Below are 57,671 nucleotides of genomic sequence, written 5' to 3'. Positions count from 1 at the left end.
GTTTGGGCATGAAATCGACGTTGATAGTTTATCAACTGAATTAGGTTCGCCGGTTTTTGCATTGTCCGCTAAGACCCTAATAGGCCTGTCAGAATTTCAACAAGCTCTTCCTGATCTAGTCGCACAACAAAATTGCACACCGCAAAAAGTCAGTGAAAATCATGATGAGGTAATTAAACAAAGCCGCCATCTTGCTTACAAGTTTGGCATGAATGCCAATGTGGTGCTGAAACAGCAAAATCGGATTGACCAATTCTTATTGCATAATTGGTTAGGCGGCATTGCTTTCATGGCTATTATGTTTTTGTTATTCCAAAGTATATTTACTTGGGCAACCCCGCTGATGGATGGGGTTGAAAGTGGAATAGGCTACCTTGCAACTTTGGTTAGCGGCATCTTACCTGAAGGTATTTTTAATGATTTCCTAAATGATGCGATATTTGGCGGTGTAGGCTCGTTTTTAGTCTTTGTACCGCAAATTATGGTGCTAACATTTATTATAGGTTTATTAGAAGATAGCGGATATTTAGCTCGTGCAGCGTTAATTTGTCATAAACCTTTGAGTTATTTCGGCTTGTCGGGTAGAAGCTTTATTCCTTACTTGTCGGGACATGCCTGTGCCATACCTGCAATTATGGCAGCACGTACAATTGAATCACCACGCAAACGTTTAATCACCATGATGACAATTCCGTTAATGTCTTGTTCCGCACGTTTACCCGTGTATGCGTTATTAATTGCGGTGTTTATCCCGCAAACGCAGTATCTTGGTGGACTTGTGAATACGCAAGGTATGGTGTTCTTTGGTTTGTACATGACAGGTATTGTGACTGCACTTATTGTTAGCTTTGTGATGGATAAAATGCACTTTGCAGATAGCGACAAAAGTGAAATGCCATTTATATTAGAGCTACCAAGTTACCGTTTACCTCATTGGAAACCACTGATGTATCGTGTTTTGAATAGTGCTAAGTACTTTATACGACGTGCTGCTCCGGTGATTTTCATGGTAGCCGTTGGAATTTGGTTTTTGGGCTATTTCCCTATTCATAGTGGCGGTTTGGAAAACTCTTACCTTGGTTACATTGGCCATTTTATCGAACCGTTATTTGAACCTCTTGGTATTGATTGGCGTTATGGTGTGGCTATTTTGATGTCTTTCTTAGCCAGAGAAGTGTTTGTAGGAACCTTAGGTACTTTGTTTGGTATCGAGGGTGCAGATGAAAATATAGCGGGCTTGGCTGCTAACATTCAAAATGATGGACTAACCTTTGGTGCTGGAATGGGCCTGCTGATTTTCTACGTCATTGCCTTACAATGCGTAGCAACGGTGGCAACTATTAAAGCTGAAACCGGAAGTCAAAAAATTGCTTGGGGTTTAGTCGTTGGTTATGGTGCATTGGCTTATTTAATGGCCTTTATAGTTAACAGCCTTCTCTAGCGCTTTAATGTTTACTAGTCCCACAAAAGGGTGCATTAATCGTGCTCTTTTGTGGAGGTTTTAAAATACTTATTTAGATTTTTTCACTGCTAAGATATTTGTTAGTAACCGGGTTTCATACCCTGTGCAGTTGCTAATTACCCGCTTTCATTCTTTTTTACTAATCTTTTTCCCCAATAAACAAAAAATTGTTGATCAATCATAGCCTGACCCTAGCTATAAAGGTCTGATTTCGTGTAGAATTACCGGTTCTTTTTTAAAGTACACTTATCAGGTTTGTGAAGATAGGCCTTTAATTTATTAAGTAAAATTCCAATCCGAGGAAGCTATGGATCTCGACGCCATAATTGAACAGGCACAAAATAAAATTAACGATGCACAAGATGCGGCTACTTTAGACGCAGTGCGAGTAGAGTTTATGGGTAAAAAAGGTCATATGACTGATTTACTCAAAGGACTCGGAAAGTTATCTGCTGAAGAGCGGCCCATTGCCGGACAAAAAATAAACTTAGCGAAGCAGAAGATCCAAGGACTTATTTCAGTTCGTGGTGAGTATCTTCGAGATGCCGAGCTGAACGCAAAATTAGCTGGTGAAACTATTGATGTTACTTTACCCGGTAGAACGGAAAACTTAGGCGGATTGCATCCGGTTAGCCGTACTATTCGTCGAATTGAAAGTTTCTTTGGAGAACTTGGTTTCACAGTTAAGTCTGGCCCAGAAGTAGAAGATGGTTTTCACAATTTCGATGCGCTAAATATACCCGCTAATCATCCGGCTCGTGCCGATCACGATACGTTTTATTTCAACCCAGATGTAATGCTACGTACGCAAACATCAGGGGTACAAATTCGTACTATGGAGGTTGAGAAACCGCCACTTCGTATTATCTCGCCTGGCCGTGTATACCGAAATGATTACGATCAAACGCATACACCGATGTTTCATCAGGTTGAAGGGTTGATGGTTGATAAAAATGTCAGTTTTGCCGAGTTAAAAGGCGTTTTACATGACTTTTTGAACAACTTTTTTGAAGCCGATCTGCAAGTGCGCTTTCGTCCTTCTTACTTCCCGTTTACTGAACCCTCAGCTGAAGTTGATGTTATGGGGCAAAACGGTAAATGGTTGGAAGTTTTGGGATGTGGCATGGTTCACCCAAATGTCCTTAGAGCAGTAAACATTGACCCAGAAGAATATACTGGTTTTGCCTTTGGTATGGGGGTAGAGCGTCTAACCATGTTACGTTATGGTGTGAACGATCTTCGAGCCTTTTTTGAAAACGACCTTCGTTTTCTTAAGCAGTTTAATTAAGAGTATTCGAATAAATGAAATTCAGTGAAAAGTGGTTGAGAGAATGGGTTAACCCAGCTGTATCAACACAACAATTATCAGAACAGCTTAGTATGGCTGGTCTAGAAGTTGATGGACTAGAGCCAGTTGCAGGCGAATTTTCTGGGGTTCTAGTTGGTGAGGTTGTTGAGTGTGGACAGCATCCTAATGCAGACAAATTACGCGTCACTAAAATTAACATCGGACAGGACGAGTTAATTGATATCGTATGTGGTGCACCAAACTGCCGTCAAGGTATCAAGGTCGCAGTGGCGACTGTAGGCGCAGTTTTGCCTGGTAACTTTAAAATTAAAAAAGCGAAACTGCGAGGTGAACCTTCGTTTGGCATGCTGTGCAGTTTTTCTGAATTAGGTATCAGTGAAGACCATGATGGCATCATTGAACTACCTACTGATGCACCTATTGGCCAAGATATTCGTGAGTACCTTGAATTAGATGACGTTACCATTGAAGTTGATTTAACTCCCAACCGTGCAGATTGCCTAGGAATTAGAGGTGTTGCGCGAGAAGTTGGAGTATTGAATCAGGTTGAAGTGACAGCACCTAAAATTGAAGGTGTTGATAAGCAAATTGAAGATAGCCGTGAGATCCAACTTGCTGCGCCAGAAGCTTGCCCAAGATATTTAGGACGGGTAATTAAAAACGTCAATGTAAATGCCGCATCTCCTCTATGGATGCAGGAAAAGCTCAGACGTAGCGGTATTCGTAGTATTGATCCTGTGGTGGATGTCACTAATTATGTGTTAGTTGAACTTGGTCATCCAATGCATGCTTTTGATTTGGATAAATTAGACGGCGATATTATTGTCCGTTTTGCTAGTGAGAATGAAAAGTTAACGCTTCTTGATGGCAATGAAACTACTCTAAAAACCAATACGTTAGTTATAGCTGATCAGCGTAAAGCTCTAGCTATGGCGGGAATTTTTGGTGGTTTAGAGTCAGGTGTTACTAACGAATCTAAGCATATATTTTTAGAAAGTGCCTTTTTTGCTCCTGATGCAATTATGGGTAAAGCCCGTCAATATGGTTTGCATACTGACGCTTCCCATCGTTATGAACGTGGTGTTGATCCGCAATTGCAAAGAGTTGCGATGGAGCGGGCTACCCAGTTGTTAATGGATATTGTTGGTGGTGAAGCTGGACCTATTACTGAGTCGGTAAGCCAAGAGCATCTTCCTACAGAAAAAACCATTCAATTACGTGCATCTCGCCTTACGCGTGTACTTGGTATTCATGTAGAAGATGCGAAAGTAACAGATATCCTAACGCGTTTAGGTTTAGAAGTTAATTTCTCGAATAGTCAATGGTCTGTTGTTGTGCCAGCGTACCGTTTCGATATTAGTATCGAAGAAGACTTAATAGAAGAAGTCGCTAGAGTTTACGGCTATAACAGCATTCCAACAATTGCCCCTACTGCAAAGTTGAAAATGTCTGTGCATAAGGAACAAAACCTTAGCTTAGATAGACTCAAACAAACACTAGTCGAGCGTGATTACCAAGAAGCGATTACCTATTCGTTCGTGGATCCTAAGGTGCAAAGCGCTTTATTCCCTGAGATGTTAGGTATGCAACTTCCGCATCCTATTTCTTCTGATATGTCAGCGATGCGAGTGAGTTTGTGGACAGGGTTATTGCAGTCAGTGTCATATAATCAAAAACGTCAACAAAGCCGAGTTAGATTATTTGAGACGGGTTTACGATTTGTACCTGATAGCACTGAAAAAACGGGTGTTAGACAAGAAGTTGTCGTTGGTGGTGTAATTTGTGGTAATCGCCATAATGAACATTGGAATGTTGAAGATCGAGGTGTTGACTTCTACGATATCAAAGCTGATGTAGAAGCCTTATTGCAAACGACCGCGAATATTTCCGAATTTAGTTTTAAAGCAGCTGAGCACTCAGCACTTCACCCGGGCCAGTGTGCGCAAATATATCGTGGTGAAGAGTTGGTTGGTTACGTAGGTGCGGTACACCCTAAATTAACTAAAATATTGGGCCTAAACGGTAAAACTTACGTATTTGAACTTGATTTTAATGCAATTGGCGGTAAAAAATTGCCTTTGGCAGAAGAAATTTCAAAATTTCCTGCTAATAGACGTGACATTGCCATCGTTGTAGAGGAAGATAAAGTTGTAGGGGAAATAATTTCTTACATCGAAAAATTTGGCGGAAATCAACTAGTTGGCCTAAACTTATTCGATGTGTACAGAGGTAAGGGAATAGAGGCCGGTTATAAAAGCTTGGCAATCTCTCTTACTCTACAGGACCAAACAAGAACGCTTGAAGAAAATGATATTCAAGCGGTAGTTGAAGATATTCTGTCCCAGTTAGCAGAAAAGTTCGGGGCATCATTGAGGGATTGACTTTATGGCGTTAACCAAAGCTGAAATGGCTGAGCATTTATTTGAAAAATTGGGAATTAATAAGCGGGATGCTAAAGATCTTGTTGAATCATTTTTTGAGGAAGTCCGAGAGGCACTTGAAGACGGAGAGCAAGTAAAATTATCCGGCTTCGGTAACTTCGATTTACGTCAAAAAAATGAACGTCCTGGTAGGAACCCCAAAACAGGGGAGGATATTCCTATTAAAGCACGCAGAGTTGTGACCTTTAGACCTGGTCAGAAACTTAAAAGTCGTGTGGAAAATTCGGAACCTTCCGATTCTTAGATGAAGTAAAACACACCCTTAATTACAATAGGGTGTGTTAACCTTTTCGACGAATAAAGCTAATAATAACTTGGTTAGAGTCGAGAATTCTGCTGAGTCTGATCATTAAATCTAGAAAATACTCCCTATGACCAAAAAACTGTCTTTTGCTATTGCATTCGTCGTAGTAGCTATCATTGTAGCTGTTCAGTTTAGCGACCCTGTTAAACCGACACTTTCAACTAGTGATTCCACTGATCATTCCGAAGCTGAACAAACCTCTAGTATCAAACAATTTAGTTATAATGACATTCTGCAGAATGACGAGTTCAGGCTGGGTATGCAGCAAGCTGTTGAGAATAATGATATTACGCTGGCTCAATCGTTACAACAAAGAGCCATAGAAATAGGCGAAGCGGCGAATTTACCCGATAACGAAATGTCGTTAATATCGGGTGAAAATGGTCTGAGGTTTATGCAGTTTTTAGCTAGCAGACAACTTTTTGCCGATAAATTCCAAGAGTATTACCTCAGTTTTAAAGATATCCAACCGTTAAAAAACGACTATCCTGAAGCACAAGATTTGTTTGAACGTTCAGAGCAACTAGTTGAAAAACGGGACAAGCAGATTAGAGCATTGGCAGAGCAGTTAGCCCAAGAGAGTGGTAAAGACGTGGAATTGTATTTGCAATTGGCTAAACAACAATGGCAAGAGCGACAGTCAAAAACTGCTGATTAAAAGACAAAAAATAGTTATTTTATAGGGGTAAATCAGAACACGAACATCAAGCAACAGGTTTATCTTTGTAAACATCAAACATCAAACATCAAACATCAAACTTCCAAGCCTTATCATTTTCCCACTTTTTCACCCAATCAGGTATTTTGCTTGCGACCATGGGTTTAGCGATTCCGTAACCTTGAGCCAGTTCGCAACCTAGCTGCAATAGTGCTTTACCATGGGCAATAGTTTCTACACCTTCAGCGATTACCTTACGTTGGAAAGTCGTTGCTAAGCTTATGACACCTTGCACAATTGCCAAGTCATCATTGTCTTCTAACATGTCTCGGACAAAACTCTGATCAATTTTAATTAAATATGCAGGAAGGCGTTTAAGGTAAGTTAGTGAAGAGTAACCTGTACCAAAATCATCAATAGCAAATCTAACTCCTAAATCTCGGCAATCATTCATTGTATTAGACACAATATCGGTATCATGCAGGGCACTGGTTTCCAAAATTTCAAGCTCTAGACGATTGGGGTTAACTGCAGGATGGGCGGCCAATAGTGTTGACAACCGAGCGGTAAAATTAGCTTGTTGTAATTGATAAGCGCTAATGTTGACACTAACGGGTATATCCAAACCTAACTTCTGCCAACTCTCTATCTGAAGTAGTGCAGTGCTGATCACCCATTCGCCTACTTTTAAACTCACTCCCAGCCCCTCTATTAAGGGTAAAAACTTTAGTGGCGGGATTAATCCATTGGTTTTGTGTTGCCATCTAATAAGCGCTTCAACGCCTACGGTTTCGCCGCTTAGCATGTTTATTTTTGGCTGGTAATGCAATACAAATTCATTGTTTTCTATGGCGGTATAAATATTTTCTATGTTCTCACGTTGCGAGTTGAGAGCTATATCGTGAGCGATATCAAACTGATGGTAGCGATTTTTGCCTGCCTGTTTGGCGATATACATGGCTTGGTCTGCATGTCGCATAAGTTGATCTGCATCGACATTGTCGTGAGGGTAGAGGGTTACACCAATGCTGGCGGAAACTTGCATAGATGCATTGCCAATGCTGACGGGATCTGATGCGGCTTTTAATAAACGATTTAATACATGCTTAGTATCTTCAAATTTCTCTAAATCTACCATTACTGCGATAAACTCATCGCCGCCGATGCGAGCGAGGGTATCGCCTTCGCGTAATGCTTCTTTCATCCGCTGTGAAAGGGCAATAAGCAAGTCATCTCCTACATTGTGGCCATAGGTGTCATTAACCGCTTTGAACCCATCTAAGTCCATAAATGCAACCGCTAAAGATTTCTTACGACGTTCGCATTGTATAGTCGCTTGGTTCAATCTGTCGGCTAATAAAACCCGATTAGGGAGGTTAGTTAGCGCATCATAGTGGGCAATGCGCTCAAGTTGCCCCTGATATTCTTTCATAGGTGTGATATCGGTAGATAAGGATACATAGTGTTGTACTTTACCTGCTGTGTTTTTCACGGCATTGATTGTGACCAGTTCGGGATAAATAACGCCATTTTTGCGTTTACTCCATACTTCCCCGCGCCAATAACCTTGTTTGGACATGGCATCCCATATTTCTAGGTAAAATTCGTCGGAGTGGCGTTCAGAACGAAATATATTTGGTGATTTCCCTCGTACTTCTTCAAGGGAGTATCCACTCATTTTACTAAAAGTATCGTTAATTTCGATGATTTTAAGGTTAGCGTCGGTAATCATGATGCCCTCTTGAGCATGAGTAAAGACGCTTGCTGCACGTTCGAGCTTTTCTTCAGCGTGTTTTTTTTCTATGGCAATACTAGCCAAACTGGCGGTTTGTTCTATTAGTTCAAGATCTGCAGGCGTGGGTTGATGGGCTTTATGGTGATAAATAGCAAAAGTACCTAACACCTTTCCAGAGGTGGAGCGTATTGGTTCTGACCAACATGCTCCTAATTCAGCTTCTGCGGCGAGTTCTTTGTACGGCTGCCAGTAAGGGTGATTAAGAACATCATTCACAATAACGCGCTTATTGGTATAAGCGGCAGTCCCACAAGAACCCACACCAATGCCTATTTCAATACCATTGATAGCTTCATTGTAAAACGCAGGCAGGCTTGATGCAGTGCCAATCACTAGGTGTTTTTGAGAATCATCTAATAATAAGACACTACAAAGCATGTCAGGATTCTCTTGTTCAACTACACGAACTATCGCTTGTAAGATTTCATTTAATGGTTTGCCACTGGAGATGAGTTCTAGTACATGTCCACTTGACTTTACTCTTGATTCAATTTGCTTGCGATAACTAATATCATGAATGATTCCGACTAAAAAATGTTTACCTTGGGAGTCAGTAAATCGTTTTTTATTGGTTAATATTGTTTTTTCTTTGCTACCCGTAATCGTTAAAGTTTCTTCGCATAGAATTTCTTCACCAGTTTGTAGTACTTTTTTGTCAGTGGACAAAAAACGCGCTTGCTGCTCTGGTGTGACTCTTTGTGCTAGTGTTCGTCCTAACGCTTCTTGTCGAGTTACACCTAATATTTTGCAAAATGCATCATTGACAAGTAATAAGCGGTAGTGCTCATCTTTTACAAAAATCGGATCCTTAGAAATATTGAAAGCAGCACTAAAATACTTTTCAATCTCAGTAGGCTTCTCGAAGAATTGACTGAGGGGAGGCGCGTTTATAGTGTCTTTTGATGTCATGTTACAAACTCCTAGTCAGATAATTTTAGCAATAGATATCGATTCGTGCTGCTGACCGTTATAACGATTTATCATTAAATTGGTGACTTGTTCTCAATTTTAGTTCATTTGAGTAGACTTGATAGTAGTAAATTCTTTGAGTTTAAGATGTATTTGTATAATTAAAAATAACTCGGCAGGGAATACTAATAACGGAATCAGAAGAGCATTATAAAGCTTCGCTGAAAGATGGTAATTAGACATTGGTTTTAGAAAAGAAGCTAAAGCTAAACACTTTCGCAATATGCACCGTCAAATTTTCTGTTTGAATGACAATATTGCAAATATAGGCTTCATAAGGTTTTGTTAAGAATCATCTTTTATGCAAAACCAAGCTATAGCTGAAATTAACAAACAAGCGCCACATATTACGAATAACATATCCTTGTCCGCCACTTGGTTTATGTACTTTCCTATCCCTAAGCTTGAAACTAATTGAGGTAAAACAACGGATAGGTTGAACAACCCCATAAATAGTCCCATTTTTGCAGCAGGAACCTTTTGAGACATAATTGCAAACGGCAAACTAATTGTTGCTGCCCAACCAATGCCCAGAAAAGCCATCATTATATAAATCCCTAATTTTGACTCACCAACTTGAGACAACACGAAATAGGCGATGGACATTGATAATATACAATAGGTATGTACTTTTACTCGCCCCAACTTTTTCGCCAAAGGCTCTAACAATAATGCAGGTAAAATAGCTGACACCACACTTAATATGAGAAAGCCTGCGCTGATAACCTGTCCCGTTTGATTATCTGAAAGCTCAGGGAGATTCTGTTTAATAAAACCAATAATATAAATAAACATAGATTGCACACCCAACCAAGTGAAGGCATGCGCGGCCAGTACTTTTTTAAATCCTTGTTCACTGGTGCCATCGGGCTTGTGGGTCTCTTTAGTGATTAGGGTTTTGAATATCAGTATCAGGGTTAAGATGAGGCAGGCTAGCTCTACCCAGTAATGTTGAATATCAATGTTAGCCATTTTAATTGTGAACGCATAAACCGAATAAAGAATAAATCCCCAAAGCGGTTCAATGACTTTGCAACCGTTCCAAAAGCCCAGCTTGGTATGCTGTTCTGACGATTCTGAGTGTTCAAAACTACGTGATTCAGTTACAAACAGCGGGGGAATGATGGACATGACCAGTACCAGACCCACACCAATATAAATCAACGCGTAATTATTCCAAAAAGTACCAATTACATAAGCTAAAACACCAAATGAACCGGATACTGTTTGCATCCAAGTATAGCCTTTAGTGCGCTCATGTCCTTTAGGTGTAACATCGGCAATGATGGAGCGTGTAGGATTGAAACTGATGTTAATGGACAAATCGAGTGTTAGGGCTACCAGCACTGCAATACCTAAAATAGCTTCAATATTTAGCGCTGCGGAAATAATACCTATGTTTGGCAGAGCCAATAAACTAAGGGAAGCAAGTACACCGCCTATGATAATAAATGGCCTTCTTCTGCCACCCCAAAACCAGATATTGTCGCTAATTGCGCCAACAATGACTTGTCCTAAAATACCTGCGATAGGCCCAGCCGCCCAGACAAAACCTACATCATGCAAATCCAAACCGTATTGGGTGGTCAATAACCAACTTAAAGCGGCAATCTGTACTGACAGGGCAAAGCCCATGGCACTTGCTGGCAAACTAAGGAGGCTATAAAAACCATTACTAAGACTTTTTTGGAACGCTAGCATACAGCTCTCTTATTTTTATTATCTGGATTGTTAACATTTTTTTAACTAAGCCATTGTATATAAAGTGGTTTGATTTGATAGAAACATACGTATGCATTAATTAAAAAACGCAGAAAGCTGAGAAAAGTGAATTTAACTTTAGTTATGTTATTCATTCTTATATAGTTTTATATATATAACTCAATGATTAACGAGGGCCCAATGGGACCAATAATGCTGGATGTCGAAGGGTATGAGATCAGCGCCGAAGAAAAAGACATCTTAGATCATCCCCTAGTTGGCGGAATCATCTTATTTTCACGAAATTACCACGACCAGAAACAGTTAAAAGAGTTGGTTGTTGAATTACGAAAGCATGCCCGCAATGACGTGCTCATTGCCGTTGATCACGAAGGGGGAAGGGTACAGCGTTTTCGCGATGGTTTTAGCTCAATCCCAGCAATGGGCAGCATTTGTGAACCTGACCAAAAGCTTTCTGAGAGCATGTTGATGCAAGCCAAAAGCTTTGGCTGGCTGATGGCCGCAGAGCTACTGGCGTTTGATATAGATATCAGTTTTGCACCGGTGTTGGATATGCACGGCATTTCTGACGTTATCGGTAATCGTAGCTTCCATCAAAAACCGCAACATATTGTGTCCCTTGCTAGTGCTTTTATAAACGGAATGCATAGCGCGGGAATGAAATGTACCGGCAAACATTTCCCAGGTCATGGCAATGTAAAAGAGGATAGCCATGTAGCAATGCCTGTTGATAAACGAGCCAGTGAAGATATTTTTCAACTGGATATGACGATATTTGACACCCTTAATCAACAAGGTTTATTGGATGCGGTGATGCCTGCACATGTTATTTATCCGGCTGTAGATAGTTTGCCTGCTGGATTTTCACCGGTCTGGGTTGACCAAATACTGCGCAAACGACTTGGCTTCAAAGGTGTGGTTTTCACCGATGATTTGTCTATGCAAGGGGCTGTGCAATTAGGCTCAATTGTAGAGCGAATTCAAGCTGCATTAGGTGCTGGCTGTGATATGACGCTGGTTTGTAACAGCCCAAAGGATGCGGCTAAAGCTCTCGATGGATTGCCAACTGACTACCAATCCACGGGAAGAGCAACAAGTATGCGCAAGGGATCGTTTTTTAATTTTGAACAATTACAAAAAACAGAAAAGTATCAAAAGGCGTTACGTACTTTAGGCGAATTTAGTGAAGCTTAATTATCCGGTTATTTGTATTGCTTTGGTAATTTCATCTGCGGTTTATGGTGGTTTGTTCCTATACATGCAGCAAACTCATCTTATTGCTGTTACGGCTTCTATTACGTTATTCATCGCTACGTTATGGGTATCCGAAGCCTTGCCTATTCCGGTTACCTCATTAATTCCATTTTTTGCTTTTCCCATGGCGGGGGTGATCACCCATAAAGAAGCAGCCTCAGCACTTGGCAGCCATGTCATTTTATTGTTGATGGGGGCTTTTATGTTATCCAAGTCCTTAGAGCGATCCAACGTTCACAGCCGCCTGGCACTTTATATGATAAGAATGACTGGTAGTCAGAGTCCACGGCGCTTAGTGTTAGGTTTTATGTTAACTGCCGCTATTTTGAGTATGTGGATTTCGAATACAGCGACAACCTTGATGTTACTGCCTATCGTTTTAGCAATTGTTCCCCACATAAAACAACAAAAAATTGTTGTTGCCTTACTGTTAGGGATTGCCTATTCAGCAAGCTTAGGTGGCGTTGGCACTCCCATTGGTACGCCACCAAATATTATTTTTATGAGTGTTTACTCAGAAGTCCAGGGACATGAAATTGATTTTTTACAGTGGATGAAGACGGGGGTTCCCGTTGTCATTATCGCGATTCCGTTGATGGCAATTTGGTTAACCCGCGGATTAAAAACCATGGATGATTGCCATTTACCTAAAGTGGGAAGCTGGCAAATAGCAGAAAAACGCGTGTTAATCGTGTTTTCGTTTGTGGCGTTGGCTTGGGTTTTAAGACCTTACTGGACAAGTTGGTTCAACATGCCATATGTCGGGGATAGCACCATTGCTCTGTTGGGCGTAGTATTAATGTTCCTCGTTCCCAATGGGAATCTTACTCAATATGGCAAAAAAGAAACGCTACTGGATTGGCCCACTGCAAATGATATTCCTTGGGGCATGTTATTGCTTTTTGCTGGAGGGATCTGCATTGCCAAAGCATTTACTGCTTCAGGTTTGAGTGAAGTCATGGGCGGTTGGCTAAATGGCTTATCTGCGCTTCCAGTACCGTTATTGGTTTTATCAATTTGCCTTTTTGTTACCTTTCTCACTGAGATAACATCCAACACAGCCACCGCTACTTTATTGATGCCAATTTTAGCTACTGCGGGCATTGCTGCTGGGGTCGATCCTGCTTTATTAATGATGCCGGCTGCTATGAGTGCAAGTTGTGCCTTTATGCTTCCGGTGGCTACAGCACCAAATGCCATAGTGTATGGAACCGGTAAATTTAGTATCAAAACCATGGCCAGAGAGGGATTCATGCTCAACATTATCGCCGCTGTGGTCATCACTGTTGTCAGTGTATTTACATTTTAAGAAAGTTAAAGGCCGAGCAAATAGCAATCTTCAAAAGAGCATGATTTATACAAGAGTCTGGGTTAGGAGACTTTTGTTTCTTCTACAATGTAGTGGTGATTAATCGCTCTGGCTAATACAAACAAGTAATCAGATAATCGATTTAAGTATTGCAAACAAGCTTCAGGAACAGGGTAGGTTGAAAGTAAACCGACCATGCGTCTTTCAGCTCTTCTTGCTACCGTGCGGCAAACGTGAGCTTGAGCTGCTATGGAATGTCCACCAGGCAAAATAAAGTGAGTTTGTGGCGCAAGCTTAGCTTGTAATTGGTCAATTGTAGTTTCAAGTTGGGTAACAGCGTTTTCCGTTAAGGCGGCATTTGCTGAAATAGCAAAACCGATTTGAAACAGATTTTTCTGAATATCCATTAATAACTCTGTTTGTTCGCTGATCACCGGGCAACGGCTATTACTGATTAATAACCCAATATTGGCATTAAGCTCATCTAAGGTTCCATAACACTCTAAAACCTCGTCATTTTTATCTAAGCGAACCACTTTATCAGCATAAATTTGGGTTTTACCCGTATCGCCAGACTTTGTATATATTTTCAATTTATTTGCTCTTTAGTTTTTTTGACCATCAAAGGTTGCGGGTAAATCATAACGTCTGATTTGGATAATCATGCCAAACAAGGGGTGATCAAAATAATGGACTTGATTACTGATCACTCGACGTAATTGCTTGAACGGGTAACTTTGCAATCGGTCTGGTTCTGGCAAAGATTGTTGTACTTGATTTGCCGCAACTTCTTCTCTTAAATAGGCTGGAGAGTCAAAAAGCGGTGCTCTAAAATCAAGATCACTGTCAATGTGCAAGTAGGGAGTACGTTGAATATAACGTAAAAATACTTTAACTGTGCCATCTAGCTCCCAAATATCGTCTTCTTGAAGGGAAGTATCACTGGTTAACATCTGATTTTCATCAACAACATCAATAGCCGGTAGAGAATATTCAAAATCATCATCATTCAGAGCTAACTTTATTTGTTCAATTAAATCCGTTTGCTGCTCTTGTAGTTCCGGCTGCTTGTCATTGAATTCAGAAGCAGAGATATTTCCGTTTTGGTTTTCCGAGAATGAATCTACTAGGCTGGTTAACTCAATACTGCTACTTTGCTCAGGTATTCGTTTTCCAGTTACTGCATCGAACTCTTTACCGTAATTTTTACCTGCAAATAAGTGAAGCGCTATGGCGTTATCTTGGCCGAAAACCGTTTGTTGTCGCCAGCCCATATGAAGTATGGTCGATAACCCTCTTTGACGATTAATGTCGCGGGCCAACTCATTTAACTCAAAGCTATCGGATGAAAGTAATTGGGTAGTATGTAACGACGGATCTTCAGTACGACTAATGACAGTGGGCACTTTTTCAATAAAGGGTTTGATGGGCTTTTCGTGCTCCATGCGACATAGAACGTTAGTCGGCACCTTGACCTCTTCTAATGGAAAATTAAGCTGCCAAATATCTAAATAAGCTATAGGTTCCGCGACATCGTCATTCTCAATGACTTCTGAATTGGCCAGGGTAAATTGCTTATCATCAAATGCCACATAATTCCCAAAGGTGTCCTTAAGAATAATGTCAGAGCCAATTTCTTTTGGTTCAGTGGATTCAGTGGATTCAGAAAAGCATAAAGGAAGCCCAACAAAAACCGATTCTAAATCGGGATATAAATAGTCATGTAGGTTTTCAAAACCAATAGGAGAGGGCTCCATTGCTATTTTGTTTGGAAACTTTTCGACAATAGAGGCAGGGTCTATATTACGTTTATAGACAATCACTTCGACGTCAAACCACCATTGTTTTTCTTGGCTGGTGGCAACAAAGCTAATAGACAAAAGCAGCCACGCTAAGATCGCCTTTGGAATAAAAGCCAGATTCAATCTAAAACATTTTTGAACACAGAACACAGTTAATTTACCTTTCATGCTGCTTTTACCTGACGGCTAAAATCATTCAGTAAGTTTTCGATAACGTCTATTCGGCTTTGCGCTGAATCATTGTTAATCACCACTTTTAATTTATCTGGACCTTCTAATTTAAACTTATTAGGTTTAGTTTGGATCATGCGAATAATATATCCCGGTTCAATTTTTGTGGAGTCTGAAAACTCAATGACTGCGCCTTTAATTGTCGCATCTATTTTGTTAATGCCAACGGATTTCGCTAAGAGTTTTAATTCTGCAACTCTCACTAAGTTCTTAGCTGCGTCTGGCAATAATCCGAAACGATCAATTAATTCTATTTGAAATTCTTTTATTGCAGTTAAATTTGAACATCCCGCCAGCTTTTTATACAAGGACAAACGCGTATTTACATCGCCAATATAATCCTCTGGCAATAGTGCTGGAATGCGCAATTCAATTTCTGTTTGAGCAGATAATGCATCATCTAATGAAGGTTCTTTGCCAGCTTTGAGAGCCTCTACTGCTTGCTCTAACATATCCATATATAACGAGAAACCGACGGTGGCGATTTGTCCAGATTGGTCATCACCTAATAGCTCGCCGGCACCGCGTATTTCCAAATCGTGAGTAGCTAGCGCAAATCCAGCGCCCAAATCTTCCAAGTTGGCAATGGCATCCAAGCGTTTCTGGGCATCCTTTGTCATCCGCTTTGGTGGCGGAGTCAGTAGATAGGCATAAGCTTGGTGATGGGAGCGTCCCACACGCCCTCGTAATTGGTGTAGTTGGGCAAGACCTAAATGATCTGCTCTATCCATTATTATGGTATTTGCCGATGGCACGTCTATACCGGTTTCAATAATTGTTGTGCACACCAATACATTAAATCGCTGGTGGTAGAAGTCACTCATCACGCGCTCAAGCTCGCGTTCTCGCATTTGTCCATGACCAACAGCGATACGTGCCTCGGGCACTATCTCAGCTATTTCGGCTGCGGTTTTTTCAATGCTATCTACTTCGTTGTGAAGGAAATATACCTGACCACCACGTAAAATTTCACGCATGATTGCTTCTCGCAGCAGTTCTTTGCTGCGTTGATGGACAAAGGTTTTAATCGCTAAGCGCTTGGCTGGTGCGGTGGCAATGATCGATAAATCTCGCATTCCACTGAGGGCCATATTCAATGTTCTGGGTATGGGCGTTGCCGTGAGGGTTAAAATATCCACATCGGAACGCAAGGCTTTAAACTTCTCTTTTTGACGTACCCCAAATCGATGTTCTTCATCAATAATGACTAAACCTAAATCATTGAACTTCAAGTCATCTTGTAACAACTTATGGGTACCAACAATGATATCTACCTTGCCGTTACCGATACCTTCAATGACTTGTTTTTGCTCTTTTCCGGTAACAAATCGTGAAAGTACCTCTATACGAAAAGGACAATTAGCAAATCGATCTTTGAAGTTCTCAAAATGTTGCTGGGCTAGCAAAGTGGTAGGTACGAGGATAGCAACTTGTTTGCCTTGATTGGCAGCTAAGAAGGCTGCACGCATAGCCACTTCCGTTTTACCAAAACCAACATCACCACAAACAAGTCTGTCCATCGCATTCGGACTGCCCATATCTTGGATCACAGCATTAATGGCTTGCAATTGATCATCGGTTTCTTCAAAAGGAAAGCTATCTGCAAAAGCTTGATATTCTGGCCAGTCAATTTTATATGCAAACCCGGGTTTAGCGGCCCTTTTGGCATATACATCCAATAATTGCGCCGCTACATCACGGACCTTTTCAGCTGCTTTTTGGCGTGCTTTGCTCCAAGCATCAGAGCCTAGGTTATGCAAAGGAGCATGATCCAAATCGCCGCCACTGTATCGACTGATTAAATGCAATGATGCGACAGGGACGTAGAGTTTCGCTTCTTTAGCGTATTCGATGGTGAGGTACTCAGTGGTTAACCCGCCTGCATCTAGGGTTTGCAATCCTAAAAATCGTCCTACACCATGTTCTAAATGCACTACTGGCTGACCTTGTGTAAGTTCAGCAAGGTTACGAATAATGGCACTTTCATCGGTAGCTTGACGCTTTTCACGTAAGCGACGTTGACTTACTTTATGCCCCAATAATTGGGTTTCAGTGATAAATGCAAGTTCACCGTCTTTTTCCAACAACTGGAAACTGTTTTCTGCCAATCCAATGGCAATACCAATAGGTTCGTGACTGGCTAAGAATGCATGAATATCTTCAAAAGCTTTAACTTGAATTTGCGCTTTATGGAGAATCTCTAACAGGCTTTCTCGTCGTCCTTGTGATTCTGCACAAAATAGGATTTTTTGACCTTTTTTCTGCCAGTTTTTTACAGATTCTTTGAGACTAGTCCAAGGTACTTTATTTTGATGCTTAATGGCTATTTCACCAATATCATCAGTGGCTAAATTAATTCTTCCTGCTTTTTCCTCTACCTTTTGGTTCGTTAGGTTGATTCTTGGCCATTGTTTGAAACCCGCAAAAAGCTCTTCGTAGCGTTGAAAAATTTGTTGCGGCGCTAACAAAGGACGATCGGGGTTATAACGATGTTGCTCATAACGTTCGTTTAAGTCTGCCCAATAAAAATCACATGCCGACGATAAATCACCATAGGTCATGAGTAACGTGTTCGGGTGCAGATAATCGAATAAGGTAGCAGTGTCATCGAAAAATAAGGGTAAATAGTATTCTATCCCCCCAGGCATAATGCCTTTGCCCACTTGATAATAAACTGAGTTTTTGCTGTTTTCGGTGTCGAAGGTGTCTAAATAGTTTTCACGAAAACGCTTTATGGCCTCTTTATCTGTTGGAAACTCTCTGGCTGGTAATAGGTTAATGCCATCGACTTTATCGCCGGAACGCTGATTGTCAGGATCAAAGTGACGAATTGAATCAACTTCATCGTCAAACATATCTATTCGAAATGGTTGATTGCTACCCATGGGAAACAGGTCAATAATGCTGCCGCGAATACTAAATTCACCATGGCCCATCACTTGATTCACATGTTGATAGCCTGACTTGTTTAAATTGAGTCTGAACTCATCGATATCCAAGGTTTGACCGGTTTTTAAAATCAACAAGTAACGACCTAAGAAATCCACAGGTGGCATTCGCAGTAACAAGGTGTTTACTGGCACTATAAATATGCAGCGTTTATTCTGGGTCAGTTCAAATAAGGTTTCTAAGCGTTGAGAAATAATATCTTGATGGGGGGAGAAGTTGTCGTAAGGTAAGGTTTCCCAATCCGGCATTAATTTAACTTCTAACTCATCATCTCCGGCACCGGCAAGGAAAAAATGCAATTCTTTTTCGAGTTTTAACGCAGTCGGGGTGTCTGCCGTAACCAACAGAGTAGAGCCAGGATTGCGTTTAGCTCCATTGGCAATGGCCAACGATAAACTACTGCCATGCATATTGCCCCATTGAACAACATTGCCAGATTTTTTGGGTAACTCAGGGGTAAAAATACTTGTTATCATTAATTTGAATCATTGTTTTGTTGTTTCGAACGAGCGCGAAGTTGAAGTGTCTGCAAATGCAAGCTTGCTCTAACTAGAAGCTCTTGGTCTTCTTCGCGGATACGACTGAAAAGTAGATAAATATGGTAATCGTCATCAACAGGTTCCGATTTAATCACCTCGGAGTAACAATAAACTGCCGCTGACTCTTCGGTTAAAAAGACTTTAAGCTCAACAATAGTGCCTTCTTCTAAAGGCGCATCCCGTTTTAAAATAATACCTCCACCGCCAAATTCTACTGACATATAACGATGTTGTGGATCATCCTGTTGCTGCAATATGTAAGACATCATCAAATCTATTTTCTTGTTTTGATGATTGAGGAAATCGGTGAGATCTTTAGCGTGTTCGCTAAGATTACGTAACGGTCTTATGGCTTGTGAGTCAACATTCGACACCTCAGCTGCTATTTTAAATGCATAAGGCATTTGACCCACTAAGTCTTCTAAATTGGGAAGTTGAAAATCATCACTAACAGGGGTCATATTCACACTGAGCTGATGTTTTATGGTAAAAAACTCATGAAACTGAGCCATTTTTTGTTCCAAACTAAGTGGATCCATGTATTCCCCATTTGATTCGATTTTAACGTCTTTGTTTTTTCTAACTTTAGTTATCTGTAAGTTAATTTCAATTTAACCCACATAGTCTTTGTAAGCCTTTGATTATAGTTTACCAAAGCGACGTTATTTTGTTTCTTGTTTAGCTGATCTCAAACACGTATTATGCCAGTTTATCGTCCACAATGAACAGCCTAAGGCTAATTATTGTGTTCAATATTTTGGTTTAATTGAATCCCCAAAAGGCTAGATACCCAAATATGTCTTATCCCGTTTCCACTTTTATCGGCTTTAGATACGCAAGAGCCAGTAAAAGTAGTCATTTTATTGCCTTCATTAATTTATTTTCAGTGGTAGGTATCGCTTTAGGGCTTATTGCACTGATCACGGTTTCATCGGTAATGAACGGTTTTGAACTGCAATTGAAAAATCGCATGTTAGGTATTACTCCGCACATAGTTGCAGATACCCGTGACTCTGCCCCGGATAAAATTGCGCAGTTGGCGGAAATCGAAGGCGTTGATGGCGTTTCGCCGATTATTGAAAGTGAAGGTATAGTGCAATCTCGCCGTGGTATCCAAGGGGTGCAATTACATGGTGTAGATCCAGAATATATGCAACAACATTCCATAGTTGCTCAAAATATGATTTTTGGGCAGTTTAGCCAATTAAAATCTGGCCAATACAATATCGTTATGGGACGAGCCTTAGCGAGTAAACTGAGTATTCGACCTGGTGATCAAGTACGCATTATATCTGCAGGTGCAAGCTCTTATTCTCCCATGGGCAGAATGCCTAGTCAGCGTCTATTTACTGTAGTTGGGTTATTCGATTTAGCCTCTCAACTAGACGACAAAGTGGTGTACATCGATATTCAAGATAATGCCAAACTATTGCGTAAATCAGCGGATAAGTTGCAGCAAACTCGTTTATTTTTAGAAGATGCGTTTCAGTATCGACGTGTTGAGCAGCAAATCGATTTACCCACAGTCGATTGGCGAGTGCGTCAAGGCCCCTTATTTGACGCCGTTAAAATGGAAAAAAACATGATGTCATTGATGTTGTTGCTGATCATTGCCGTTGCTGCATTTAACATCGTATCGGCCTTAGTGATGGTGGTAACTGAGAAGCAAGGTGACATCGCTATTTTGCGCACTCAAGGAATGCGTGGTAGCAGTATCATTGTTATCTTTTTAATCAATGGTTTATACAATGGAATTAAAGGGACCGTGATTGGGCTGATATTGGGGATATTGCTGGTAACACAGTTAAATACAATTTTAGAAGTCTTCGGCATGCCTATCGCTGTTGGAGATGGACAAGGGTTACCCGTTGATATTCGTTGGCAGCAAATTCTCTCTTTAGTCACGCTTTCCATTGGATTATGCTTTATTGCCACCCTTTACCCTGCGTATAAAGCGTTAAAAGTACAACCTGCTGAAGCACTAAAATACGAATAGGGATAAATTGACTGGGATTTCTCAACACTTTATCAAATGCTTTCGCTATAATTGTCAACATATAGAAAAATCATACTCAAAAAAGAACAGGTTTTTGTAAAAAACACTTTTGGGTCTTTGTAAATTAAGGTTAATTAATGCAAAAAACGTATATTACTGCACAAAAATTGTTGGAAGATTCTTTTCGTTTAGCGGCAAAGGTTTATCAAGACGGATTTCGTCCGCAATTTATTGTAGGTATTTGGCGTGGGGGAGCACCCATTGGTATCGCAGTACAAGAATATTTTGATTACAAAAAAGTAGAAACAGATCATATTGCTGTTCGTACTTCGTCGTATTATGGGATAGATAAACAGTCTAAAGAAATTAAAGTGCATGGCCTTCATTATTTAATTGAAAATGCCAACGCTAAAGATGGATTACTGATTGTTGATGATGTATTTGATTCAGGGCGTAGCGTAAATGCATTGATTGAACAAATCAAAAAGCTTTCTAGATTGAACATGCCTGAAGATATACGGGTAGCTTGCCCATATTACAAACCACAGAATAACAAAACTCAAATGGTACCTGATTACTTCATCCACGAAAGTGATGAGTGGTTGGTTTTCCCCCATGAAATTTCTGGTTTAACACCTGATGAAATCATTGAAGGAAAAACCGATTTGAAAAATGTTCATGATATTTTGTTCGACAAATAAGTCGAAAATGTGATGACAAAAGGGCGGAAATATCCGCCCTTTTTTATGCACGAAAGTTACTTTCCGTGTAAGTAATATTTATCGTAAAAAGTGTACACCCAGGTTGGTTTGTAGATGACCAATATGGTCATCGTCCAACCGTTAAGCATACCTTCAGACATAAGTAACAACGGAATTAATAACAAATACGAATCATAAATGGTGTCTGCATCATAAATACCATCCACATAATAATAACCTGACATCAGCAGCATTTTTACTGCGATCATTGCTGCACCGGCAAAAAATGAACAGACAAACACATACACAAAAAAGTGTCTGGGTAGCTTGTGAAAGGAAAAGTTATAAATTAAATAACTGATCACTATGGGAATGCTGATCCCCAAAACACCATTTACGCCAAACATTTGCCAACTATCGTAGCCGGCAACTGTGGACACAATTAGGGTGCAAAATCCTGCTAAAAGCGCCCAACGTAAGCCTAATAGCAGAGTCATTGCGGTTAGCCACAAAAAGTGCACATCCAATCCAGGTTCAACACCCACACGGAAAAGCCATAATCCAAATACTGACACTGACGAGCCAAGTACTAAATGTTGCAGCTTTTTATTTTGCTTAAATTGAGCAAATGAAACTCGTGTTAATACAAACACCACGCCGATTAAATAGATCAGCCAAGCCGCACTTTGAAGATAGGTTAAGTCAAACATTTAAAACTCGTAAGTTGCCCAAATTGGGGCGTGATCTGAAGGTTTCTCAATTCCTCTAAGCTCATAATCAATACCAGCTTCTTTGAGGTTCTCATGAAGTTTAGCGGTGGCTAAAATTAGATCTATGCGCAATCCTCGATTATCAACAAACCCTTTAGAGCGATAATCAAACCAGCTATATTGTTCGCCACCCGCCGGGTTTAATGTTCTAAACCCATCTTCAAATCCCCAATCAAAGAGGGTGTTTAGCCATTCGCGTTCCTCTGGTAAGAAGCTACATTTTTTTGTTCTTAACCAGCGTTTACGGTTTTCTTCCCCTATGCCAATATCTAAATCTGTATGGGAAATATTGACGTCGCCCATGACAATGACATTTTCATCAGGGCTGTGATTGCCATTCAAATACCCCATTAAATCTTTATAAAACTTACGTTTGGCTGGATATTTAGTTTCGTGGGTTTGGTTTTCTCCTTGGGGGAAATAACCATTTAATACTCTAACATTTTCGCCGTTCGGCAGCGGATAAGTCACCATAATCATGCGTCGCTGAGCATCTTCGTCATCAGTAGGAAAACCATATTGTACGTCTATGGGTTTTTCTTTACACAGCATTGCTACGCCGTAATGGCCTTTTTGCCCATGGAAATAAACATGGTAGCCCATGGCTGCCACATCAGCTACAGGAAATTGATCATTATGCACTTTGATTTCTTGCAGTCCGATAACATCGGGTTGATGTTTTTCAATGAGTGCTTGCAATTGATGCAATCTGGCTCGAATACCGTTTATATTAAAGGAAATAAATTTCATGTTTTTACCATCGACTAAATTTTGCCGGTGATTCTAGCAAACAAAGCTACTCAGTTGAAAATAAAGATAATCGTTCGTTTCATTAAAGGGGTTATTAGTGTTTGCTGGAATTGGTTTAAACGCGCTAACATAACTTCTGATAAACATAAAAAAGATGTGAGCGAAAATGGAAAAGGGTGTTGAGTGTTACATTTAATTCAGTCAAATAAAATGGAAGTATTACAGGCTGATTTGTTAGACAAATTATCACTACAGCCATCGCAAACATCATCTCAACAGAACTCTGATTATAAAAATCTGAACGCGCTGCTGATCCCTGAAACCATCATTGTGCAAAGCCCAGGTATGGCGCAATGGATTAAAATTGCCATTGCCGAAAATTTAGGTGTGGCTGCCAACATCGATTTTCCACTGCCATCAAGCTATATCTGGCAGCAATACAAATACTTTTTTGATGATTTACCGGAAACCTCCGCGTTCACGAAACCCAATATGGTTTGGAAGTTGATGAGTATTCTTGAGGACTATTTAGATTCTCCAGAATTTATTGAAATTAACCTTTATCTCAAAGGAGACAGAGGCTTAAAGTTCTATCAACTGTGTCAAAAAATCGCAGACGTTTATGACCAATATCAGGTGTACCGTCCAGAGTGGATCAATCTGTGGGAAACCGGTGAAAACAGCGTTGATGGAAAGATGCTCACGTCACACCTTTGGCAACCCATTCTTTGGCGCGCACTGGTGGCGCAAACCAGTAAGTTAGGCGAATCAGTCTATCATCGTGCGAATCTGCATGCGCAGTTGCTTCAGCGCATAGAGCAAAGAGAGCCAGCAGGCGAGCAGAAGCCCCTTTATGTGTTTGGCATTTCTACCTTGCCTCAACAACAGTTAGACGTATTTCAAGCCTTGGCCAAACATCGTGATGTGTATTTATTTTGGTGCAATCCTAGTCAGCATTTCTGGGCCGATATTGTAGATGAAAATACCTTGAGTCGTCACAAATTAAAAGAAGGTGACACTCACTCCCAGCGCAGTGCTTTGTTTGATGTGGGGAACCCTCTATTGGCGAGTTGGGGAAAACCAGGGCGTGATTATTTAGAAATGTTATTGGCTAGTAGCGCAGAGTCCAGTGATATATTTGTGGAAGTACAGCCAAATACATTGTTGGATTGGTTACAGCATGAAATCTATGAATTAACCATGCGTGATACCCAGCCGCCATTGCGTGCTGATGAACTGTTAAGTAATGGTGTTGAATACCCCAAAATTGAGATATCTAAAAGTGACAACTCGGTTCAAATTCATAGTTGTCATTCTAAGGTCAGAGAACTGGAAGTCTTGCATGACCATTTGCTTAATCATTTTTCGCAAGATGCTGAGTTAAAACCATCAGATATAGTGGTGATGATGCCGGATGTAGCGGCTTACGCACCATACATCGATGGTGTTTTTGGAAGTGCCGAGTCCGAGCTTTTTATTCCCTATGGTATTTCAGATCGCAATGCCGCCCAAGAATCGCATATTATCGAAAGTTTTATCAACTTACTGAGCTTGCACCAGAGTCGCATAAGCTTATCTGAAATATTGGTGTTTTTAGAGATCCCAGCCATTCAAACGTGCTTTGATATTTCAGCAAATGAATATGAAGATATTCGTGACTGGTTAATTGAAGTTGGTTTTCGCTGGGGATTAAGTGGCGAAGATAAAACTCGTTGGTCAGTGCCTCAAGAACCACAAAATACCTTGATTTTTGCCCTTGAGCGGTTGTTATCTGGGTACGCACTCAGTGGCGACTTTTTATTTGCTGGAAGCGATCCTGATAGCGCTTCAATTGCGCCATATAAAGATATCGAAGGCCAACGGGCAATTGCCTTAGGCAAGTTATACCGATTTGCTTTGTTACTGCAAGATGTACTCAGGTTTTGTTTAAGCACAGATACCCTAGATAATAAAGTGCAACAAAGCTTGGGTTTTATCGACCTGTTTTATGCCATTGATGAAAATGAGCAAGTGTATGTAAATCAATTGCGTCAGGCATTGGAAAGTATTCAAATTCACGTTACACAATTTAACCAACCCGTGTGTCAGGATGTGTTTGTGGCGGAATTAAGCCAGCGCCTGCAAGATAAAGGAGTAGGGCAGCGCTTCTTAGCGGGGAAAGTTAATTTCTGTACGTTAATGCCGATGCGCAGTATTCCGTTTAAGTTGGTTTGTCTGCTGGGAATGAACGATCAGGATTATCCTCGACAATCTGTTCCAATCGGCTTTGATTTAATGCGAGAAACCCAGACTCGCAAGGGCGATCGTTCGAGACGAATGGATGATCGGTATTTGTTTTTGGAAGCCATTTTATCTGCACGTAATGAGTTATACGTAAGCTTTTTAGGCAATAGTAGCCGCGATAACTCAGAGCGTAATCCCTCGATTTTGGTTACCGAGCTAGTAGATTATTGCCAACAGGTATTTTGTGTCGAAGGCACCTTAACCTTGCCGGTTGAACAAACCCAACAACAACTCAACAGTCACCTATTGGAAAACCACGGTTTACAGCCATTTTCCCAACAATACTTCGATAAAAGCAATACTTTGCAAAGTTATCAATCGATTTGGTTGAATGTATTAAATGCAAAAATGTCCGAAACCCAAAGTGGCGAATTTTTTAATCACAGCTTACCGAGTCAATTGGAAGATAATGGTTTAGTGGTTGAGCTAAATGACTTAATTGGCTTTTTCCAAAACCCACCTAAATACTTTTTCCGTCAACGCTGGCGCACCACGTTATCGCTGTATTTTAATGAGTTGGTGGATGAAGAACCCTTTGAGATTGACTCTTTAACGCGGTTTCAATTAAATGCATCCTTGTTAGAGGCGATGTTAAAACTGGAAATGGATGAAGAAGCCTTTCAAAAACAGTTTTATGAAGATTATTTGGCACAAGGTAAGTTGCCCACAGGTGCAGCTGGTCCGTTGAGTTTCCAGCAAATATGGCAGGCTTCTGAAAATCTCCGTAATCAATTAATTGATAATGTGAAAGCTAAAAAAGCCAGCTTAGTGGAGGTTGATTTACTACTCTCAAATGGCGCTATTCAAGGCTGGCTAAAACAGGTTTATGGCACCGATTTAGTATTATATCGAGCTGGCAAAATACGCGGTAAAGATGTTATTGAACTTTGGTTGAAATGGTTATGTTATTGCGCATCTTCTGAACGTAATAGTGGCGTAGCTCGCTACTTAAATATGGAAAAACCATTTGAATTATCAGTCGTGCCGCAAGTTCAAGCATTAGAGTTGTTATCTACCTTGTTAAGTGTTTATACCGAGGGGTTGAATAAACCTCCGATGTTTTTCGCCAATAGCGCAAAAAAATGGGTAGAAACCCAGGATATAGATAAAACCTTAACAGAGTTTAATGGTTCTAATTTTAATACCGGTGAAGGTCAAGAGACCAATATTCATCGTGTATGTCCCGACTTATCGCTTAACTTTAGTGAGTTTAAACATCTGAGCGAAATGATTTTTGCGCCGATTCTTGATTACAAGGTATCTAAATGAATCCTCTTGATACTTATTCCTATCCACTTTTGGGCGCGTCGCTGATTGAGGCGAGTGCTGGCACTGGTAAAACTTATACCATTGTGAATTTGTATTTACGCTTGTTACTCGGGCATCAAAGTGAGGGATTAAACCTATCACATTCCGACCAGCGATTAGGCTTGGGGGTTGAGCAAATTTTAGTGGTGACCTTTACCAATGCTGCCACAGCCGAATTAAAACAACGTATTGGTCGACGATTACAAACTGCCTATTTGGATTTTTATCGAGGTAGTAGTAGTGATGGTTTTATTCAAAAATTAATCGACGATACCGATGATATTGAATTGGCCTGTGAGACCTTGTTACTCGCTTCTCGGCAAATGGATGAAGCGGCAATTTTTACCATTCATGGCTTTAGTCAACGGATGTTGTCTGAACACGCCTTCGCCAGCGGCAGTGTGTTTGATGAGCAATTAGAATTAGATCAATCAACTTGGATACAACAAGCCGTAGAAGATTATTGGCGCAGTACTATTGTTCCGCTGCCCACAGCTATGGTTCAGTATATTCGCAGTATTTGGTCTGGCCCAGAGAGTCTAATCAAGTCATTAAAAGGCATTTTGGAGCGGGAGTTTTCCCCTACAAAAAAAGTGACGATTGCAGAGGCTAAAGAACTACTTGAGCAACTCATCAACAGCACTAATAGTTTAAAAAGTTGGTGGTTGACGGAAAATGTGTCAGCCCAATTACAGCAAGCTAAACTTAAGGGAAATACAAAGCTTGGCAAAAAAGCTATCTATCAGAGCATGGATAGTTTTTGTCAAAGTGATTCAGTTGTTTGCCCCTTTGATAACGGTTGGGTCGACTTTTTCCCTGAAAAGGTCGCAAAAGCCCGTTCTAAAACCAGCCCGGAGTTAACCGGCTTAGACTTCGAACGTTTTGAACTAATCGAAAGGCTACGGCAAAATTTTGTAACCACACTGACTAATGGCGTTTTAAACAGTGCGTTAATTCAAGTTCGAAAAAACTTAGAAGCCTTTAAAGCCCGCACCAGTAAATTATCCCCCAATGACTTGTTAACCCGTTTAAATGATGGTTTGTTGGGAGAAAACGGTGAAACCCTAGCCGATCTTATTCGCACGCAGTTTCCCGCAGCCATGATTGATGAGTTTCAAGATACCGACCATTGTCAGTTGAGTGTTTTTAGCCAAGTTTATCCTCTGCATAACAATCACCAATTGTCATATTCGTTAATTATGATTGGCGATCCAAAACAGGCAATTTACGGGTTTCGCGGTGCCGATATTTATACCTATATTCAAGCTAAGCAGCAAATTGATAACGAAAAACAGTTTACCTTGGGGACCAATTGGCGTTCTCAGCAAGCCTTAGTTGATGCAGTAAACCAATTATTTGCTAACAGTGAACAGGGCTTCTTATTTGATCAAGCCATTCCATTTTTACCAGTAGAAGCTGCTTCTGGTGCTACTCAATTAACGAGCCCAGAAAAGCGCTACGCTAGTTTAACCTTTTGTCATCTGCAAGGTGGCAAAGAGGTAATGAGTAACAAAGATGCTAAAACTGATTTGGCAGGGCATACCGCTAATATCATTGTTGATTTGCTGCAACATGGCCATTTGATAAAACATGAGCAGCAAAAAAACAAGGTAAGCGCTGGCGAGTGTTGTGTTTTGGTAAAAGATCGCAATGAAGCGAACTTAGTTAAACAAGCATTGACAATGCGGGGTGTCGATAGCGTATTTTTGGTTCGTCACAGTGTTTATGCCACCGAAACCGCCATGGATTTATATCGTCTTCTAGATGCTCTAGTCAATCCAGCAGATGAACGACGCATCAAAGCCGCGTTAACCAGTGAGCTCATGTGTTTTAGTAGCGTGGAGTTAGATCAGTTATTTACTGACGAATCGGCGTGGCAACTCATCGTAGAGCTATTTGTTGGATGGCAGCTTAAGTGGCAACGTTTTGGCATTATGATGGCGTTGAATCAGGTTATGCAGCATTTTAATGTATTCACTGGCTTAATGACCCATTTCAGCGACGGCATGCGGCGCTTAACCGACCTTCGTCATTTGGTGGAAATGTTGCAGCAGCAAAGCGCGATCACCCCAGGTGACAACCAATTGTTATATTGGTTAGGGCAACAAATACAGCAACCGGATCATAATAATGAGTCCCATCAATTGCGCTTAGAAACGGATGGTAATTTGGTACAGATCATTACTATCCATGCTTCCAAAGGGCTAGAGTTTCCGTTTGTTTTTGTGCCTTTTGGTTGTTCATTTAGACTGGCATCCGAGGCGCTATTTCATGATCAAAATTTGCATTTGACCATGGACTTTGAAAATACCACTGAAAATTTAGAAAAAGCTGATTTTGAGCGCTTAGCAGAAGATACTCGGTTGTTATATGTGGCGCTCACCCGCGCTGTGTACAATTGTTTTGTTGGTTTGTGGAATCCAACTTTAGGCAAAAGCCAGTCTCGTTCCGGTTTATTTCATTCTGCTTTAGGTAAGTTATTACATATAGACGGCAGTGAACCTACCAACAGCTTTATGGCGCAGCAAATTCAAAGTCTGCAACATTGTGCAGATATCGACTACCAAGAAGTGTTTGGTGATCCTGAAGTGCTGGAATACCGACCTGAAACGTTAAACAACGAGGCAACCTTATCAGTTAATCAACTTGAAACATCCATTGATGGCAACTGGCGGATCACCAGTTATTCGGCCATTGCCCGCAACCAGTTCCATGTTGAACATGAGCAACCGGGCACCGATGAGAGTGAGGGCGTAAGTGCTGTTGATTCTAGTATGCTAACTGAAGAGATAGACGATGAAGTCGATGCCTTGCAAGCTGATTTAAATCGGTTTGAGTTTACTCGCGGCGCACAAGCCGGTTCTTTTCTCCACGGCGTGTTGGAAAATATCGACTTTCAACAACCCAGCCAACTTTCCCAAGTGATAGAACAGCAGGGCAGTTGGTTCGGAATTGATACTAAGTGGAATGAAACAGTGGAAACTTGGCTGACAGAGGTATTAAACACTCGCATTGATCTTCCTAACACGGGAGACGCAAATTCAGCGTTTAGTTTAGCATCATTGTCTAAGGAGCAAGTTTGTCCTGAAATGGAGTTTCATTTACCCCTTAAATCAGTGCAAGCTGAGCCATTCAATCAATTGATCAATAACGTATTTAAAACCAGTAAGCGGCAATATCAATTTTCCCAATTGCACGGCATGTTAAAGGGCTATATCGATTTAACTTTTTGCGTTGATGGGCGTTTTTATGTTGCCGACTATAAATCCAATTATTTAGGCGCAGACTATAGCGACTATGCGGAAGAAAAAATGCAAAAAGCCATGGTTGAACATGATTACCATTTGCAGTCTTTATTATATGTTTTAGCCCTGCATCGGTTTCTTAAGAGTAAGTTATCGGGTTATGACTATGACCAGCACGTTGGCGGCGCGTATTATTGGTTTTTGCGGGGCATGTCTGAGCATCATAGTGGTAGTGGAATTTACTTTTATAAACCAGATAAAAGCATCATCGAATCCCTTGATGCACTATTTCAAGGGAAGCCGGCAGCCGTGATAGCTCCCCAGCAAAGCAGTCATCAGGAGCAGATGGATTTATGGTAAATAGTTTACTTAATAGCCACTTTTTTGAGCGCTGTGAAGCACCGATCAGTGCTCTTGGCCTGTCAAATTTAGACAGTGCCTTTGCACACTTTATTTATCAGCAGGAACCCCACGAAAATGACAAGGTAGCTTTGCTGGCAGGTTTGGTGAGTCAACGTTTGAGTCAGCAGCACAGTTGTTTAAACTTAGATGAGCTTTCTTATAAACAACTTAAATTACTCGGTTTTTCGAGTATTAATGATCTTATCGATGTCCTTCATGGCAGTTATTGTATTTCGTCAACGGTGGCTGAAGATCCACAAAAACCTTTAATATTTACGCAAAATGCGATTTATTTGCAGCGATATTACCAGTATGAATTAGCCTTAACCCAAATTATTCAACAAAAGTTAGCTGTCGAAACCGACGTGTCTGTTGAAACTGCTAGGCCGATTATTGATGAGTTATTTCCTGGCTCTGCTGAACAAGGGGAAATAGATTGGCAAAAAGTGGCAGTAGGTATTGCCGCCACCCGCAATTTTAGTCTGATCACCGGCGGACCAGGTACCGGTAAAACCACCACAGTGGCGAAACTATTAGCCTTGTTATTTGCACTACAACAGGCACAAGGCAAAGAGTTGAAAGTTCAATTAGTAGCGCCAACGGGGAAAGCGGCCGCGCGCTTGACTGAATCCATTGTTTCAGCCCGAGAAACATTACCCGAAAAGTATAAAGCTGGATTAAATCTGCAAACCAGTACCATTCATCGGCTGTTGGGAACCCAGACGGGCAAAATTGAATTTAAGCACAATGGCGAAAATCCATTGCACATGGATGCACTGATTGTTGATGAAGCGTCAATGGTGGATTTACCGTTGATGTATAGACTACTGAGCGCGGTACCAATAAAAACAAAAGTGGTATTATTAGGAGATCACAATCAACTTTCCTCGGTTGAGACCGGCAGTGTGTTATCGGATATTTGTCACGCAGCATTATTAGGCAAGCCAAACCCTGAATACTCAGCTCAAACTGGACTTCAGATTAGTCAGATGTGCGCGCAACATATTCCCCAACGAGAGGAAAGTATAGTCACCAGTCCAATTGCGGACTGCTTAGTGAAGTTACAAAAAAGTCATCGATTCTCATCCGATAGTGGGATTGGTTTGTTGGCAAAGAAAACCATTCAAGGTGATACAAATTCAGTATTAGAGATCCTTACCGATAAGCAACAAACCAGTTTAACCTGGCACCAAGAGGGCAAAATACAGGTATTTGCCCGTCAGTATGCAAGCCAATTAAGCGCTTATTTTTCGTCGGTCAAACAAGGAGATTTAGAACAGGGTTTTAAACATCTATTAAATCAGCAAATATTATGCGCCCATAAAACAGGAGAGTGGGGCGTGGATAATATTAATTATCAAATCACCCTAGAGTTAGACCGCCAAGGTTTTATATCAAAAGATGAAAAAGATTATGTAGGCCGACCTATCATGTTAACCCGTAATGATCATAACTTAGGGTTGTTTAATGGTGATGTGGGAATTGTGATGCCAGATCCTGAAAACCTAAGTTTAAAAAAAGCCTGGTTTAAAACGGCAGAAGGGGGCTACAAAGGGGTTTTACTCAGCCGCTTACCAGAACATCAACCTGTGTATGCGATGACTATTCATAAGAGCCAAGGTTCGGAATTCAAAGAGGTTTACCTTTGTTTGCCAGATGTGAGATTAAATCCTGGTGCCAAAGGCTTAAGTCGAGAGTTATTTTATACGGGACTCACCCGAGCTCGGCAAACCTTTGTGTTATACAGTCAAAAAGAAAGCCTGCAAGGGTGCATTGATAATCTGTGTTTGCGCAGCAGTGGCTTAGCACAAAGGTTATCTAACTAGCCAGCGCCTCCTATATCTTGGCAGGAGGCACTACCCACAAAGGGTTAGGATTGGCTAATTGTGTGTTAATTTGTGCTTGATAAGTATCCCTTAACGCCTGCATGGCATCTAGCTGGTTTTGAAACTCCGAAACATTTCTAACGTCATCAAAAATAGGATCGATAAAGGTCATAACGTAACCTAAAGATATCATTCGCTCTAGCATTGCATAGCTTTGTTGGCGGTTGCCCATTAAGGTGTTAAATAAGACACGTTGCTTAAGTTCATTGACGTTGTTTACCTGTTTAAGGGGCTTGTCTCTCAAGTACTTTTTTAACATGCTTAGCAGTTGTTCATTGTTTACGCCTAAGGCTTGTCGAGTGTGCGCCAGAGCAATTATATAGTCTGCACTGGCTGCACTTTCAATAGGCCTGTCGAGGAATTTGTACGCTTCAATATAGGCGTTAACAATCTGATTGGTTTTCTCATAGTCCCGTAAATAATATAAAAACCATGCAACATCTGTCATATCTTTTACGTTAGGGAGTTGCTTGCTTACTACTGCTAAATTATTTGTGTAAATGCCATGCCAAACTTGGCTAGTAGGGCTGTCATTATACCAAAGTGCATGCTGGTATAAACCAACCAAATTATACAATCTTGCTAGGTTTCGTTTGATACTGGTACTTTGTTGATTCAGAGCATAGGCATTTTGTAACATCCTATGTGATTCGGAATAATCTCCATTTTTAAATGCAATATCGGCTAAAACACTGTAGCCAAAGGGTTGGGTAGGGTGCAGTCGCACTAAATCGTCACCTATGATTTTGGCATTTACTTTATCGTCTAGGGACAAATAAATACGAGCAAGGTTACTTAAAATACTGCTAGAAAGGGGATCTAGTAATCTGGCCTTTTTATACTGTTCAATGGCCTCTTGTAACTTCAATTGTTCCCATAAAATCCCCCCTAACAGAAAATAGGCATTGGCATAATTATGATTGGCTTCAATGGCCAAGTTAGCATAATGCTGGGCTTGTTTAATGGACGCTGCTGTATTCTTATCTTTGGCAAGGTATGCGGCGCTTGAGAGCACTTCTGCTGAGTTGGGGGCTAATTCAAGTGCTCTGACTACCAAAGGAGTCGCTTTTTCTTGGGAGGTTTGTTTATCTAAACCTGCATAACCTTCCATCAGCAAATAAGTTTCAGATAAACCCGAATAGGCAGGGGCGAAATTTGGATCTAAATCAATCACCTTAGTAAATTTTTCCACTGCTACGGCTAAACTTTCAGGGGAGCGTAATTTCTGACTTTCACGGCCTTGTAAATAGAGTTCATATGCTTCTAAAGACAGGGTTTTATCTGAGTCCTTTAATGGTACAACCGTCAACTTTCCCTTGAGTTGTTGAGTTATTTTACTGGCTATTTCATCTTGCACGGCAAATAAGTTCTGTGCAGAGAGTGGGCGATCGTAGGTTTCAGACCAAACATGCTCATCCGTTTGTGCATTAATCAATTGCGCAGTAATGCGGATAGTATTACCGGACTTTCTAATACTCCCTTCTAATACATGTGCCACTTTAAGTGCCTTCGCAATCTCACTTACGGTGGAGTCTTTACCCACAAATGCAAAAGAGGATGTGCGAGAGACAACCCTCAACCCTTTGATTCGACTTAAAAGATTGAGTAGTTCTTCAGAAATTCCATGACCAAAATAACTTTGATCATTACTTTGTGAAAAATCATTAAAAGGTAAAACGGCTATGGATTGAGTCGCTAAGCTTTGCAGGGGGGCGTTGCTTGATTGGGAGGTTTGTTGACTCGTTTCTGTATTTGCATCAGCTAATGTATTTTTACCTAAATGCATCCACATTAGGGTAATCAATCCCGCGCTTATTAACCCCGTCAAAGTAAAAACTGTAATGGTATTTTTAGAATTGACTGCTTTACTTAACGTGGGGTTTTTGGAAGTACGTACTAGACCTTTAGGGGTAAATTGAAAAACCCAAGCGAGCAGAACGGCAATAGGAAAGCCAATGATTACCAATATTGTGGCAATCGTATCGAACCATGTTGGCAAGTGCAGTGCGCTTTCTAGTACGACGGCTAACTGCATGACTAACCACCCAATGACAGCATAACCGGCAATGACATTGAATACGTTGCGTCGTCTTAGCTCAGCAATAAAGACACTCATTAAGCTTCCTCTCTCAGGTAATGTCTTTTGGGTGACAAAAACAAGTGATAAAAGTATAAACCAAGTTGCTCAAAAAATGTGCAACTGTCAAGATTAAGTGTAAAGTAATGATGTTTAGAGTGATTTTTGAAGTATGGAATTCATATTCGACTCAATATTTCCGCTTATTTAAAGAAGGAATAGAAGGAAAATAATCATGACACTCAATACCGTTTTAGAAAATTTACATCCTATTATGCGCAAAAGAGTTCAGGGATTAATTACCCATCTCGAACAAAAAAATAATCCCGTTCAGTTAATTGAAGGCTACCGTACACCTGTTCAACAAAAAGAGCTTCACAGTCAAGGCGCATCAGAAAAACCTTGGTTATCTGCATTTCAATATGGTCTTGCCTGTAAATTTGGTGCGCCAATTCCATTGGATGGGGTGCAGGAGGATAGCTCGGAGATGGACAATTACTGGGCGCAATTTCATAAATTTGCCAAAGCAGCAGGATTGGAAATAATGCCATCAGATCCTTCACAACTGCAATATCCAGGAATTCAACCTGAGGTATTGTTGCAGGGTCAATATCCTGCTGGTGGAGACGAAAGTTGGCGCAGTAACCTTGAGCTACACATCACCTATTGGAATGATTATCCCAAGCCACCTGTACCGACTATTGGGGATGCGCCAATTTCCCAATTAAGTGAGCGGGACGAAAAATCCACTCAATAGACTATGGTTGTTTTGAGACACCACTGGATTACTCGCGCATTTGTCCACGCAATAAATTGGCACTATTGGTTACGCTGGCAATAGTGCCTAATACACCGGCCATTGATGCTGCGATGATATAAATGGACTCCCCTGAGGTTAGGGCAATACCACCTATAATTAAAATAATAATAACGCCTAAGGGGAGTCGATAGCTTTTCCACAAGCCCTCTTCGCCGTGTTTTACTAATTGATTTAACGTTGCCTTAGTCTCAGCATGCAAAATGAAATGGGTAAAACTGCGGTTTACTACCTCGATGTTACCTTTACGCACAGTAATCAACCCGTTTAACGCTAAGTGTTCAATCATTTGCGTGTTGGCAGGATTAAGTTTTTGGCGTTTAGCCAAATTGAGCAGTGCGAGTTTCTCTGCACTTGAGCACGATTCCCATTTAAATCGGTATAGGGCTTCCGCATTTAGCAAGATATAATTAATGGTACTCCAACGACTTTCAATGTTTTGTTGCTCGTCCCGTTTCCAAACATGTGCCCAGGTTTCTTGCTGCTCTGCTTGTTCGACTTCTTGTTGGAGGAATTGTAATTCAGGGAAGCCGCTTACTTCTTCGCGCAACATTTGCCAGTCTATGCCTTGTTTGAAGCTATCGGGGATCACGACGATAAAATCCATTAAACATTCTGCCCAAGATAGATATTCGGCATGATCCAGTACGCTGCTCTGATCTAACATTAGCGGATCTTTCATCTTCACACGTTGTAAACTGTGAAACCCAGTGTAAATGGTAAAACTTGCGAGTTGACCTGATAATGTGAGGGATTTAATTTCCATTATTAAGTCGAGTAATAGTTGTCTAAATTCACTTTTTTCTAAACAGGTTTCTATATCCCAAATTTCAACAGCAATTCTGTTTTCTGCCTGATGGACTATATTCAGTTTTAAATTCGGTAAAAAGCTGTTTTCTTCACTAAATTTCTGCAAGCAAGGACTCATTGAAAACAGCGTTTCGAATCCAGCCAGAAGGCTAGGTGTTTGCGGCGCTTTTTCAGTATCAGCTCCTTTTAACCCCATAGACCGCAATAACAAAGATAACCCAATCCCATTGAGTTTTATGGTGTCACATTCAATTTTAAGGTTGTCGCTACGTTGTTCAAAATGCAAAGTTTGGACTGAACGAGTCATTCTATTGATGTGCTGCAAGAAGCGCTCAGGGCAGTACAATCGATTCCACAATAACTGCGTATTGAACCTAAACCAAGCCCATATAATGACGGCAAAAAGCCCAATATAAAATAAGATAGAGCTGACTAAACCATCAGGATCCCTATGTTTATATGTCCTAAAATCAGAGTTAGGCTGATAATTGGCCGCAAGATCCCGATCGAGGATATAAATATTTATCCATTGCCATAAATAGGTCGCGCTAAATACTGAGCTTAAACTAGGATAATCGTCTGGATGTATTTGAGTTGAAAGGTTCTGACAATCTCCACCTTTACTGGTTAAGCGCTTGCGCCAATTGCTATCTATTGGAAGCAAGTTAATCGGCGCTATTCTATTTGAAGTGATAGAGTTCGGGTAGCGGCTTAACCCGATGGAGTTGACTTCCTGCCTTTCGTAATTGAGCCAATTACAAGCGAGTTGCTGATAGTGAAAGTCTAAGGATTTTTCTGGTGTATCTGCGGTTTTTTGTAGATATAAAAAATGGATCCCAATGGCAATAAGCACCGCAATTATTAGTCTTCTTGAGCCGCGTTTTGCAGACACCAAAGTGGAGTTGTTTAATTGATTAAAAGGGAAGCAAAAGTGATTGTAACAGCCACGATAAACGAACACAGTAGCAATTGATAACCCCAATATAGGTAACCAAAGTGACCAGTTAAATCCAGCGCCGTGATTAAACAAGGTATCAATATTATGCCCGATAAAATATAAGCAGTAGCTGGCACTAAAGAGTACTGAGCTAACCAACATCACTAAACGTACATTCAGTTTGGCGGGTAATCTGAGTTTTTCTTTTAAGGTACTGGTCCAAATGAAATGGCGAACTGCATATATTCCTATGACCATTAAAGCAATAATGACTGCAAATGTAGTCATCACATAAAGAAATTGATTGCTCATAAAGGTTTGCAAGCTATCGTTAGGGTAGAAAACAACAATTGCCCATCTATCTACTACTGTGCTGGAAATGGCGAAACGTCCACTTTGTCCATGATAGGAGCCTTGAATAAGTTCTTTGCCTAGTTCAGGATAATGATCTAATCCTGCTTTGAGCCACTTGCTGAGAGCTGAATGGCTATCCCCGGTGAAATACAAGTTTTCTACCAAGGAGCGGCCTGAATCATTGTGAAATAAAACATCCCCAGTGCTGCGCTCTACCACCATGTAATTAAAATCGTATGGAGGAGATTGGCCTAAAGTCATTGAAGGTAATAATACGTCTGCAGCCAAAATATAATCATAGGTCTTGGTGCTATTTGTTGGTGAGATTGGCATTGAGATAGTGGTACCCCGTGTGCCATTTGTCACATTTAACAAGCGCTGAATATAAACGTTTTTAAACAGACTAGCAGCGGGACTGAAAGAGGCTACAGGTGTTTTATCAGAATGTGCCGAAGCGGCATTTGGCTGATTGGCAGTGGGTAGCCGTTGGATATCCCAGCCTTTTTGATCTCGTACATTTTTGTAGTAATTTCGATGTGACAAATTAAAGGTTGCAGGTAAGGCATTGCTCTCTTGAAAGTTCAGGGATGGAAGCACCGAATTACCTTCTTTATTAATGGCGAATGAGGATAAAATTGTGCGCGATTTATCCTGTAAAAATGGCGCCACGACCGAGGTATTCAAGGACTCTTCTGGTACTAAATCAAGGTTTTGAATATTGGAATAGAAATCCAAAGTGACTTCGTTAGCTTTGTTTGAATTAAACGCTTTCAACATAACATTGATGGCATGCTCATCGAGCTCTAATTGCATAAATTGCGGATCATCAGATGGCAACAAGCAATTGTATTTGATTGCATAGGTTTTATTTGGAGTACTGGCACTACCAGGTAACCAATAAGCCGGTTTGTTGTTAATACAGTGCTGTGCATTAAGACTTAAAATCGCTTTTTTCATTGATTGATTAAAGGTGGATAAATGTTCGGCTGTAAAACCTGAGTAAACTTGCGAGATCTCTGAAAAAGTCTCCAAGGTCTTCAATATTTCCTTATAAAAAATTTGATACTGTTCTAATCGGCTAAAGACGTCATTAATATCTTTTTCTAGCTTCTGATCTAAATAACTCGCGTATTCAGTGGCTTTTTGATCTTTTTCTAATTGCAATAAAGACTTCTGCATGTAACCCAATGCTAACGCTATGATGACAATAAAAAATGCATAACTTGAAGCCACTGTTAACAATCTGAATGAGCGGGTAATCGATTGATTTTGGGGAAGTAAAAATAACCGTAGTAAGCACCAAATAAACAGCAGACTGACCAGAGTGACAACCAATAAAGACAGGTTCCAATCATTGTTTTCTCTATTGCTAAGTTTGCTTTGTGGTAACAAGCCAACAAGATATAGCTTATCAAGTTCCACTATGACTTCTTGGTCTCCCTCTTTTTCGACTGCAGATGTTTTTCTTAAGGGGATTTCTAAGGCAAACGGAAATACAAACACACGAAAGTCACCATAGGATATTTTCATATCTACATGATTGCTGTATGTGGGAAGGGGAGGTGGACCCGAACTCGCATCTGTACTTTGCGATTCACTGAAATTAAATTGAAACTGTTTGTTCTTGCGCTGTATTTGTTGGTTAATGCTGCGTAATTCAACGATGGAAATGGTACTTTCATCACCTACAGTCGCAATCACTTTACCGTCTTTATCAGCAAACAAATATTGGCTAAATCCTTTTTTGGGATTGGGGAGAATATCTTCAAAAGATAACTCAGCCTCGAAGGCTTTATCATTGTCTGGCAAATCCGCATTAACCTGCAAGGATTGGCCTATAATAGAGTATTTAAAGCCATCAGCATGTAAAAGGTTTTGTTCCGAATCGGCTTTTCGGGTATAACTCGGGAGTAATGAGCGTATAGACGAAACACCCTCTTTATATCGGTGCATACTGTCTAGTTTATTTAAATTTTCTTTGAACTCATTGGAAGCTTCATAAAGCACCCTATAATAATCATGGTTAGCGGTGCGATCTTTTTGATTTAAAAGAGTGTAGTAACCCAATGCTGCAAAGATCAGCAGAATCAAAACGCCATACACCCAAGTTTTACGATTGGGGTTGGCAAAAGTCGATTTCACAGTTTCCAATGGCATAATTAAATTCCCTATTAAAGTAATTAAGCTATCAAATTGTGTATTTTGCAAGCTAAATGGTTAAATTTTAATCACTTTGGTTTGGTTTGAATGAAGTTTGGCAATGTAAAAGGAAAACGTGATGCCTGAACTATCTACGGAAGAATTTATTACTATCAGTAAGTTACAACCTGAAGCACGCTTTGAATATGCAATATCTAGAATGATTGAAAGCAAAGAGTTATGGGGATTGTTTGGCGAAAACGGTTGGCTATTGCTGCAAGCAGAAGAAGACGCATGTTTACCCATTTGGCCCAGCGAATCTTTTGCTAAAGCGTGGGAGAAAAATGATTTTCCAGACTGTAACCCAAAACAAATTACGCTGGATGATTGGTTACAACAATGGTTACCTGGAATGGAAAAAAACGGCACCTTAATTTTAGTCTTCCCTTTGAGTGAAGACGAAGAAGGAATTATGCTTGATGCAAAAGAGCTAACAGAGTGTTTTGCGGAACAAATGGGATAATCACCTACTTTTAAGTAGGCATATATTGACTTTATTCCGCTTGTTTAGCTTTGCCTGTGAATATTACCCAGAAGATATATCTGGGTAATGTTTTATGAATTTTACTGATATTATTATCAAAATAATGGCCCTATGAAAGATACCTCCCTACGTCATCTGTTTCCGTTTTTCAAACAAACAGCAAATGCAGATCTAATCTATTTTGATAATGCTGCGACGACTCAAAAGCCACAAAATGTGCTGGCAAATATTCACGACTATTATTTAGTGAAAAATGCCAATGTGCATCGTTCGTCGTTTAATCTTGCTAATCAAACCACTGCTGAGTTTGAGGACGCAAGAGCATATGTGCAAAAATTCATTGGTGCTAAACACAAAGATCAAATCGTATTTACCAAAGGCGCGACTGAAAGTATTAACTTAGTCGCTAAATCTTTGGCTGAAATGGATTTTCCTGCAGGGGGCAGGATTTTGTTATCCGCCACTGAACATCACGCCAACATTGTTCCTTGGCAAGTTTTGGCAAGTAAGAAAAACTTACAAATTGACGTGATTCCAGTCAACGAATTTGGGGTGTGGGATCAGCAAAAAGGTTTGGCTCTGTTAACGGATAAAACCTGTATTGTTTCTTTAGCGTTGGTGTCGAATGCTCTGGGAAGTATTCAGCCTGTTCAACCCTTTTTAAACAAAGCCAGAGCGCTGAATATTATTTCGTTAATCGATGCAGCACAAGCCGTCGCCCATTTGCCCATTGATGTAAACCAGTTAGATTGTGACTTTCTGGTATTTAGCGGTCATAAGGCGTTTGCAACAACAGGTACAGGAGTACTTTATGGCAAACTAACGGCTTTGCAGAAGTTACCGGTATTTTTAACCGGTGGTGAAATGGTCAAAAGTGTCGATTTTGATTCTGCGACCTACCAATCTAGCCCATTGAAATTCGAGGCGGGGACGCCACATATTGAAGGTATTTTAGCCCTCAAAGAAGCGCTGCAATTTATAGATAGTTACCGAAGTCAAATTATTCAACATGAGATGGCTTTAATCACGTATTTATCGGCAAAAATGCGAAGCATACCCGCAGTTATCTTGTATGGTGATCAAGATAACAGAATTGCCACAATGTCTTTTACCGTAAAGGGGCAGGATAGTCAGGACATTGGCATTTTGCTTGGTGAACAAGGAATTGCCCTGAGGGTCGGACATCATTGTGCGATGCCGCTAATGAAAAGGTTAAACCTTAGCGGCACAATTCGAGTGTCATTGAGTTGTTACAATACCTTTGAGGAAATCGACTTTTTTATTGCGCGCCTTAATGAGGCCATTGACCAGTTGCAACATTCAGAGTCAACCAAAGCTGTCATCAACGCTGGCATTCAAGATAAAGACATTTCAGGGAATACAACTGCGCCCGTTAATCCTGTACAAGATGAGTCAAAACAAAACCGCATGTTGGCCGACTCTATCAAGTCTGCACGTGGTTGGGATCAAGTATTCCGACAAATTATGTTAGCTGGAAAAAGCCTAAAGCGCTTAGCCGAAAGTGATAAAACAGCGGATTCAGAAGTGTTTGGTTGTGAGTCACAGGTTTGGTTAACATGCCAAGTTACAGCGTCTAAACAGTTAACTTTTGAGGTGGATGCAAGCAGCAAAATAGTGCGTGGGCTGTTAGCAATCATTTTAGAACCCATTCAAAATCAAAGGGCTGAATTTGTTTCAGCATTTGATTACAAATTATATATGTCTGATATACAGTTAGACCGTCACCTAAGTGAAAGCCGTGGTAACGGTCTCGCTGCGGTTATTGAGAAAATTCAACACTATGCAATACAAAATAGCTAACGGTTGGATTTAGTTGTGTTTAGCAATTCTAAAGCCTAATGATAGGAAATATATGTCTCAAGAAAATGAAGTAAAGTTACTGGCTCGAAATCTAACCGAATCCGATTTTGATGTGCTTAAAGTTATAATGAACAAGGTGTACCCAAATCTGGGCGGTTCTATTACTAAAAAGCGCTATTTGGCGATGTTAAAGATTTTTAGGGATGGACAAATTTGTATTGAAGACGATGGTAAAGTGGTTGCTGCCGCTTTTTCAGTTATCGTTGATTATGATAAATTTGGTGACGAACACACCTATGATGAAATTACCGGAAATTCCTATTTAACTACTCATGATCCCAATGGTGACGTGCTTTACGGTATTGAAGTTTTTGTTGATCCTGAGTACCGCAACCTGCGACTCGGTCGTCGGCTTTATGAGGCTCGCAAAGAGCTGTGCCAAAGCTTAAATCTGCGCGCCATCATTCTAGGTGGACGCATCCCCAACTATAAAAATCACAGCCATGAACTTTCACCGCAAAAATATATAGAGGCGGTGAAACGCCGTGATCTATATGATCCCATTCTTACCTTTCAATTATCTAACGACTTTGAAGTGAAACGGGTACTACGAGGGTACATGCCCGAAGACAAAGAGTCTGAGGGGTATGCAACTTTATTGGAGTGGTTCAACATTTATTATGAACCCAAAGAGCGCAAACTTTTTGGTCATCAAAAAGATTCTGTGCGAATAGGTTGTGTGCAGTGGCAAATGCGTGAAATGGAAAGTGTGGAAGAACTTCTGCAACAATTCGAGTATTTTGTAGATGCCTTGTCAGATTACCGTTGTGACGTGGCGCTCTTCCCTGAGTTTTTTAATGCACCTTTAATGGGCTTAGGGGACCAGAGCTCTTCCATTGAGGCCATTAAACATCTATCAACTTATACTGAAGAGATACTGAATGCTGTGTCCCACATGGCCGTAAGTTACAACATCAACATTATTGCCGGTTCAATGCCGCTTATTGAAGATGACTTGTTATACAACGTGGCTTACATTTGCAAACGGGATGGCACCATTGAATCCCAATATAAGTTGCATCCTACGCCGTCTGAGAAAAAAGATTGGGCCATGGAAGGGGGAGACCGGCTCACACTATTTGATACGGATTTTGGTCGTATTGGCGTACTTATTTGTTATGACGTGGAGTTTCCAGAGCTTGCCCGTTTGCTTAGTGAAGAAGAAATGCAAATTTTGTTTGTTCCCTTTTGGACTGACACAAAAAATGGCTATCTGCGAGTGAAGCGTTGTGCACAAGCTCGTGCCATTGAAAATGAATGTTATGTGGCAATTGCCGGCAGTATTGGTAATTTACCCAAGGTGGATAACGTCGATATTCAATACGGACAAACTGCGGTTTTCTCGCCGTCTGACTTTGCATTTCCCCATGATGCGGTAATGGCTGAAACTACACCAAATACCGAAATGACGTTAATTGTCGATGTCGATTTAAATAAGTTACAAATGCTACAAAATACAGGTTCAGTACGTAACTTTTTAGACAAACGTCGGGATCTCTATCGCATAGAGTGGTTAGGCGAAAAAAGTATTGTAAAACAGGTTAAATAAGCCAATTTATTGCTAGCAATAGGTCACTTTGGATGGGCGTTTTTCGCTTCTATCCACTGTGACATATATTGGGTACTTTTGTGGGAATGATGTTGTAGCATCATCCCAGTAAAATTCATTAATCTATGTTGTGATAAATGCGCTAAACAATCTTCCACTCTTGCTAATAGTTGCGGTTCGATAATGTTTGCATCGAAACGGGCTGCCAATACTTCGTAGCCATATTCTGACGCACTTTGCCATAGTTCAGCATCTTGGTATAAGGCAACCGCATTATCTGCTATTTGCTGCGGCGTGTCGGCAATGGCACCAGGCCACTTACCGCTATCATTCATACCTTGGCTACCTACACTAGTAGTCACGGAAGGGGTGCCTGTCCACATGGCATCAGCTAATTTACCTTTTAGACCAGCGCCAAATCTCAGGGGCGCAATACAGACTTTGCTTTGCTCTAACACCGTAAACGCGTCTTCAGCCCAGCCATCTACATAAAAACCGGTTTTCGGATTATGCAAGTCGGTGGCTTTTGGGGGAGGGTATGCACCGTAAATATGTAATTCTGCTGAAGGAATTTGTTTACGGATCAATGGCCAGATGCTCTGTTTTAGATATAAGACCGCATCCCAATTGGGGGCGTGGCGAAAGTTGCCAATACTTACAAAGTGCTGGCGTTGATTAAAACTTTTTGCCGAAGGGGTTAACTTTTTGATATCCAGTATGAAAGGGCAGTAATGTAATATCTCAGAAGGGACTTTGAATTGTTCCTGCAAAATTGACATTTCATACTCAGATATAACTAAGGTCAGATCACAGCGATAGATAGCGGCAATTTCGCGCATTGCCATATCACTTTTTAAATCTTGCTCAGTTAGCTCTCGCGACTGTTTATGCGCTTTATGCCGAGCATCTCGCAAACAATGTAGATCTTCAGTATCTAAAATTCGCAATGCATTGGGACAGTTTTTAGCGACTCGCCAAGAAAATTGCTCTTCCATCATGAAACGGTCAAATAACACCACTTGTGGATTTAGAGCACGAATAAACTCATCGAAAGAGCTGTTATTTAATTCAATACTGACTTCGTCCATTCCCAACTGGGTTAAATCAATCTTATGCTCAGTTTGCATAGCAGGGCTAGCAAAACATATTTGATAGCCAGCCGTTTTAAATAGCTTCAATAAGCTCAGCATATGCTTTCCTGCTGCCGATGAATTCGGTTCAGGCCAAACGTATCCTATGGCTAAAAGCTGTTTGGGTTTGCTGTTAAGTGGTTGAGTCATCTAACTATCTATTCGTGGCAAATCAATGGAGGTCGAGGATGATAACGTTATGTAGTAAAGTGGGAAAGAGCAAAGATCGCTTAATCTCAAAAAGATAGGACAGGTTATGCCACAACATTTAGTTTTTGGTGCAGGTTTGATTGGGTGTTACTTGGGAGCGAGTTTAGCCCACAAAAATCAGAATGTGACATTATTAGCGCGCCAACAAATAGCCAAAAAGTTAGCTCAAGGCATACTGTTAACGGATTATCTTGGGCATAAAGTAACAACGCCAAAACCAACTTTATTGTTACCCGATACTGAGTCGAAACAGGTTTTTGATGTAATTTGGCTAACCGTAAAGTGCACCGGTGTAGAAGCAGCGATAGCGCAATTACACACGTTGGTTCATCAACAAACTACCATTATTTGTTGTCAAAATGGTTTAGGCTCAGAAGCCGTTTTAAAACACGCTTTCCCAGATAATCGCGTATTACGAGCCATGGTGCCTTTTAATGTCGTTGAGTTAGCCGATGGCCACTATCATCGAGGTTCTGAGGGCATGTTTACTATTGAATCCAGTGATAACGATGGGGACTTTACTGAGCAACTCATTAACCGTATACAATCTCCAGTCTTACCGTCAACCTCTTGCAAGAAAATGACCCAACTATTGTGGGCTAAGTTACAACTCAACTTAGGTAATAGTGTTAATGCTTTGGCCGATATTCCAGTAAAACACATGTTACAGCAGCGAAAATATAGATTAGTGATGGCGAAAATGATGCGTGAGTTATTATTGGTGACCGAAGCAAAAGGTGTCGTATTACCAAAGTTGACTTCAGTTCCAGCTAAAATTCTACCCATTGTTTTAAGTTTACCTGACGTAATATTTAAAATTGTCGCCAATCGAATGTTGGCTATTGACGAAAATGTAAGAACCTCAATGTGGTGGGATATCAGCAATGGTAAACAAACAGAAATCGACTATCTAAATGGCGTCATAGTAGAGGAGGGGGAAAGGTTAGGGATAAACACCCCTGTGAATAAGAAAATTATAGGATTAATCCGAGGGTTATCTAATTCTCACTCAAGCTCTAGGAAGTCATTTTCCCCTGAAGAGTTGTATAATTTAGTCATAATGTCTCAATAATCGAAGTTTGGGATTATTTTTACTCTAAATTGAGAATAAATGTTCCACCTTTACGGCAAATTTTGTTAAATTAACTACACTGGAATACATAAGGTTTAACGGAGATAAAGTGATGCATGCATTAGACTATGCTTCTGAAGCAAAAGACATTTTCGTGTTACCTGATTCAGTACTTCAGATAAAAAGGTTAATAGATGACGACGCTAGCGGTATGGATGATATTGCTAATGTTATTAATTTCGATCCTGCTTTAACCGTGCAAATACTAAAAATCGCCAATAGTGCCCTTTATAAATTTCCTAGCAAAATAGAAACTGTTTCAAAAGCCATTCAAATCATTGGTACTAACTCTGTTTACGACCTAGTTGTCGCTTTCAGTATATGTCGAACATTCGAAGAGTTAGATTCAACTGTGATTGATTTAGAGCGTTATTGGGAAAATGCAGTTTGTTGTGCGTTACTGTGTAAGTATTTTGCTGAGCGTAAAAAGTTAAAAGAATCTGAACGTATATTCGTATCTGGTCTTCTGCATAATGTAGGTGAACTGGTTATGATCAGATTTAACCCTGATATTGCTAAAAAATGTGCACAAATTAATGAAAATGAAACGCCTTTGGATTTGCAGTTAAAATTATTAGGCGGGGCATCTTATGCTGATATTGGTTCTACCTTGGTTCAAATGTGGGGGATACCTGAAGCGATAATTACACCGATCCGCAACCAACATTTCAGTCAATATGAAGCAACAGATGTAGAACAACAAATAATGCAGTTAAGTTATATTCTGGCTCTAGATAATTGCAACCCTGAAATTTATTCGGGACATGCTAATTTAGAAGTAGAGTTATACGAAAAGTTAGGATTAGAAGATAGCGATTTAGATGCCGCGTTAAGCCATGTAGGCATGCAGAGTCTAAGCGTCCTTGCTATGTTTAACCCTGCTGCTGCATCTGTAATGTAAATTTCAGTTAGTGTTTTAATCAAAAATACCAACTGTCTGGCGACTGATCGCAATTAACTCTCCACTTTGATCCCAAACATTTCCTTCTGTATGAGCGTAACCGTCAGCGGCTTGTCTGGTTAAGACTTTAAAGGCAAACCAGTCAGCAGGTGAAAAATCTTGATGAGGATGAATAAATTCAACATTCCAACTCATAGTACTTGCTGGTGCTGGTAACCGCAGCATTTGCAGAACACTAGGTGGCCATGCATCGATTAAACTAATTAAATGTGCGTCGGTTATTTCTGCTGGTGGTTTTTTAAATCGCATCCAACCGTTAATTTCACTCTTTTTGCTGCCTGTGAACGGCATTCTACCCGCCATAAATGATAGATCGTAATAACGCAAAAATTTGGGGGTGATTTTTGGAATTTGCGGTAAAAACGAGCCTTTTTTCGGCATTTCCAACATATGGTTATCGTTATTTTTCACCACAACTTTTGATTTTCTAGCTACTCCAAAACAGACCTGACATGAAACACATGTTTTGCCATCTTGTACGATTCGTCCTAAAGCTTGGCTGGCATTTTTCCCTTGCCGTAAAATTTCGACCACTATTTCGAATTCTTTATCAACAAGTAAAGGACCGACGAAGTTACAGTTAAATGAGCGCATCACTCTATCATCATCAACCTGTATTTTTATGGCGGCATAAACCATGGCGGCAGATAACCCACCAAATACTGTTCGTCCTTGTCCCCACTCCTTTGGAATTATCAATGTGGGTTGTTCATCGGCGTTAAGACTATGGGTTTTAGCCTGTGCTAATAATTCATCTATTGTCATATGTTTTTCCTTAAAAGAGATGCTTTTATAACGGTAAGCTGGTCGGATGTCCAGTTAGGTTTTTGAGTTTTGATACTCAATAAAAGACAGCCAGAGTTGATTTTAAGTTCTTCTACTTTGTACCCCGCACTTCAATTGAACTATCAATCTGTATGATGATAATTATTTTATTTACAAATAGTTAACAGGATTGCTTGTTATTTTTAACGATAGGTCATTAGTATGAATATAGTTTTGAACATTACGTGGGAGTTAACATGTCAAACAAAGCTATAAATGATGCTGGTGGAGACGCTAAGCAAGGAGAAGTTAGCAGTAAGTACCGGATGTATGTGTTAGTCATATTGACGTTAGTTTATGCATTTAACTTTATTGATAGACAAATTATTGGCATTTTATCGCCAATGATAAAAGCAGATCTTGGTTTAGATGATGCACAACTAGGTTGGCTCAAAGGTATTTACTTTGCTCTTTTATATACCTTCGTTGGTATTCCTATAGCGTGGCTAGCAGACAAATATAGCCGAGTGAATATAGTCGCAATTTCGTTGACTCTGTGGAGTGGGTTCACAGCTCTGTCAGGCCTTGCAACAAGTTATTTTCAACTTGCCATAGCTCGAATCGGCGTTGGCATTGGTGAAGCTGGCGGTAGTCCACCTTCCCATTCAATGATTTCAGACCTTTTTCCAAAAGATAAACGAGCAGGGGCCTTGGCTTTTTATTCTTTGGGTATTCCATTTGGGGTTATGTTGGCATTTTTTGCTACTGCGTTTCTAATTAAAGGTGGTAGTGCAGATTGGCGTGTAGTGATGATTAGTGTGGGCTTACCTGGGATTGTCTTAGCCCTGCTATTAAAGTTCACCGTAAAAGAGCCTGTACGCGGCGGAGACAATGATAAGGCCAACTTAGAGACAGTGCCTTTCAAACAAGCAATTAAAACCTTACTAACTATCCCTTCATGGTGGGGAATGTGTATCGGTATTTCCTTTGGATCTTTTGGTAACTACGCTATTTCCACTTGGATTATTGACTTTTTTGTACGAGCACACCCAGATTTTAGCTTTTTCAATTTGCTTATTTTTATGGGGATCAGCAATGGTACTGCCTATGCGGCGGGTGTTTGGATTGGTGGTGCTTTAGTTGATAAATGGGGTAAGAAAAACAAAAAGGCTTACGGTTTAGTGCCAGCTGCTATGTTAATGGTGGGAGCTCCAGCGTTGTATATGGCTTTGCAAGTTGGTAGTCCAATATTATCATTAGTTTTATTGACCGTACTGCTATTCACCAGTGGTGCATATTTAGGTCCATCTTTTGCGTTGGCTCAAACATTAGCTCCTGTGAGAGTGAGAGCGATGTCTACAGCGTTATTTTTCTTTGTACTCAATATTATCGCTTTGGGCGGTGGTCCTACCTTCATTGGTATTTTGAGTAATATGCTAAGTGATACTTATGGTGAGGTGGAGTCTTTGAGACTGGCATTAAGTTGGTTAGTTGTGCCTTATATCTTGTCAATATTAGCGTTTTATTGGACATCTAGACGAGTTAATCGAGATTGGGAGATTGCTGAGCAACGTAACGGATAAAAAAATGCCGCTCCGGGGAGGAGCGGCGATTACCATCAGGAGATGGGAAAGTACCACTAAGTATCAAAGGAAATGGTTTGGGTCTAAATTGGATTATCCAATTCGGTTAATCGGTTGAACTTACAAGTTGTTTGTCGTTTGATTCTTTCGACAACAAACTTGCATTTTCTAAACTGGTAGTTGATAACAATTGCTTTCCGCTGCAGGTCGTGACTGCAAAGTGTTGTGACATTAGCGTTGAATCGTTACCTGCTTTATCAGTTAACGTTTCGGTTGCCTTAACACTAGAAGCATTTATATTATCGCAAACCATTTCCATTGATGCGTTAATAGATGCATTGGCAAAGCTCGAAACACCTAAAGTAGCGATACTGGCTACCATAAGAAGCTTTATTTGTGCTTTCATATTGACCTCAATTGGATGGTTTGTTGTTTAACTTGGGTTGATTCTGGTCCATGGGAGTGAATAAATAAATCTGCTTGCTGATACTTAGGTATTCGTAGTTATACCCAAAAATTTAAATCAAAATTGATTACAAAAATGAGGGGGAGTCGGTCGATTAGCCCTTAAAATATTTACAGAGAAAATTAAGATAATAATGACAAGTCATTCGAAGATACATTTTGCTCATGCTAACGGATTTCCCGCAGGAAGTTATCGCCTTTTATTAGACTCATTAGGTCAAAATTTTGAGGTGATTGCTATCGATAAACTGGCACATAATGCTAACTTTCCTGTTGTATTGGGCTGGCAAAATCAAGTTTCTGAATTGGTCGCATTTTTACAAGAAAAACAGGCAGAGCCATGTTATTTGGTTGGGCATTCCTTTGGCGCCGTTGTTTCTTATTTAACGGCTTGTCAGTATCCGCAAATGGTCAAAGGTTTAGTACTGCTTGATCCACCGTTAATTACAGGCCTAACCAGCTTACTATTTAAAAGTGTACGTAAATTGGGGTTTGGCGATAGGTTGTCGCCAGCTAAACAAGCAATGAATCGATGTACTTCTTGGCCAAAAGGGACCAATGTAGAAGACTACTTTAAAGGCAAAGCGTTATTCAAAGATATGCATCCAGAATGTATCGCCGATTATGTGGGCTCTGCTGTAAAAGAGTTGCCTGATGAGTTTAAATTAGATTTTGACCATCGAGTAGAAGCCAATATTTTTAGAACAATTCCGTTGAATTTAGAGCGCTATAAATTACCTGATAATTTACCTGCTGTGATTATTACAGGAGAAAAAACCAAAGTCTGTAAGAATACGTTAATTGCGCCTTTTATTAAAAAGAACAAGCTAGAGCATCTTGTGGTTAAAGGCGGAGGGCATATGTTTCCATTAGAACAGCCACAGCTAGTTGCAACTATGATCAACGATAAAATTAGCCAATGGGATTCGCAGAAGAAAACAGAAGGAGTAGTTTGAGTCGTAAATAACGATATTTTCAACTCAAACTACTTAAAGGTTATAAATTTAATATCCTACGGGTAAACCGAGCATTTCTCTGGTTACAAGCGTCACGCCTTTTTCGGTCACTCTGAAGCCTCTTGCCTCATCATCTTGGCGACTATGACCAATAACGGTTCCTTCAGGAATAATACAACCCCTGTCAATAATTGCGCGGCGTATACGACAATGACGTTTGATTTCAACATCAGGTAAAATTACCGATTCATCAACTACAGTGTAGGAGTGAACTCGTACGTTGGAGAAACAAACACTTTTGCGTACGGTAGCGCCAGAGATGATACATCCACCTGAAACTACAGAATTGATGGCTGCACCGCGTCTATTATCTTCTTCCCAAACGAACTTAGCGGGAGGAAGTTGCTCTTGATAAGTCCATATTGGCCAACGTTTATCGTATAAGTTTAACGCTGGTACAGGCTGAACCAGTTCCATATTAGCGGTCCAAAATGAATCTAAGGTACCCACATCACGCCAGTACACTTCACGTTGGTCAACCTCATCAAAGGCATAAGCGTAAACAGGTTGATCCTTGATAATATCTGGGATGATATCTTTACCAAAATCACGATCTGAGTTGGATTTTTCTGAATCTCGTTTTAGTTGTTCGAATAAAAACTCAGTATCGAATACATAGTTGCCCATGGAGGCTAAACACATGTCTGGTTTGCCTGGAAGCGGGGAGGGGTTTTCTGGCTTTTCTTCGAAACCGTTAATACGCATGGTTTCATCAACTGACATAACACCAAATTGGCCTGCAGCTTCTTCTATTGGGACCGGCATACAACACACCGTCATTTTTGCGCCAGATTCCGCGTGGCGTGCCAGCAAAGTACCATAATCCATTCGATAGATATGATCACCGGATAACACCATTACATATTTGGGTAACTCGTGACGAATAATATCGATATTTTGAAATACCGCATCTGCCGTTCCCTGATACCAGTTGTCTGAAGAACGTTGAGATGCAGGGAGAATCTCCACTGATTCACCCAATTCTTTTTTGAAGTGTCCCCAACCTCTAACTAGGTGACGAATCAATGAGTGAGATTTATATTGGGTAACAACACCAACTCGACGAATTCCGGAGTTAATACAGTTGGAAAGGGGAAAGTCGATTATTCGAAATTTACCGCCAAAATATAAAGCCGGTTTTGCCCGCCAAGTTGTTAATTCATGCAACCTAGAACCGCGGCCGCCAGCTAAAATTAGAGCATATGTATCACGTGTTAAATTACTGATATAACGGGGGTTCTGTCCTTCCATATAATTACTTCCTCAAACAATTAGTAAGAATGTTGGCTCAAAGTGATTAAAACTAAATTTTCCCTTTGATGTAACGAGTTTGGCACGTACTTTAGTCAAAAACAATTTGAATTGTTAAAAAATTATTAAAGATACTTTTGCTAGCTTATTGTTAGACTGGCAAATTAATTATAATTCGCTAATATTAGGCCAGTTTCAATCGTTGCAGTATCGAAAAGGAATCGAAAATGCATCATATGGCGATTTTAGTTACGGATAATTTTCCAGTCTTTGAGCTAGGTTGTGCATTGGAAGTTTTTCACTTACCGAGGCAAGAAGTATCTCCGTGGTATAAGAGTGATGTTATAAGTTTTGACGGCAAACTGTTAGCTTCTTCTACCGGATTATTGATGCAGGTCAATGAGGTAACTGAATTACTTCACTACGATATTTTATTAATCCCAGGCTGGGACATTCATTCACGTAAAATAAAGTTAGCGCTTGCGGAGCAAATCGTTGCATTTCATAGTTTGAATAAACGAATTATTACGTTTTGTTCAGGCGCTTTTTTGCCCGCTCAATTGGGGCTATTAAATAATTGTAAAGCGACGACTCATTGGCGATATGCTGAATTGTTTAAACAGCGATTTCCTTTAGTGGAGTATATGGATAACGTTCTTTATACTCAGCAAGATAATATGTATTGTGCCGCGGGCAGCGCATCTGGTCTTGACCTATCGTTAGAGATCGTGCGACAAGACTTCGGCCATGAGGTCGCGAATTTAGTTGCTAGACGATTAGTTATTTCTCCCCATAGAACGGGTGGCCAGGCACAATTTGTAGAAACTCCAATGCCGCAAAAGCATCATAAGTTTGCCAGAACTTTGCAATGGGCAATTAAAAAGTTGGATAAAATCTCTAAAGTGGATGATTTAGCTGAGCATGCCAATATGTCTAGACGCAGTTTTGATCGTCACTTTAAAGCCTCTGTAGGTATGCCACCAAAAGAATGGTTAAATCAACAGCGAATTAGATTAGCCAAAGAAATATTAGAGCACGATCGTTTATCTATGGACGAACTTGCTTCACGCGTCGGGTTTGATAATACCGTCACCCTAAGATTTAACTTCCATAAATTTGTTGGTATTTCTCCAAGTGAATATCAACAACAGTTTTACCAAGGTTAATAAGAGAAATTAATGCCAATAAAAAATCAACACAACTCAAGTACAGAAAAACAAAAAGTCATATTTGATCACGATGGTGGGGTAGACGATTTATTATCCCTCATCTTGTTATTAACAATGGATCATATCGACTTATTAGCAGTCACAATTACACCAGCAGATTGCTATTTGTCAGATGCAACTACATCAACGTTAAAAATCTTGTCTATGTTCAACCGTACTGATGTACCTGTGGGCAAGGGGATATTACATGGTGAAAATGCGTTTCCTGCCGACTGGCGCGCACAACCTAAAATATGTAACGTGTTGCCAGATATGCTGGCGCAAAGTTTTGATCAAAACCAAGTCTCTGAATTAAGTGCAGATGAGTTGATCAACGCCTGTTTATCTAACGCTGAGAACGTCAGTGTACTTATGACTGGCCCAAGCACTAACTTAGTTGCTGCTCTTGAAAAACAGCCGCAATTAAAGGCTAAAATTAAAGATGTTATCTGGATGGGCGGAGCCGTTGATGTGGCTGGTAATGTGGCCATGTACAACCATGATAAAAGTGCAGAGTGGAATGCCTATTGGGATCCCGTTGCCAGCCAAAAGCTTTTTGCTTCCGGTTTAGTTGTTAAGTTAATTGGCTTAGACGCGACTAACTGTCTGCCGGTAAATATAGATTTTTTGAGCCAATTGGCGGAACAAAAACAATATCCCATTTCAAATATAGCTTGTCAGTTTTGGGCAACCACAATCAATACCATTCCTAGCTATGAATTTACCTATTTTATGTGGGATGTTTTAGCCACTTGCGTGTTAGCGCTGCAAGGTGATGAAATTGAATTTCAACCTGTAAAGTTAAATGTGGCGACAAGCGAACCCAATGCAGGTCAGACATATCGGGATCCAGAGCAGGGCTTTGATATCGACGTGGCGTTTAATGTCGATAAAGATGCTGTTCTAAACTATATATTAAAACAATTTAGATGTTGATCTAGGAGAACCTCACATGGCAGCCCTCAAAAAAATTGTATTCGCAATTTTAATACTACTTACTTTGTTTATTGTATTTGGGTACTTTTTGCCATCTGAATATCGAGTACAACGGAGTATTACAATTAACGCCTCGGCGGATAACATTTATCCGCAAGTGGCGGATCTTAAACAATGGCGCAATTGGGGTGTTTGGTATCAACGGGATCCCGATATGCAAGTAGAGTTTTCAGGCGAAAGTGCATCCATAGGCATGCAATCTTCTTGGCAAAGTGTGTCAGAAGGCGATGGTATTATGACAATTTCTGCATTAGAGCCAGACCAAAGTGTCACCTATGAACTCTACTTTTCTGCCTTTGATATGACATCCCAAGGGCAATTAACCTTTCAAGAAAACAATGACCAAACATTAGTCACTTGGATTGGTACTGGTGATGTTGGACGAAACCCTATTAACCGCTACTTTGCACTCGCCATGGACTCGTTAATTGGCCCAGATCTCCAACAAGGCTTGGAGAACTTAAAAGGTGTTATGGAAGATTAGAGTTCAACATTTAAATTGAGTGAAGTAGTGGTGACGACAAGTTGAATGTTTTTTGTCTAAAGTCAGATTACCAACAAATAGACTGTATTGCTCGCTTTTGGGCTGTAGGCTTCCGTTGGCTAAGTGCCCGATGCCGCCATTCAAACTTTTTGGTAGATCAATGTCACCGCCACACCGATTATTGTGATTACATACAGGTTTAACTTCGAAGCCGTAATTATGCAAGATCACTGGTAATTGCCGTATTTTCACAGAGGGAAAAGTAGAAATCTGAAAAAACCTATATGTTGTAATAAGTTACCCCCTGTGATTAAAATAGGTTAAATTTATATACGGCAAAAGCCTGTGTTTAAACACGGACTTTTGCGACTTATTAATACTGTTATGCACCTAAAAGGAATTAAGTAATGTGGCATTACATAGCATCAGGTATTTTAATTGTAATCGTGATTGCAAACTTGTTTTTCATTGTATGGTCTGCCTTAGAGTTCAAGAAAGACTGGCCAATTATTTCAGAATCTTGGAAACAAATGGAGGCGTTTGAGAAGCGTCTTTTATATATGGGCCTTACTTTTTTCATTGCTATACCTGCACTTAAAGACCATTCAGCTAACGATTTTTATGTTGTAAAAGTTTTAATCGAAATATTACCTGCATTAGCGGGTAGTTTTTTTGTCGCTGGAGTTCTAGCTTTTATGAGGCAAGTACATGAAGTTCGTGGCAGCAATGGTGTATAACAAATGCATTAAGTCGGATTTGTCACAAGAGCGGTGCCAAACCGCTTATGCAAAGAGTTATACAATAAAAATGGAGTCACTAAAAAATGCTTAGGCGAGATAATTTACTATTTTATGAAGGTGATCTGCACGGAACGCTAGACAATCAAACTCGCCAAATAAACGAGAAAGTTAACGCTATTCCAAAAGACCAATTTCTATCCACTCCTGAAGAAGATTTGATTGAACACTTGTGTTCTCAACTTCATATTGAGCCCCTTGAACTTCACGAAGACTCTATGGAAATGGAGCAACAAGAAGTGCAAATAGATGTTAGCGGCTACAGAGACAGAAATCCTTTTGGTGACCGGGGGCCGATAAATGTACATGGCATCCGCATAGTGGTTTCTATACCTTTTATAGGTGAATCTGTTTTATGGAAGCTTCGTCCCAATACCTACCAATCAGTATTTCCCCGAGCTGATATCCGTGAGGCAAGAGGAGACACAGCAGGTAGCGTTGAATTGGTATTTGAACAGCCATCCGATGCGCAACCGGAGCAATTGAAAAACAATCTAGAAAGTGAACTAAAGAGTATTCGATTTTATGTTGACGCCCAAAGGAATCAAATTGAAGGATTTAATAGTTCAGTGCCTCAAAATATACGAAGAGCAGTACAAGCAAGGCAAGAAAAGCTTGAAAAACATGATGGCATAGCTGATTTGTTGGGGATACCGTTAAAAAGAAGGGAGGGGACACCATCGGTTAAACCAATACACATAAAGAGAACACTCGTCAGGCCATTACCTCCACCTCCAAAATCTGGTTATAAGCCTGAGCCTGGGATCAGTGAGGACGACTATGAACATATTCTTTCAGTCATTCGTCATGAAGGCCGAACTTTTGAAGCAACACCAAGAACTTACGCTGTTCACGATGAAGAGGAACTCCGAGACATAATACTTGCGCACCTGAATGGTCACTATCAAGGTGGAGCCACAGGAGAAACATTTCGCCGCAGTGGAAAAACAGATATCCGAATTGAAGACCAAGATAGGGCTGCATTTGTTGCGGAATGTAAAGTGTGGCGCGGACAAAAGGAGTTACTTGCTGCAGTAGATCAACTGCTTGGCTACCTTACTTGGCGAGACTGTAAAGCATCAATAATAGTATTCAATAAGCACAATGCAAAATTCACTGAATTGATTGATAAGGTCCCAAGTTCATTGACATCTCACCCAAACTTCAAGCGAGACTTAGGTCAACAAGGAGACGGGGAGTGGCGTTTAGTGTTTACGTCACAAGAGGACGAATTGAGACAAGTAATAGTAAATGTTTTTGTTTTTAACATATATGTTGCATAACAATCGTATTCACATGGACAAATTAAAGCCACTCCACTTCGTTACGCAGCTTAAATTTCCCAGTGATGCGAGGCGTGATGCCACCATGTTACTCACCCATTAATACCGGAATAGCTATGAAGTATTTAGGATTGATTATTATACTGGCTTTCTCAGCCAATATATATGCTGTAGAGAAAGAGATAGAAAGCCTTTACAAGGCAAACAATATTAATGGGTCAATACTCATTGAATCCGCTGATGGTAAACTAAAATATCAATATAACGTTAATAAAAAAGAAAGCTTTATACCTGCTTCAACATTTAAAATACCCAATACTTTAATCATACTTGAGGAGGGTTTGATTAAAGACCTTTCTGAAGTCATTCCTTGGGATGGTGTAGAGCGCGAATACGCCCCATGGAACAAAGATCAAACTCTTAAAACCGCTTTTCAATATTCATGTGTATGGTGTTATCAGCGCTATGCCAAAATAGTCGGCGACACTAAGTATCATGAGTATCTTAGAAGTTTTGACTACGGAAACCAATTAACTGGTAGTGAGATCACACGATTTTGGCTTGATGGCGAACTAAGAGTTTCAGTAAAAGATCAAATTGGTTTCTTACGTAAATTATATGAAGATAATTTACCAATACAGGAACAGCATATTAAAACACTGAAGGATATTATGTTGTCAGAGAGTAGTAACAAGATAAAGATCTGGTCCAAAACAGGTTGGTCTGGAAAAGACGGATGGTATGTGGGTTATCTTGTTGTTAACGAGCAAACATGGTTTTTTGCAAACCACATTGAGATAAACCAAAGCTCAGATTTGGCGCTGAGAAAGAAACTTACAATGGATGCATTCAAGGCTCTCAAAATTGTTCAGTAATAATTGGCATAACAAGCGCATGTTGCCGGACTGTTTTTCCACTGCGCTGCAGATTTCGCAATTTATGGTGTATTCTGCACAGGCCTTCTAGACGGCGTTACGCCAGATTTTTCTGCATTGACTTCTAAACACCCAAAGTTACAACAATGGCATAAACGAGTGGCGAAGGTGTCACGCCACCTAACACATATGAGCCTCAGGTTAGTCAATAGGTATTAGTGTGCTTTTGATCTTTCTTTCAGATCAATCCAAATCTCTGAGCTAAGCGGTTTACTTCATCTGTCTTTGTGACTATTAGGCAATCGCCTACAGCAAACACATA

The 57,671-nt window shown here is 40.4% G+C and carries 40 protein-coding genes (1 of these 40 running past the window's edge); 26 read left to right on the top strand and 14 right to left on the bottom strand.

Annotated elements, in window-relative coordinates:
• The 5 genes from ABJV04_RS17715 to ABJV04_RS17695 all read left to right on the top strand — a co-directional run.
• Positions 1-1,441, top strand: partial view of a ferrous iron transporter B gene (locus ABJV04_RS17715; RefSeq protein ID WP_348492938.1) — the 3' portion only. Its footprint begins 407 nt before the window's first position; only the last 1,441 of its 1,848 coding nucleotides appear in the window; its start codon lies beyond the left edge, outside the window; it ends in the stop codon at positions 1,439-1,441.
• A 328-nt stretch (positions 1,442-1,769) separates the two neighbouring features.
• Positions 1,770-2,750, top strand: a complete 981-nt coding sequence (gene pheS / locus ABJV04_RS17710; protein ID WP_348492937.1) for a phenylalanine--tRNA ligase subunit alpha — start codon at positions 1,770-1,772, stop codon at positions 2,748-2,750.
• A gap of 14 nt (positions 2,751-2,764) precedes the next feature.
• The gene (pheT, locus tag ABJV04_RS17705) at positions 2,765-5,152 is read left to right on the top strand and encodes a phenylalanine--tRNA ligase subunit beta (RefSeq protein ID WP_348492936.1); all 2,388 of its coding nucleotides are present in this window, start codon (positions 2,765-2,767) and stop codon (positions 5,150-5,152) included.
• Between the two features lie 4 nt (positions 5,153-5,156).
• Positions 5,157-5,456: an integration host factor subunit alpha gene (locus ABJV04_RS17700; protein WP_348492935.1), complete on the top strand. Its 300-nt coding sequence runs from the start codon at positions 5,157-5,159 to the stop codon at positions 5,454-5,456.
• 127 nt (positions 5,457-5,583) lie between these two features.
• Positions 5,584-6,174, top strand: coding sequence for a hypothetical protein (locus ABJV04_RS17695; protein ID WP_348492934.1), 591 nt, complete (start codon positions 5,584-5,586; stop codon positions 6,172-6,174).
• 88 nt (positions 6,175-6,262) lie between these two features.
• On the opposite strand, the gene ABJV04_RS17690 is transcribed toward ABJV04_RS17695, so the two are convergent.
• Positions 6,263-8,878 (bottom strand): EAL domain-containing protein, encoded by a 2,616-nt coding sequence (locus tag ABJV04_RS17690; RefSeq protein WP_348492933.1) that lies wholly within the window; start codon positions 8,876-8,878, stop codon positions 6,263-6,265.
• Positions 8,879-9,223: 345 nt separating this feature from the next.
• Entirely contained in the window at positions 9,224-10,639 is a 1,416-nt protein-coding gene (locus tag ABJV04_RS17685) for an MFS transporter (protein ID WP_348492932.1), read from the bottom strand.
• 201 nt (positions 10,640-10,840) lie between these two features.
• On the opposite strand from ABJV04_RS17685, the gene nagZ reads away from it, so the two are divergent.
• Together nagZ and ABJV04_RS17675 are read left to right on the top strand one after the other, a co-directional pair.
• Entirely contained in the window at positions 10,841-11,854 is a 1,014-nt protein-coding gene (gene nagZ / locus ABJV04_RS17680; RefSeq protein ID WP_348492931.1) for a beta-N-acetylhexosaminidase, read from the top strand.
• Positions 11,844-13,223 carry an SLC13 family permease gene (locus ABJV04_RS17675; RefSeq protein WP_348492930.1) on the top strand — a complete coding sequence of 460 codons (1,380 nt, stop codon included), beginning with the start codon at positions 11,844-11,846 and terminating at the stop codon, positions 13,221-13,223. The genes nagZ and ABJV04_RS17675 overlap by 11 nt, the downstream gene beginning before the upstream one ends.
• A gap of 62 nt (positions 13,224-13,285) precedes the next feature.
• Here ABJV04_RS17675 and ABJV04_RS17670 read toward each other — a convergent pair whose 3' ends face one another.
• From ABJV04_RS17670 to ABJV04_RS17655, 4 genes are read right to left on the bottom strand one after another with little or no spacing between them, the layout of a single operon-like run.
• Positions 13,286-13,816 carry a cob(I)yrinic acid a,c-diamide adenosyltransferase gene (locus tag ABJV04_RS17670; RefSeq protein ID WP_348492929.1) on the bottom strand — a complete coding sequence of 177 codons (531 nt, stop codon included), beginning with the start codon at positions 13,814-13,816 and terminating at the stop codon, positions 13,286-13,288.
• A 12-nt stretch (positions 13,817-13,828) separates the two neighbouring features.
• A complete protein-coding gene (locus tag ABJV04_RS17665) occupies positions 13,829-15,193 on the bottom strand; it encodes a CsiV family protein (RefSeq protein WP_348492928.1) in 1,365 nt (454 codons plus the stop codon).
• Positions 15,190-18,681, bottom strand: coding sequence for a transcription-repair coupling factor (mfd, locus tag ABJV04_RS17660; protein ID WP_348492927.1), 3,492 nt, complete (start codon positions 18,679-18,681; stop codon positions 15,190-15,192). Before mfd ends, ABJV04_RS17665 begins: the two co-directional genes overlap by 4 nt.
• Complete coding sequence (locus ABJV04_RS17655; RefSeq protein ID WP_348492926.1) at positions 18,681-19,283, bottom strand: PilZ domain-containing protein; 603 nt, start codon at positions 19,281-19,283, stop codon at positions 18,681-18,683. Before ABJV04_RS17655 ends, mfd begins: the two co-directional genes overlap by 1 nt.
• A 257-nt stretch (positions 19,284-19,540) precedes the next feature.
• On the opposite strand from ABJV04_RS17655, the gene ABJV04_RS17650 reads away from it, so the two are divergent.
• Positions 19,541-20,740 (top strand): lipoprotein-releasing ABC transporter permease subunit, encoded by a 1,200-nt coding sequence (locus ABJV04_RS17650; protein ID WP_348492925.1) that lies wholly within the window; start codon positions 19,541-19,543, stop codon positions 20,738-20,740.
• Positions 20,741-20,877: 137 nt separating this feature from the next.
• Positions 20,878-21,441, top strand: coding sequence for a phosphoribosyltransferase family protein (locus tag ABJV04_RS17645; protein WP_348492924.1), 564 nt, complete (start codon positions 20,878-20,880; stop codon positions 21,439-21,441).
• A 56-nt stretch (positions 21,442-21,497) separates the two neighbouring features.
• Here ABJV04_RS17645 and ABJV04_RS17640 read toward each other — a convergent pair whose 3' ends face one another.
• The gene (locus tag ABJV04_RS17640) at positions 21,498-22,151 is read right to left on the bottom strand and encodes an energy-coupling factor ABC transporter permease (protein ID WP_348492923.1); all 654 of its coding nucleotides are present in this window, start codon (positions 22,149-22,151) and stop codon (positions 21,498-21,500) included.
• On the bottom strand, positions 22,152-22,961 hold the full coding sequence (gene xthA, locus ABJV04_RS17635; RefSeq protein ID WP_348492922.1) for an exodeoxyribonuclease III: 810 nt from the start codon (positions 22,959-22,961) through the stop codon (positions 22,152-22,154). It abuts the gene before it with no gap.
• 183 nt (positions 22,962-23,144) lie between these two features.
• Between xthA and recC the strand changes: the two genes are divergently transcribed.
• From recC to recD, 3 genes are read left to right on the top strand one after another with little or no spacing between them, the layout of a single operon-like run.
• Complete coding sequence (gene recC, locus ABJV04_RS17630) at positions 23,145-26,513, top strand: exodeoxyribonuclease V subunit gamma (protein WP_348492921.1); 3,369 nt, start codon at positions 23,145-23,147, stop codon at positions 26,511-26,513.
• Complete coding sequence (gene recB / locus ABJV04_RS17625) at positions 26,510-30,157, top strand: exodeoxyribonuclease V subunit beta (RefSeq protein ID WP_348492920.1); 3,648 nt, start codon at positions 26,510-26,512, stop codon at positions 30,155-30,157. Before recC ends, recB begins: the two co-directional genes overlap by 4 nt.
• The gene (recD, locus tag ABJV04_RS17620) at positions 30,151-32,025 is read left to right on the top strand and encodes an exodeoxyribonuclease V subunit alpha (RefSeq protein WP_348492919.1); all 1,875 of its coding nucleotides are present in this window, start codon (positions 30,151-30,153) and stop codon (positions 32,023-32,025) included. Before recB ends, recD begins: the two co-directional genes overlap by 7 nt.
• Before the next feature lie 10 nt (positions 32,026-32,035).
• Here recD and ABJV04_RS17615 read toward each other — a convergent pair whose 3' ends face one another.
• The gene (locus ABJV04_RS17615; protein ID WP_348492918.1) at positions 32,036-34,201 is read right to left on the bottom strand and encodes a hypothetical protein; all 2,166 of its coding nucleotides are present in this window, start codon (positions 34,199-34,201) and stop codon (positions 32,036-32,038) included.
• Positions 34,202-34,397: 196 nt separating this feature from the next.
• Between ABJV04_RS17615 and ABJV04_RS17610 the strand changes: the two genes are divergently transcribed.
• Positions 34,398-34,919: a hypothetical protein gene (locus tag ABJV04_RS17610; protein WP_348492917.1), complete on the top strand. Its 522-nt coding sequence runs from the start codon at positions 34,398-34,400 to the stop codon at positions 34,917-34,919.
• Positions 34,920-34,947: 28 nt separating this feature from the next.
• Here ABJV04_RS17610 and ABJV04_RS17605 read toward each other — a convergent pair whose 3' ends face one another.
• Positions 34,948-39,237: a hypothetical protein gene (locus ABJV04_RS17605; protein ID WP_348492916.1), complete on the bottom strand. Its 4,290-nt coding sequence runs from the start codon at positions 39,235-39,237 to the stop codon at positions 34,948-34,950.
• A gap of 121 nt (positions 39,238-39,358) precedes the next feature.
• Between ABJV04_RS17605 and ABJV04_RS17600 the strand changes: the two genes are divergently transcribed.
• The 3 genes from ABJV04_RS17600 to ABJV04_RS17590 all read left to right on the top strand — a co-directional run bounded on the left by ABJV04_RS17600 (position 39,359) and on the right by ABJV04_RS17590 (position 43,193).
• Positions 39,359-39,742, top strand: a complete 384-nt coding sequence (locus ABJV04_RS17600) for a DUF2750 domain-containing protein (protein WP_348492915.1) — start codon at positions 39,359-39,361, stop codon at positions 39,740-39,742.
• Positions 39,743-39,874: 132 nt separating this feature from the next.
• On the top strand, positions 39,875-41,584 hold the full coding sequence (locus ABJV04_RS17595) for an aminotransferase class V-fold PLP-dependent enzyme (RefSeq protein WP_348492914.1): 1,710 nt from the start codon (positions 39,875-39,877) through the stop codon (positions 41,582-41,584).
• A gap of 52 nt (positions 41,585-41,636) precedes the next feature.
• On the top strand, positions 41,637-43,193 hold the full coding sequence (locus ABJV04_RS17590) for a bifunctional GNAT family N-acetyltransferase/carbon-nitrogen hydrolase family protein (RefSeq protein WP_348492913.1): 1,557 nt from the start codon (positions 41,637-41,639) through the stop codon (positions 43,191-43,193).
• Positions 43,194-43,216: 23 nt separating this feature from the next.
• Here ABJV04_RS17590 and ABJV04_RS17585 read toward each other — a convergent pair whose 3' ends face one another.
• Positions 43,217-44,473: a glycosyltransferase family 4 protein gene (locus ABJV04_RS17585; protein WP_348492912.1), complete on the bottom strand. Its 1,257-nt coding sequence runs from the start codon at positions 44,471-44,473 to the stop codon at positions 43,217-43,219.
• A 106-nt stretch (positions 44,474-44,579) separates the two neighbouring features.
• Between ABJV04_RS17585 and ABJV04_RS17580 the strand changes: the two genes are divergently transcribed.
• The gene (locus ABJV04_RS17580) at positions 44,580-45,605 is read left to right on the top strand and encodes a 2-dehydropantoate 2-reductase (RefSeq protein ID WP_348492911.1); all 1,026 of its coding nucleotides are present in this window, start codon (positions 44,580-44,582) and stop codon (positions 45,603-45,605) included.
• Positions 45,606-45,717: 112 nt separating this feature from the next.
• Positions 45,718-46,566, top strand: coding sequence for an HDOD domain-containing protein (locus ABJV04_RS17575; RefSeq protein WP_348492987.1), 849 nt, complete (start codon positions 45,718-45,720; stop codon positions 46,564-46,566).
• 15 nt (positions 46,567-46,581) lie between these two features.
• Here ABJV04_RS17575 and ABJV04_RS17570 read toward each other — a convergent pair whose 3' ends face one another.
• Entirely contained in the window at positions 46,582-47,391 is an 810-nt protein-coding gene (locus tag ABJV04_RS17570; protein WP_348492910.1) for a thioesterase family protein, read from the bottom strand.
• Positions 47,392-47,648: 257 nt separating this feature from the next.
• Between ABJV04_RS17570 and ABJV04_RS17565 the strand changes: the two genes are divergently transcribed.
• Complete coding sequence (locus ABJV04_RS17565) at positions 47,649-48,974, top strand: MFS transporter (RefSeq protein WP_348492909.1); 1,326 nt, start codon at positions 47,649-47,651, stop codon at positions 48,972-48,974.
• Between the two features lie 106 nt (positions 48,975-49,080).
• Here the strand turns inward: ABJV04_RS17565 and ABJV04_RS17560 are convergent, their stop codons facing one another.
• Positions 49,081-49,380 carry a hypothetical protein gene (locus ABJV04_RS17560; protein ID WP_348492908.1) on the bottom strand — a complete coding sequence of 100 codons (300 nt, stop codon included), beginning with the start codon at positions 49,378-49,380 and terminating at the stop codon, positions 49,081-49,083.
• Positions 49,381-49,573: 193 nt separating this feature from the next.
• Between ABJV04_RS17560 and ABJV04_RS17555 the strand changes: the two genes are divergently transcribed.
• Positions 49,574-50,395: an alpha/beta hydrolase gene (locus tag ABJV04_RS17555; protein WP_348492907.1), complete on the top strand. Its 822-nt coding sequence runs from the start codon at positions 49,574-49,576 to the stop codon at positions 50,393-50,395.
• Positions 50,396-50,443: 48 nt separating this feature from the next.
• Here the strand turns inward: ABJV04_RS17555 and glgC are convergent, their stop codons facing one another.
• Positions 50,444-51,706 carry a glucose-1-phosphate adenylyltransferase gene (glgC, locus tag ABJV04_RS17550; protein WP_348492906.1) on the bottom strand — a complete coding sequence of 421 codons (1,263 nt, stop codon included), beginning with the start codon at positions 51,704-51,706 and terminating at the stop codon, positions 50,444-50,446.
• A 227-nt stretch (positions 51,707-51,933) separates the two neighbouring features.
• Here glgC and ABJV04_RS17545 point away from each other — a divergent pair, with 227 nt between their 5' ends.
• The 6 genes from ABJV04_RS17545 to ABJV04_RS17520 all read left to right on the top strand — a co-directional run bounded on the left by ABJV04_RS17545 (position 51,934) and on the right by ABJV04_RS17520 (position 57,349).
• On the top strand, positions 51,934-52,872 hold the full coding sequence (locus ABJV04_RS17545) for a helix-turn-helix domain-containing protein (protein WP_348492905.1): 939 nt from the start codon (positions 51,934-51,936) through the stop codon (positions 52,870-52,872).
• A gap of 12 nt (positions 52,873-52,884) precedes the next feature.
• Complete coding sequence (locus ABJV04_RS17540; protein WP_348492904.1) at positions 52,885-53,850, top strand: nucleoside hydrolase; 966 nt, start codon at positions 52,885-52,887, stop codon at positions 53,848-53,850.
• Between the two features lie 16 nt (positions 53,851-53,866).
• Positions 53,867-54,394, top strand: coding sequence for an SRPBCC family protein (locus ABJV04_RS17535; protein ID WP_348492903.1), 528 nt, complete (start codon positions 53,867-53,869; stop codon positions 54,392-54,394).
• A gap of 407 nt (positions 54,395-54,801) precedes the next feature.
• Positions 54,802-55,131 (top strand): hypothetical protein, encoded by a 330-nt coding sequence (locus tag ABJV04_RS17530; RefSeq protein ID WP_348492902.1) that lies wholly within the window; start codon positions 54,802-54,804, stop codon positions 55,129-55,131.
• Between the two features lie 86 nt (positions 55,132-55,217).
• Positions 55,218-56,474 carry a hypothetical protein gene (locus ABJV04_RS17525; protein WP_348492901.1) on the top strand — a complete coding sequence of 419 codons (1,257 nt, stop codon included), beginning with the start codon at positions 55,218-55,220 and terminating at the stop codon, positions 56,472-56,474.
• 116 nt (positions 56,475-56,590) lie between these two features.
• A complete protein-coding gene (locus ABJV04_RS17520; RefSeq protein WP_348492900.1) occupies positions 56,591-57,349 on the top strand; it encodes a penicillin-binding transpeptidase domain-containing protein in 759 nt (252 codons plus the stop codon).
• Positions 57,350-57,671 lie beyond the last annotated feature (322 nt).

This window comes from Aliiglaciecola sp. (assembly GCF_039982535.1).
In the GTDB taxonomy this organism is placed as follows: Bacteria; Pseudomonadota; Gammaproteobacteria; order Enterobacterales; family Alteromonadaceae; genus Aliiglaciecola.
This window is presented reverse-complemented; position numbering and strand designations above follow the sequence as displayed.

What these genes read in the sequence shown, in the direction of transcription:
- pheS (WP_348492937.1), top strand. Translation starts at nt 1,770, where the DNA reads ATGGATCTCGACGCCATAATTGAACAGGCACAAAATAAAATTAACGAT.
- pheT (WP_348492936.1), top strand. Translation starts at nt 2,765, where the DNA reads ATGAAATTCAGTGAAAAGTGGTTGAGAGAATGGGTTAACCCAGCTGTA.
- ABJV04_RS17700 (WP_348492935.1), top strand. Translation starts at nt 5,157, where the DNA reads ATGGCGTTAACCAAAGCTGAAATGGCTGAGCATTTATTTGAAAAATTG.
- ABJV04_RS17695 (WP_348492934.1), top strand. Translation starts at nt 5,584, where the DNA reads ATGACCAAAAAACTGTCTTTTGCTATTGCATTCGTCGTAGTAGCTATC.
- ABJV04_RS17690 (WP_348492933.1), bottom strand. Translation starts at nt 8,878, where the DNA reads ATGACATCAAAAGACACTATAAACGCGCCTCCCCTCAGTCAATTCTTC.
- ABJV04_RS17685 (WP_348492932.1), bottom strand. Translation starts at nt 10,639, where the DNA reads ATGCTAGCGTTCCAAAAAAGTCTTAGTAATGGTTTTTATAGCCTCCTT.
- nagZ (WP_348492931.1), top strand. Translation starts at nt 10,841, where the DNA reads ATGGGACCAATAATGCTGGATGTCGAAGGGTATGAGATCAGCGCCGAA.
- ABJV04_RS17665 (WP_348492928.1), bottom strand. Translation starts at nt 15,193, where the DNA reads ATGAAAGGTAAATTAACTGTGTTCTGTGTTCAAAAATGTTTTAGATTG.
- mfd (WP_348492927.1), bottom strand. Translation starts at nt 18,681, where the DNA reads ATGATAACAAGTATTTTTACCCCTGAGTTACCCAAAAAATCTGGCAAT.
- ABJV04_RS17655 (WP_348492926.1), bottom strand. Translation starts at nt 19,283, where the DNA reads ATGGATCCACTTAGTTTGGAACAAAAAATGGCTCAGTTTCATGAGTTT.
- ABJV04_RS17650 (WP_348492925.1), top strand. Translation starts at nt 19,541, where the DNA reads ATGTCTTATCCCGTTTCCACTTTTATCGGCTTTAGATACGCAAGAGCC.
- ABJV04_RS17645 (WP_348492924.1), top strand. Translation starts at nt 20,878, where the DNA reads ATGCAAAAAACGTATATTACTGCACAAAAATTGTTGGAAGATTCTTTT.
- ABJV04_RS17640 (WP_348492923.1), bottom strand. Translation starts at nt 22,151, where the DNA reads ATGTTTGACTTAACCTATCTTCAAAGTGCGGCTTGGCTGATCTATTTA.
- xthA (WP_348492922.1), bottom strand. Translation starts at nt 22,961, where the DNA reads ATGAAATTTATTTCCTTTAATATAAACGGTATTCGAGCCAGATTGCAT.
- recB (WP_348492920.1), top strand. Translation starts at nt 26,510, where the DNA reads ATGAATCCTCTTGATACTTATTCCTATCCACTTTTGGGCGCGTCGCTG.
- recD (WP_348492919.1), top strand. Translation starts at nt 30,151, where the DNA reads ATGGTAAATAGTTTACTTAATAGCCACTTTTTTGAGCGCTGTGAAGCA.
- ABJV04_RS17615 (WP_348492918.1), bottom strand. Translation starts at nt 34,201, where the DNA reads ATGAGTGTCTTTATTGCTGAGCTAAGACGACGCAACGTATTCAATGTC.
- ABJV04_RS17610 (WP_348492917.1), top strand. Translation starts at nt 34,398, where the DNA reads ATGACACTCAATACCGTTTTAGAAAATTTACATCCTATTATGCGCAAA.
- ABJV04_RS17605 (WP_348492916.1), bottom strand. Translation starts at nt 39,237, where the DNA reads ATGCCATTGGAAACTGTGAAATCGACTTTTGCCAACCCCAATCGTAAA.
- ABJV04_RS17600 (WP_348492915.1), top strand. Translation starts at nt 39,359, where the DNA reads ATGCCTGAACTATCTACGGAAGAATTTATTACTATCAGTAAGTTACAA.
- ABJV04_RS17595 (WP_348492914.1), top strand. Translation starts at nt 39,875, where the DNA reads ATGAAAGATACCTCCCTACGTCATCTGTTTCCGTTTTTCAAACAAACA.
- ABJV04_RS17590 (WP_348492913.1), top strand. Translation starts at nt 41,637, where the DNA reads ATGTCTCAAGAAAATGAAGTAAAGTTACTGGCTCGAAATCTAACCGAA.
- ABJV04_RS17585 (WP_348492912.1), bottom strand. Translation starts at nt 44,473, where the DNA reads ATGACTCAACCACTTAACAGCAAACCCAAACAGCTTTTAGCCATAGGA.
- ABJV04_RS17580 (WP_348492911.1), top strand. Translation starts at nt 44,580, where the DNA reads ATGCCACAACATTTAGTTTTTGGTGCAGGTTTGATTGGGTGTTACTTG.
- ABJV04_RS17575 (WP_348492987.1), top strand. Translation starts at nt 45,718, where the DNA reads ATGCATGCATTAGACTATGCTTCTGAAGCAAAAGACATTTTCGTGTTA.
- ABJV04_RS17570 (WP_348492910.1), bottom strand. Translation starts at nt 47,391, where the DNA reads ATGACAATAGATGAATTATTAGCACAGGCTAAAACCCATAGTCTTAAC.
- ABJV04_RS17565 (WP_348492909.1), top strand. Translation starts at nt 47,649, where the DNA reads ATGTCAAACAAAGCTATAAATGATGCTGGTGGAGACGCTAAGCAAGGA.
- ABJV04_RS17560 (WP_348492908.1), bottom strand. Translation starts at nt 49,380, where the DNA reads ATGAAAGCACAAATAAAGCTTCTTATGGTAGCCAGTATCGCTACTTTA.
- ABJV04_RS17555 (WP_348492907.1), top strand. Translation starts at nt 49,574, where the DNA reads ATGACAAGTCATTCGAAGATACATTTTGCTCATGCTAACGGATTTCCC.
- glgC (WP_348492906.1), bottom strand. Translation starts at nt 51,706, where the DNA reads ATGGAAGGACAGAACCCCCGTTATATCAGTAATTTAACACGTGATACA.
- ABJV04_RS17545 (WP_348492905.1), top strand. Translation starts at nt 51,934, where the DNA reads ATGCATCATATGGCGATTTTAGTTACGGATAATTTTCCAGTCTTTGAG.
- ABJV04_RS17540 (WP_348492904.1), top strand. Translation starts at nt 52,885, where the DNA reads ATGCCAATAAAAAATCAACACAACTCAAGTACAGAAAAACAAAAAGTC.
- ABJV04_RS17535 (WP_348492903.1), top strand. Translation starts at nt 53,867, where the DNA reads ATGGCAGCCCTCAAAAAAATTGTATTCGCAATTTTAATACTACTTACT.
- ABJV04_RS17530 (WP_348492902.1), top strand. Translation starts at nt 54,802, where the DNA reads ATGTGGCATTACATAGCATCAGGTATTTTAATTGTAATCGTGATTGCA.
- ABJV04_RS17525 (WP_348492901.1), top strand. Translation starts at nt 55,218, where the DNA reads ATGCTTAGGCGAGATAATTTACTATTTTATGAAGGTGATCTGCACGGA.
- ABJV04_RS17520 (WP_348492900.1), top strand. Translation starts at nt 56,591, where the DNA reads ATGAAGTATTTAGGATTGATTATTATACTGGCTTTCTCAGCCAATATA.